The organism is Psychrobacter namhaensis (genome assembly GCF_016107545.1).
GTDB classification, from domain to species: Bacteria; Pseudomonadota; Gammaproteobacteria; order Pseudomonadales; family Moraxellaceae; genus Psychrobacter; species Psychrobacter namhaensis.
Genome location: NZ_JABASS010000003.1, coordinates 115343 through 173013, shown reverse-complemented (window position 1 = coordinate 173013; position 57671 = coordinate 115343). Strand labels below are relative to the sequence as shown.

43 protein-coding genes, 1 tRNA gene and 6 pseudogenes (1 of these 50 cut by a window edge) are annotated in these 57671 nt (G+C 40.6%); 33 read left to right on the top strand and 17 right to left on the bottom strand.

Translation table 11 applies throughout. The features are described 5' to 3' along the window. From JFC06_RS04495 to brxL, 11 genes and pseudogenes are all read left to right on the top strand, one after another. A protein-coding gene (locus JFC06_RS04495; RefSeq protein WP_198334115.1) for a site-specific integrase crosses the window boundary here: on the top strand, positions 1-595 show its end. 2561 nt of this gene lie to the left of the window's left edge; the window shows 595 of its 3156 coding nt (coding positions 2562-3156); its start codon lies off the left edge, out of view; its stop codon occupies positions 593-595. A gap of 111 nt (positions 596-706) precedes the next feature. Then, a pseudogene (locus JFC06_RS04490) lies at positions 707-1931 on the top strand (IS3 family transposase). A gap of 183 nt (positions 1932-2114) precedes the next feature. Continuing rightward, positions 2115-2189, top strand: a pseudogene (locus tag JFC06_RS12475) (transposase); the annotation flags it as partial. Positions 2190-2777: 588 nt separating this feature from the next. After that, positions 2778-3839 (top strand): HNH endonuclease, encoded by a 1062-nt coding sequence (locus JFC06_RS12395; RefSeq protein ID WP_198334114.1) that lies wholly within the window; start codon positions 2778-2780, stop codon positions 3837-3839. A 296-nt stretch (positions 3840-4135) separates the two neighbouring features. Beyond that, positions 4136-4759: a DUF1819 family protein gene (locus JFC06_RS04480; protein WP_198334113.1), complete on the top strand. Its 624-nt coding sequence runs from the start codon at positions 4136-4138 to the stop codon at positions 4757-4759. Beyond that, positions 4756-5346: a DUF1788 domain-containing protein gene (locus JFC06_RS04475; RefSeq protein ID WP_198334112.1), complete on the top strand. Its 591-nt coding sequence runs from the start codon at positions 4756-4758 to the stop codon at positions 5344-5346. Before JFC06_RS04480 ends, JFC06_RS04475 begins: the two co-directional genes overlap by 4 nt. A 28-nt stretch (positions 5347-5374) precedes the next feature. After that, positions 5375-9007 (top strand): BREX system P-loop protein BrxC, encoded by a 3633-nt coding sequence (gene brxC / locus JFC06_RS04470; protein ID WP_198334111.1) that lies wholly within the window; start codon positions 5375-5377, stop codon positions 9005-9007. Positions 9008-9048: 41 nt separating this feature from the next. Continuing rightward, entirely contained in the window at positions 9049-10797 is a 1749-nt protein-coding gene (locus JFC06_RS04465) for a DUF262 domain-containing protein (RefSeq protein WP_198334110.1), read from the top strand. A 64-nt stretch (positions 10798-10861) separates the two neighbouring features. After that, complete coding sequence (pglX, locus tag JFC06_RS04460) at positions 10862-14536, top strand: BREX-1 system adenine-specific DNA-methyltransferase PglX (RefSeq protein ID WP_198334109.1); 3675 nt, start codon at positions 10862-10864, stop codon at positions 14534-14536. Continuing rightward, positions 14526-17186, top strand: a complete 2661-nt coding sequence (gene pglZ, locus JFC06_RS04455; protein WP_198334108.1) for a BREX-1 system phosphatase PglZ type A — start codon at positions 14526-14528, stop codon at positions 17184-17186. The genes pglX and pglZ overlap by 11 nt, the downstream gene beginning before the upstream one ends. An 18-nt stretch (positions 17187-17204) precedes the next feature. Further along, complete coding sequence (brxL, locus tag JFC06_RS04450; RefSeq protein ID WP_198334107.1) at positions 17205-19271, top strand: protease Lon-related BREX system protein BrxL; 2067 nt, start codon at positions 17205-17207, stop codon at positions 19269-19271. A 296-nt stretch (positions 19272-19567) separates the two neighbouring features. On the opposite strand, the gene JFC06_RS04445 is transcribed toward brxL, so the two are convergent. From JFC06_RS04445 to JFC06_RS04435, 3 genes are all read right to left on the bottom strand, one after another. Then, a complete protein-coding gene (locus JFC06_RS04445) occupies positions 19568-20041 on the bottom strand; it encodes a tyrosine-type recombinase/integrase (RefSeq protein ID WP_227670167.1) in 474 nt (157 codons plus the stop codon). 153 nt (positions 20042-20194) lie between these two features. Further along, a complete protein-coding gene (locus tag JFC06_RS04440) occupies positions 20195-21748 on the bottom strand; it encodes an ATP-binding protein (protein ID WP_198334106.1) in 1554 nt (517 codons plus the stop codon). Then, complete coding sequence (locus JFC06_RS04435; protein ID WP_198334105.1) at positions 21738-22472, bottom strand: heavy metal response regulator transcription factor; 735 nt, start codon at positions 22470-22472, stop codon at positions 21738-21740. Before JFC06_RS04435 ends, JFC06_RS04440 begins: the two co-directional genes overlap by 11 nt. Positions 22473-22699: 227 nt before the next feature. On the opposite strand from JFC06_RS04435, the gene JFC06_RS04430 reads away from it, so the two are divergent. The 14 genes and pseudogenes from JFC06_RS04430 to JFC06_RS04370 all read left to right on the top strand — a co-directional run bounded on the left by JFC06_RS04430 (position 22700) and on the right by JFC06_RS04370 (position 35541). Beyond that, complete coding sequence (locus tag JFC06_RS04430) at positions 22700-23026, top strand: hypothetical protein (protein ID WP_093068413.1); 327 nt, start codon at positions 22700-22702, stop codon at positions 23024-23026. Positions 23027-23160: 134 nt separating this feature from the next. Next, positions 23161-23439 carry a hypothetical protein gene (locus tag JFC06_RS04425; RefSeq protein WP_198334104.1) on the top strand — a complete coding sequence of 93 codons (279 nt, stop codon included), beginning with the start codon at positions 23161-23163 and terminating at the stop codon, positions 23437-23439. A gap of 125 nt (positions 23440-23564) precedes the next feature. Beyond that, positions 23565-24161 (top strand): c-type cytochrome, encoded by a 597-nt coding sequence (locus tag JFC06_RS04420; protein WP_025645677.1) that lies wholly within the window; start codon positions 23565-23567, stop codon positions 24159-24161. A 139-nt stretch (positions 24162-24300) separates the two neighbouring features. Next, a complete protein-coding gene (locus JFC06_RS04415; RefSeq protein WP_071001781.1) occupies positions 24301-24930 on the top strand; it encodes a DUF411 domain-containing protein in 630 nt (209 codons plus the stop codon). Between the two features lie 67 nt (positions 24931-24997). After that, on the top strand, positions 24998-26695 hold the full coding sequence (locus JFC06_RS04410) for a copper resistance system multicopper oxidase (RefSeq protein WP_198334103.1): 1698 nt from the start codon (positions 24998-25000) through the stop codon (positions 26693-26695). Positions 26696-26717: 22 nt separating this feature from the next. Then, the gene (locus tag JFC06_RS04405) at positions 26718-27956 is read left to right on the top strand and encodes a copper resistance protein B (RefSeq protein ID WP_198334102.1); all 1239 of its coding nucleotides are present in this window, start codon (positions 26718-26720) and stop codon (positions 27954-27956) included. A gap of 57 nt (positions 27957-28013) precedes the next feature. Next, a complete protein-coding gene (locus JFC06_RS04400; RefSeq protein WP_226945083.1) occupies positions 28014-28478 on the top strand; it encodes a DUF305 domain-containing protein in 465 nt (154 codons plus the stop codon). Between the two features lie 290 nt (positions 28479-28768). Next, positions 28769-31405 (top strand): copper-transporting P-type ATPase, encoded by a 2637-nt coding sequence (locus JFC06_RS04395; protein WP_198334101.1) that lies wholly within the window; start codon positions 28769-28771, stop codon positions 31403-31405. An 84-nt stretch (positions 31406-31489) separates the two neighbouring features. Continuing rightward, a pseudogene (gene tatA, locus JFC06_RS04390) lies at positions 31490-31651 on the top strand (Sec-independent protein translocase subunit TatA); the annotation flags it as partial. Between the two features lie 227 nt (positions 31652-31878). Further along, positions 31879-32265, top strand: coding sequence for a Sec-independent protein translocase protein TatB (gene tatB / locus JFC06_RS04385; protein ID WP_192992010.1), 387 nt, complete (start codon positions 31879-31881; stop codon positions 32263-32265). Beyond that, the gene (gene tatC, locus JFC06_RS04380; RefSeq protein WP_198334099.1) at positions 32262-33095 is read left to right on the top strand and encodes a twin-arginine translocase subunit TatC; all 834 of its coding nucleotides are present in this window, start codon (positions 32262-32264) and stop codon (positions 33093-33095) included. The genes tatB and tatC overlap by 4 nt, the downstream gene beginning before the upstream one ends. Positions 33096-33270: 175 nt before the next feature. After that, the gene (locus tag JFC06_RS04375; protein WP_071001775.1) at positions 33271-34563 is read left to right on the top strand and encodes an ATP-grasp domain-containing protein; all 1293 of its coding nucleotides are present in this window, start codon (positions 33271-33273) and stop codon (positions 34561-34563) included. Between the two features lie 101 nt (positions 34564-34664). Continuing rightward, positions 34665-34994, top strand: a complete 330-nt coding sequence (locus JFC06_RS12255; protein ID WP_227697515.1) for a DUF6122 family protein — start codon at positions 34665-34667, stop codon at positions 34992-34994. 124 nt (positions 34995-35118) lie between these two features. Then, positions 35119-35541, top strand: a complete 423-nt coding sequence (locus JFC06_RS04370) for an ion channel (protein WP_198334098.1) — start codon at positions 35119-35121, stop codon at positions 35539-35541. 313 nt (positions 35542-35854) lie between these two features. On the opposite strand, the pseudogene JFC06_RS04365 reads toward JFC06_RS04370, so the two are convergent. From JFC06_RS04365 to JFC06_RS04350, 4 genes and pseudogenes are all read right to left on the bottom strand, one after another. Beyond that, positions 35855-36654: pseudogene (locus tag JFC06_RS04365) on the bottom strand (COG4705 family protein). A 128-nt stretch (positions 36655-36782) separates the two neighbouring features. Continuing rightward, positions 36783-38378 (bottom strand): sensor histidine kinase, encoded by a 1596-nt coding sequence (locus JFC06_RS04360; RefSeq protein WP_198334097.1) that lies wholly within the window; start codon positions 38376-38378, stop codon positions 36783-36785. A gap of 52 nt (positions 38379-38430) precedes the next feature. Then, the gene (locus tag JFC06_RS04355) at positions 38431-39090 is read right to left on the bottom strand and encodes a response regulator (RefSeq protein WP_198334096.1); all 660 of its coding nucleotides are present in this window, start codon (positions 39088-39090) and stop codon (positions 38431-38433) included. Between the two features lie 148 nt (positions 39091-39238). After that, entirely contained in the window at positions 39239-39811 is a 573-nt protein-coding gene (locus JFC06_RS04350) for a PepSY domain-containing protein (protein ID WP_198334095.1), read from the bottom strand. A 196-nt stretch (positions 39812-40007) separates the two neighbouring features. Between JFC06_RS04350 and JFC06_RS04345 the strand changes: the two genes are divergently transcribed. Then, the gene (locus JFC06_RS04345) at positions 40008-40553 is read left to right on the top strand and encodes a manganese efflux pump MntP (protein ID WP_198334094.1); all 546 of its coding nucleotides are present in this window, start codon (positions 40008-40010) and stop codon (positions 40551-40553) included. Here the strand turns inward: JFC06_RS04345 and JFC06_RS04340 are convergent. The 3 genes from JFC06_RS04340 to JFC06_RS04330 all read right to left on the bottom strand — a co-directional run bounded on the left by JFC06_RS04340 (position 40515) and on the right by JFC06_RS04330 (position 42829). Continuing rightward, the gene (locus JFC06_RS04340; protein ID WP_198334093.1) at positions 40515-41279 is read right to left on the bottom strand and encodes a PAP2 family lipid A phosphatase; all 765 of its coding nucleotides are present in this window, start codon (positions 41277-41279) and stop codon (positions 40515-40517) included. The two genes, JFC06_RS04345 and JFC06_RS04340, sit on opposite strands and share 39 nt — an antisense overlap. A gap of 47 nt (positions 41280-41326) precedes the next feature. Further along, complete coding sequence (locus JFC06_RS04335) at positions 41327-41800, bottom strand: diacylglycerol kinase (RefSeq protein WP_198334092.1); 474 nt, start codon at positions 41798-41800, stop codon at positions 41327-41329. A gap of 432 nt (positions 41801-42232) precedes the next feature. Continuing rightward, positions 42233-42829: a PepSY domain-containing protein gene (locus tag JFC06_RS04330; RefSeq protein WP_198334091.1), complete on the bottom strand. Its 597-nt coding sequence runs from the start codon at positions 42827-42829 to the stop codon at positions 42233-42235. 353 nt (positions 42830-43182) lie between these two features. Here JFC06_RS04330 and JFC06_RS04325 point away from each other — a divergent pair, with 353 nt between their 5' ends. Continuing rightward, a complete protein-coding gene (locus tag JFC06_RS04325; protein WP_198334090.1) occupies positions 43183-44163 on the top strand; it encodes a CorA family divalent cation transporter in 981 nt (326 codons plus the stop codon). Positions 44164-44219: 56 nt separating this feature from the next. Here JFC06_RS04325 and JFC06_RS04320 read toward each other — a convergent pair whose 3' ends face one another. From JFC06_RS04320 to JFC06_RS04305, 4 genes and pseudogenes are all read right to left on the bottom strand, one after another. Then, a complete protein-coding gene (locus JFC06_RS04320) occupies positions 44220-45566 on the bottom strand; it encodes a sensor histidine kinase (protein ID WP_198334089.1) in 1347 nt (448 codons plus the stop codon). A gap of 97 nt (positions 45567-45663) precedes the next feature. Further along, positions 45664-46350 (bottom strand): response regulator transcription factor, encoded by a 687-nt coding sequence (locus JFC06_RS04315; protein ID WP_198334088.1) that lies wholly within the window; start codon positions 46348-46350, stop codon positions 45664-45666. Positions 46351-46394: 44 nt separating this feature from the next. Further along, complete coding sequence (locus JFC06_RS04310) at positions 46395-48095, bottom strand: phosphoethanolamine transferase (protein ID WP_198334087.1); 1701 nt, start codon at positions 48093-48095, stop codon at positions 46395-46397. 70 nt (positions 48096-48165) lie between these two features. Continuing rightward, positions 48166-48480: pseudogene (locus tag JFC06_RS04305) on the bottom strand (DedA family protein); the annotation flags it as partial. 303 nt (positions 48481-48783) lie between these two features. Between JFC06_RS04305 and JFC06_RS04300 the strand changes: the two are divergent. Both JFC06_RS04300 and JFC06_RS04295 read left to right on the top strand, forming a co-directional pair. Next, a pseudogene (locus tag JFC06_RS04300) lies at positions 48784-49134 on the top strand (type I restriction-modification system subunit M N-terminal domain-containing protein); the annotation flags it as partial. Positions 49135-49187: 53 nt separating this feature from the next. Next, positions 49188-50135: an IS256 family transposase, variant Zn-binding type gene (locus tag JFC06_RS04295; RefSeq protein WP_455235073.1), complete on the top strand. Its 948-nt coding sequence runs from the start codon at positions 49188-49190 to the stop codon at positions 50133-50135. A 78-nt stretch (positions 50136-50213) separates the two neighbouring features. On the opposite strand, the gene JFC06_RS04290 is transcribed toward JFC06_RS04295, so the two are convergent. The 3 genes from JFC06_RS04290 to JFC06_RS04280 form a co-directional block, all read right to left on the bottom strand. Next, positions 50214-51491, bottom strand: a complete 1278-nt coding sequence (locus tag JFC06_RS04290; protein ID WP_198334084.1) for a tyrosine-type recombinase/integrase — start codon at positions 51489-51491, stop codon at positions 50214-50216. Between the two features lie 182 nt (positions 51492-51673). Beyond that, a tRNA-Leu gene (locus JFC06_RS04285) sits at positions 51674-51760 on the bottom strand. 144 nt (positions 51761-51904) lie between these two features. Continuing rightward, positions 51905-52678, bottom strand: coding sequence for a ferredoxin--NADP reductase (locus tag JFC06_RS04280; protein ID WP_193006196.1), 774 nt, complete (start codon positions 52676-52678; stop codon positions 51905-51907). A 438-nt stretch (positions 52679-53116) separates the two neighbouring features. On the opposite strand from JFC06_RS04280, the gene tsaA reads away from it, so the two are divergent. The 4 genes from tsaA (at position 53117) to JFC06_RS04260 (ending at position 57671) form a co-directional block, all read left to right on the top strand. Next, on the top strand, positions 53117-53965 hold the full coding sequence (tsaA, locus tag JFC06_RS04275; protein ID WP_198334083.1) for a tRNA (N6-threonylcarbamoyladenosine(37)-N6)-methyltransferase TrmO: 849 nt from the start codon (positions 53117-53119) through the stop codon (positions 53963-53965). Between the two features lie 74 nt (positions 53966-54039). Further along, positions 54040-55827 (top strand): GspE/PulE family protein, encoded by a 1788-nt coding sequence (locus JFC06_RS04270; RefSeq protein WP_198334082.1) that lies wholly within the window; start codon positions 54040-54042, stop codon positions 55825-55827. A gap of 143 nt (positions 55828-55970) precedes the next feature. Further along, entirely contained in the window at positions 55971-56759 is a 789-nt protein-coding gene (locus JFC06_RS04265) for a TatD family hydrolase (RefSeq protein WP_193006193.1), read from the top strand. 228 nt (positions 56760-56987) lie between these two features. Beyond that, positions 56988-57671, top strand: coding sequence for a TetR/AcrR family transcriptional regulator (locus JFC06_RS04260; protein ID WP_193006192.1), 684 nt, complete (start codon positions 56988-56990; stop codon positions 57669-57671).

The window sequence follows — 57671 nt, the reverse complement described above, 5'->3', positions numbered from 1 at the left end:
ATTAGAAAAAACCAGTTTAGATAAACGGATTAAAGCACTCCCCGAAGTAGCGATAAGGCACGGGATTGGGCTAAATGAAGCTAAAGAGGTTTTCAGTAAGGCTAGTCGTATTTTTACCAATTGTGATAAATTACTGTTAGGCACACCTAAGGGTGGTAAGAATCAGGAATTACTGATCAAAGCATTAGAAAGAGCTTATCAGCTATCTATTCAAAATCCTGAGGCTCTTATAAAGTTCGTAGAAATATTTTCAAATAAACAAAATCTTAATTCCTCATCACTTCATTTTGGGATTAAACAACACCAGAAGAAGATTTTACAGCAGTTTGTTGCTGTGGGTTGTCAACTTATTAATGCATCACATTGGCAGATTAGAGCTTCAAGTGAGAAAGCAGTCACTGATTTAAAACATAGTTTAAGTTTGGATAATCAGATAAGAACAGGGAGTCGTCTGAATTTCCATGGTTATGAAATTAGAGTAATACAGAAGAAAACTAAGCGATCTGATAAGAACCTAGCTACTAAAGAGATATATTACGCCTCATCAGGTATTCTAAAGTATTTAGGGTATTTACTAATGATAATAACTAGGTGATGAAATGGCTTCATTTGACAAACCAAAACCCTGATATTAAGCACATTGAGCTATGCTGAAGAAACCGTAGAGATAAACTTGGTAAACTAAGCGTATTAATCGGAGTTTATCATGACCAAGAAAGTAAGAACCTACAGTGACGAATTTAAAGCCGAGGCCGTCAAGAAGATATCAGACAATAATGGCAATATCTCAGCCACTGCAAAGCAGCTTGGCATTGCCATGCAAACGCTATCAAATTGGCATAACAAAGCCAATCAAGGCAAGCTTGTCGGCACAGAGCAATACGATCCTGATCTTATGAGTGCTCTTCAAGAAATAAAGCAGCTCAAGCGGCAGCTCAAAGTGGCTGAAGAGGAACGCGAAATACTAAATGAGGAGGGATAAAGCGAAGCACTGCTTCGCCCCGACGCAAGGGGAGAGCTATGCTCGAGTTGGCGACGGCGTACTTCGCGGGAAACAGTTAGTCAGGTACGCCTTTATCAAAGACAACCAGTTCCTCTTTCGCATCATCACTATGTGCCGTGTGTTAAGGGTTAAGCCATCAAGCTATTACGACTGGCTAAGTCGTGATCTCAGCGACCAACAGATACATCGCAACCAATCTGAATTACTGGTTAAAGCCGCTCACAATGAAACGAAAGAACGTTATGGCGTAGATCGACTGCATGCTCATCTAAGCGAGCAAGGGCATGACATTAGCCTATATATGGTAAGAAGCATCAAAGAGCAACACGGCATTAAATGTCGTAGTCATAAGCGCTTTAAAGTCACCACCGACTCCAATCACAACAAGCTGGTCTATCCAAACGTACTGGATCAGAAGTTTGATGCTAAGCGCCCTAACGAGTCGTGGGTCAGCGACATCACCTATATCTGGACACATGAGGGCTGGTTGTATTTAGCGGGAGTCAAAGACTTATATACCAAAGAGCTTGTCGGTTACGCTATTAACAAGCGTATGACCGCAGATTTAGTTTGCAAAGCACTAAATATGGCCATCAAGAATAAACGTCCAAACAAAGGGCTAATCGTTCACTCTGACAGAGGCAGCCAGTATTGCAGCCATGCCTACCACAAGATCGTTAAGCAGCATCAGTTTACAGGTTCAATGAGCGCTAAAGGTAATTGCTTCGACAATGCTCCAATAGAAAGCTTCTGGGGCACATTAAAGAATGAGCTGGTATATCATCAAGACTATAAAACAAGGTTCACAGCGATCAACGATATTATTAGATACATCGAGCTGTACTACAATCAGACTAGAATTCAAAAGGGTTTGGGCTATAAATCACCAAGACAGGTGTGGTTTGATTATTATCGTCAGGCTGCGTAATTAAAATCTCCCAAGTTTATGTATACGGATTTGACGGCAGGGGTCATGGTTCGGACTGCATAAGCTATTGTATAATGTGATTAAAGTATTTGGGGCTGTCCTAGATAACTAGTTCAAACCCTGTTTAGAGAGTTTCCCAAACTCTGTGTAACTGCTTATAATCCACTAACAGGAGAATAAGCAATGACTAACCAAACTGACATCAAGAAACTGGCCGAGCAAATGGCTGGTAGCATGAACAGCTTTGATGACATCAAACCCCGATATTAACAACCCCACCTGAGAAAAGTAGAATTTATATCTTAAGTCTATACACTATATAACTAACAGCATATAGAGCTTTTTCGACTCGTCAGAGTAAGATTGTTCAATGGCATATGCAGATATTGATGATATTTTAAATACCATAATATTGAGGGGTTTATCACCTAATAAGTTATAGTTTTAATAAGAACTTAATTTACTTTAGCGTTAATCACTTCTAGTATCGATCTCAATTTTCAGCATAGCTTGACTATAAAGCCGACTACATTAGTGTACTTATACCGACTCTAACACTTGCTGGCACGCTTAAGATGAATAAAGGTCAACACTGTCCTGCTTAAGCAGCCATTTAAGATAGCCAGAACCATCGGCGTCAAGTGACCAAAAATTAAGTGTATGAGTACACGTGCCATTTGGCTAAATTTATATAAGCTATCCACATCAGTGCTATCATGGCCTTGATTATTAGCTGGATAAAATAAGATAGATTCGTCTATAGACCAAGCATTACATAATGAAAGGTTTAGTGTTATAAGTCTGAGTTACAGTGAGTTAATTAATTGTGCCTCTAAGGATTTTATAGTGCCAACAGCAGAATTTCAGCTTAACTTTCTAAGACGTATCCAATGGTTACTTGAGTCTAGCTCTTATACCTCGACCTATAAATTTGCATTATTAATCGCAGTAACCAACCTTTCTATAGAATCTGGGGCTAGTGATAATACCGAATGCGTTATTTCTTATGAGCAGTTAGCAGAGCAGTTTATTCAGCTTTATTGGACACAAGCATTACCATTTTCAGATCAGTATAGTGAATCTATACTGAGGCAAAGCAGTACAACAGGCCAAGCTAAGGTCATCACTAGTGTCTTAACCCTGCAAGAAGAAACTAAGACTACCAATTTAAATATAGCTCGGACACGTAATATCAAAAAGTGGCAATCGACCATTAAAGAAATAGCCCGAACGATTAAAAACAACCCTGCCAAGTATTTACAAAGTGCAGAAGATAAAGTTAGCCGTGAATTCTTCTATATCTATAACTCAAGAGAAAAAGTAATCCTACTAAAGTCTGGGATCGCTTACTGCTTTGCGCGTTTTAGTCAGATAATACATAAGCTTTGCCAACAATACTGGACAGAGTTTGTACGTAACAATCGTCACAACCAATTATATTTTAGTGATGAAATTGATTTACAAGATTTTTTGTTTAACCAATCACGTCAAGATTTAAGCTTGTTAGTACCTATACTAAATGAAACTCAGCAGGGTCAGTGTTTCTACTGTCAAAGACCATTAAAAAAAGCCGTCGAAATTGATCACTTTGTGCCTTGGTCAAAGTACCCTAATGATACGACTCATAATTTTGTACTGACTGATCATAAATGTAATAACAGTAAACGTGACTATCTTGCCGAAGAGAAGTTTTATGAGAAGTGGTTGAGGCGTAACCAACAATATGGACATGTTATTGAACAAGAAACATACGGTATGGGCTTTATCAGCAATCAGGAGCGTTCAGAAACTATTAGCCAATGGGCTTACCAAGTAGCTGTAGAGCATGAAGACTTAGTCTGGTTACCAGACTCAGCTATGAGGCTACGTACTATCAAACCCGAGCTATTGCCCAGATTGAGAGGGTAGTGCTTTAGGTGTATCAAACTTATAACTAATCACTTGTTGAAAGCCAATGTGGATTTATCACAACCATGTATAAATGCATAAAAAACTTACGTGAATTAGACTGACAAAATTATGGTTAAAGACCCTCCCAATAGCGACTTCCAAAGTTAAAAAAGTGAGACACGTCAACCATAACTATGGTTTTTCCTAATATTTACTATTGAATGCTTATTTGTTATTTAAAACATATGACAGAGTAGTGTCTTATTTTGATATGATTACAAAATTTACTCATCCCATTGGAGGCGGTTAATAGAATGACTGATAATGCTAGGCGTGCAGTAAATATAAAAGCCTATCTAGGCGACCTGATCGGAGGTAGCCTGCTAATAGCAGAAACTCGTATTATTGCAGAGTCTTTGTTACAGCAGCTTCCTGAGGATGAGTGGCGTGCGTTAGTTAAAGATCAAAATATTTTACAGAAAAGATCCGTAAAAACATCCAGTCGCTATGTACGTGTAATAAGAACGCGTATCGAAGGGCTAGGTCAGGATTTTATAAGTGCGCTGGTTAACTCTACAGATCGAGCCTATATACAGCTTTTATTAGTAGCAGTGATGATTAACTCACCGATAGTAGAAGATTTTATGAGGCTAAGCTTGTCAGAGGCCAAAAGAACCTACAAGCCTAATTTACCAAGTACTGCCTGGCAGGATTTCTATGAGACGCAGTCTTTAAAGTATCCAGATCTGAATAATTACTCTGAATCAACGATTAAAAAGCTAGGGACCAATGTTATTAAAATGCTAGTGCTCAGTGGCTATCTAAGTGATGCTAAAAAAAGAGAGATTTATCCAGTATATCTTATGCCAGAAGTCAGAGAGTGGTTATTACGCTTAAATAGACCGGACCTAGTTGAAGTTATGGAGTGCACGATATGAAGGCTCTACAACATCGCTTAGACTTAATCATTGATAGAGTTGAAAGCCCAAAATTCTTAAAGAATGATGGGTTAGGGAATGAAATTGGTTTTTGGGTTTTTGATTATCCTGCTAAGCACGAGTTGTTAGTTCGTGAGCATTTAGAGTTAATGACTAATAGGTTGCATGGTAGAGGATATAAGTTTGAAAATCTGAATATATTTCAAATTCTTGTGACTATGTTAGAGGAGAGAGGAATATTTGACAGAGCATGCCAGCGTGAAAAAAAAGTAGGCATTGAAGCAATCAAGAAGACTCTGTCAGGTCCTTTAAGCCAAGAAAAAGTGGCTAAGTTCATTGCGAGTAACTACGACATTGAGCAAATGGACTTTCTGATTCTATGTGGGTTAGGAAGTGCTTGGCCATTAGTTAGAGGTCATGAGTTATTGAGTGCATTACAGGACGTCATGGGAAGCACGCCGATGATATTGTTTTATCCTGGGGAATATAGTGGTACAGACTTACATCCTTTCGGGATGATCAATTCGCAAAACTATTATAGAGCTTTTAAGTTAGTGCCTGAGTCTGGAAATGAAAGTAAATATTAATAATAAATCAAAAATTTGAGAGAGAAAGATGAACATTGAAAGTATTTTTTCTAAGCAATTAACGCGAAATATCAATGGTGTTGTTAAGGCAGAAGAAAGAGATAGTGAACAGATATTTGTTGAGCTAGATGAGTATGTAATCACACGCGAGCTACACAAACACTTTAATGACTTTTTTGATGTTTACTCTCCATCAGGTACTTATCAAGGTGTTGCTAGCTCTGGAGATAATGGGGTATGGATTTCGGGTTTCTTTGGTTCGGGTAAGTCTCACTTTCTAAAAATCCTCTCATATTTGTTAGAAAACAATATTGTCGAAAAAGATGGTAAGCATAGAAGAGCGGTTGACTTTTTTGAAAGTAAAGTTAGCGACAACATGCTGTGGGCAAATATTCAAAGTGCCGGCACAAAAAACACTGACGTCATTTTATTTAATATTGATTCAAGAGCGAACACAGAAGATCGCGAGAATGCAATCTTAAAAGTTTTTTTGAAGGTGTTTAATGAGCGCTTGGGCTATTGTGCTGATTTTCCTCATATTGCGCATTTAGAAAGACAACTAGACGAACGTGATGAGTATGAAGAATTTAAAGACAAGTTTGCCGAGCTATCAGACTCTACGTGGGAAGATGAGCGTGATGCCTATGACTTTTATCGAGATGAAATAGCTGAAGCGCTTAGCTATGCTACTAAGCAGTCCTTAAGCTCTGCTACGCAAATGATTGAAAATGTAGAGGAAAACTTTCCTTTAGATATTCAAAACTTTTGTAAGTGGGTAAAAGACTACCTAGACTCTGAAGAAGATAAAAACATTCTTTTCTTGGTCGATGAAGTGGGACAGTTCATTGGCCGAAATACTCAAATGATGCTTAAGCTGCAGACCATTACAGAAAACCTAGGTACTTACTGTAATGGAAGAGCATGGGTAGTTGTTACCTCTCAAGCGGATATCGATGCGGCTATCGGAAGTATGAATAAAGGTGAGAGCCAGGACTTCTCAAAAATTCAAGGCCGATTCAAGACTCGTTTAGCATTGTCTAGTAGTAATACCTCTGAGGTCATTCAAAAAAGATTGCTTTCTAAAACTGATAGCGCCAAGAATAAACTGACTGATATTTTTGCTGAAAAAGGTGACATACTTAGAAACCAATTATCATTTGATAAAACCACAACAGCCGAATTAAAAAGTTATACCGATAGTGGTAGCTTTGTCGATAACTATCCATTTATTCCCTATCACTACATACTTGTACAGAAGGTTTTTGAATCTATTAGAACCAAAGGCGCTACGGGTAAACACCTTGCTATGGGTGAGCGATCACTATTGGATGCCTTTCAAAATGCAGCTAAGCAAATTAAAGACAAAGAGCTCAATGTGCTGGTGCCTTTTTATAGTTTCTATGCAGCGATTGAAAGCTTTTTAGAACCAGCGGTCAAAAGAACAATTGATCAGGCTTTAGAGCTAGACTCGCTGTCAGATTTCGATGGTAAGATTTTAAAAACATTGTTCTTAATACGCTATGTAGATATTGTAAAAAGTACTTTAGATAACTTAGTGACGCTGTCTATTAGCACGATAGATGAAGATAGAATTGTATTACGTAAAAGTATTGAGGAAAGCCTTGGCCGTCTTGAAAGACAGCTTTTGATTGCTAGAAATGGTGATGAGTTTATATTCTTGACGAATGAAGAAAAAGAAATTGAAAATGAGATTCGTCATACTGACTATGAGATTTCTGAAGTGTCAAATAAATTATCTTCTATTATCTTCGACAGTATTCTCAAAGGAAAGAAAGACTATCGTTATCCAGTAAATAAGCAGGATTTTGCTATTAGTCGCTTTTGTAATGGGCATCCTAAAGACGGAACTCAGCTTGAAGACTTAGTTTTAAAAGTGATATCTCCTTTAGATACTGACTACAATAACTTCTCAACCGATCATTACTGTAAAGAATATAGTCTTAAAGACAATGGTAATGTGCTAGTCAGGTTAGGAGAGGATAAACGGCTATGGGACGACTTAACGACTTATGTCAAGACTGACAGATTCTTAAAACAGAACTCAGGCCAAAGACGTGAGCAAGAGCATTTACTTAAAGAAAAGCAACTGGAAAATATTGAGCGAGAAAAACGCCTTTTAACTGAGTTTGAGTCTTTGCTTTCTGAAGCGGACGTCTATGCTATCAACACTAAAATATCTAAGAAGTCGTCTGCTCCAGCCGCTATTTTAGATGAGGCTTATAAGTACGTTATTGAGAACACCTTCGGAAAGCTGAATATGCTAAAAGCGTCAGACGGTGACGTATTAAGAGAGGTTAAAGCAGTTCTGACAGCAGATGATTTGGCTCAGATTGGTCTGGATCTTCAAACAGAAGAGAATAACCCTTCAGCTTTACTAGAGGTTGAACAGTACATATCGCTAAACTTCGAGCGTAATATTCCTGTCACTTTACGTGATATCGTCACTCATTTTAGTAAGCGCCCTTATGGCTGGCCAGACAATGATATTTTACTTCTAGTAGCAAGGTTAGGGCTGGCGGGCAAAATATCCCTGACTTCTAATGGTGCGAACTTGCCACTTAAAAAATCTTATGATGCTTTTAGCAGTGTGAGAAAACGAGCTGATGTAAGGGTTAATAAAGTAAGAAGTCATGGCGAGCACCAACTAAGAAAAGCAGCGACCTTAGTTAGAGACTTATTTGGTAAGACTTTTACAGGGTCAGAAGAAAAAGAACTCTACTCTTTGATAACCTCTGAGCTAAATGCTTGGTGTGAGAAGCTTAAAAAGTATCAGGGTATGGCTCAATCAGGACAATTCCCAGGTAAGAAAGATATAGAAACAGGCATTGTCTTAATTTCGGGCGTGTTAGAACAAGGTAATAGTTACTCATTGATCAGCCGCTTCATTGAAGACAAAGATCCCTTAATGGACTTTGCTGAGATTTTTGAAGACCTTGAGGACTTTTATGAGGGTCAAGTTGATACATGGCGTCAGTTAGATGTCGCATTGAACCAACGTTTTAAGGCCAATAGATCTGTGCTGGTAGGGAATCCTGAAGCAAAAAAAGCCATCGATGAGCTGGATAATATCTATACTATGGCAGAACCTTATGACAAGGTTCGTCGTATCAAGCCGTTAATTGACAAAGTTGAAGAGATTAATACTCAACTGGTTGAGCAAAGAAAAGAGCAAGCGCTTAGTAATCTTGACTCGAAAGTCGATAACATTCAGGTGGCACTTGAGGAGGCTTCAGCGCCTTCTGACATTAAAAACAAAGCGCTATATCCAATAAGACAGTGTATCGAGAGAATCAAGCAGACTGAGTATGTTCATCAAATTAAGAGTGAAGAAGCCGACTCTATTGATCTAGAGTCTCAGGCTTATGATCTTATTAATGACTATATCGAAGAACAGAATAGCCAAGCTGATTCTGCTACCAGCCATGCTGACTCTGCGAATATAAATATTGATAACAGTGCAAATACATCCAATACAGCACCTTTAAGAAAAACAGTAACTATTAGCCCAAGTCATCTAATCAAATCTGCCGTGCCCAGTGGTGTTATTGAAAAAGAAGAGGATGTAGAGGGTTACTTAGCTGTGCTACGAGACAGACTAATGAAGTCTGTGGCGAACGGCGACAGAGTTATTATTAAATAGTAGGTAACTTTATCTAATCTGAACTTACGAAGGGTTATGGCATGTATCAAGCAGGCGGAACAATTAAAGGCTTATTAGACAAGGTAGCAGAACAGGAGTATCTGCTACCTGCTATACAACGCGAGTTTGTGTGGAAGCCAGAGCAAATATGCAGGCTTTTCGATAGTCTATTACAAGATTATCCCTTTGGTACTTTTCTGTTTTGGAAAATAAAGCCTGAAAATCGTGAAAAATATCAATTTTATCAGTTTATGCAGCACTATCATGAGCGTGATAATTATCACTGTGAAAATGTATCTAAACTACCTGATAGAGAGTTTACAGCGGTATTAGATGGTCAACAAAGGATTACTGCGCTAAATATAGGTTTGCGAGGCTCATTTGCCTGGAAGCTAAATGGTAAATGGTGGAGCAATGATGATGCCTTTCCAGTCCGGTACCTATATTTGAACTTATTAGGTGAGCCTGATTTGGAAACAGGATCTAAATATCAGTTTGAGTTTCTTACTGAAGAGAGAGGCAGTATCATCTCAGATTCTGAGTACTGGTTCAAAGTTGCAAGGATCATGAATGAGGACGAAGATGAACTTGTAGATGAGGTGCAAGACAGTGATGTATTAACTACTGATCAGAAGAAAGAGGCCAGAAAGGCTTTGCGTGAGCTTTATCGCACTATTCATTTCAAAGATAAGATTGCTTACTATGAAGAGAGTGACCAGAGCTTAGAGAAAGTACTTAATATTTTCATTAGAATGAATAGCGGTGGCACCACGCTTTCTTATTCAGACCTTTTATTATCAATTGCTGTAGCTCAGTGGGACGATTTAGAAGCTCGAGAAGAGATTCATAATTTAGTTGATGAGATGAATAGAGTAGGGGATGGCTTTAATATCTCTAAAGACTTGGTATTGAAAGCAGGCCTTATGCTTTCTGATATTGGTAGTGTTGGCTTTAAGGTAGAGAATTTTTTCAATAAAGAGAACATGGCTATCTTAGAAGCGAACTGGCACTCAATAAAAGAAGCACTGATATTGTCAATGCAGCTACTGGCAAGTTATGGGTTTAATGCGCAAAATTTAAGAGCCAATAGTGCAGTACTACCTTTAGCCTATTATTTATACCATCGTAAATTAGACTTGTCTTATTTGTCCCGTGTAGAGCATGCTGAAGATAGAGAGCGTATCCGTCACTGGTTAGTACGTTCTATGCTTAAAGCCTCAGGAATTTGGGGAAGTGGGTTAGATACGCTTCTAACCTTGCTTCGTGCAGATATCCAGCAATTTGGAGGTGATAGCTTTCCAGTTGATAAAATTGAATCTACTATGCAGCAAAGAGGTAAATCATTACGTTTCGATGATGAAGAGATAGATGAGCTGGCTGAGCTTAGTTATAAAAACCCTAGAACATTTGCTCTGCTAACATTGATCTTTCCAGGGTTTGACTTCTCACATCATTTCCATGTTGATCACATTTATCCCAAAGGACTGTTTACTAAGAGCAAACTTACGAAAGCAGGACTACCTGAAGAGTTGCAGGATCAAATGATTGAGGCGTCTAATAAATTGCCGAATCTACAACTACTTGAGGGATCAGTGAATAACCAAAAAAGACAAAAGATGCCACATGACTGGTATTTGCAGCAGTGGCCAAATTCCGAAGCCAGACAATCACACTTACAGTCACAAGCGATATCCAGTCTTCCAGAAGATATACAGGACTTCATGAGCTTTTATGATCAAAGACATGAAACCTTATTAGCGCGTATAAGAATGGCATTGAGTTCTAAGTAAGTTCTATAACCACACGCCCTCTATATCACATCACCCGACCACAACTATATTAAAGAAGAGACTCATGGAAACCAGTAACATCAAGAACTATGCCCCTAGAGCCCGTGTGGCATTTATGGATGCCGTTGCCAAACGATTGAACACCTTTGGTATCAGCGCAAATAAGCAAGGTGAGCTGCAAGTTGTTGATGCGTTGGTTCAAGGTTCGGTATTACAGATTGGTGATAACAACTTTGATAGCAAGCTTGCGTCAGCTAGACAGCGTCTGGTCGAGAAGAGTGAACAACTAGGCTATGCACAGCTGGTTGAGCAAGTGGCCTACACTTGGTTTAACCGTCTATGTGCTATTCGTTACATGGAGATTCACGACTACCTAGGTCATGGTTTTCGAGTGCTTTCTCACCCAAACGGCGACAAGCGATTTGAAATCCTAGATCACGCTCAAGACGCTGCAGAAGAGCTTGGGCTAGATCGAGATCACATCATCGATTTAATGCTTGCCGGTGATAAAAACGAAGAGCTGTACCGTGAGCTGCTACTGGGTCAATGTCACAAGCTGCATGAAGCCATGCCGTTTTTATTCGAATCATTAAATGATGAAACCGAGCTGCTATTGCCAGACAACCTAACCCGTACGGACTCTATACTTCGTGGTTTAGTGGATAGTATTCCAGAAGAAGACTGGCAGCAGGTAGAAGTTATTGGTTGGCTATACCAGTTCTACATATCCGATAAAAAAGACGAAGTTATCGGTAAGGTCGTTAAAAGCGAGGACATTCCAGCGGCGACTCAGCTATTTACCCCTAACTGGATTGTTAAATACCTCGTACAAAACTCAGTCGGCCGTCACTGGCTACAGACCTATCCTGACTCAACTATTAAAGAGGAGATGGAATACTACATTGAACCTGCCGAGCAGACAGACGAGGTCAATGAACAACTAAAAGCAATCACCCCAGAGTCCATAGACCCAGAGAGTATCAAAGTACTTGATCCAGCAAGTGGGTCAGGGCATATCCTCATTGAAGCTTATAACGTTCTGAAAGCGATCTATGAAGAGCGTGGCTATCGCTCAAGAGACATCCCCAAGCTTATTTTAGAGAACAACCTATATGGCTTAGACATTGATGATAGGGCAGCTCAGCTATCAGGCTTCTCACTGATGATGATGGCACGTCAAGATGACAGGCGTATCTTTAGTCGAGATGTTCAATTAAACGTACTGTCCTTACAAGAGACCGGCCATTTAGACCTGCCAAAGCTATGGCAAGACTTAAACCTATCGGGTGAGTTTGCTAGTGGCCAAATGCAAGACATGTTTGGTAGTGACTTAGACCTAAGCTCATTTGAGGCGGACAATCGTTATCAGCTGCTACAACGTAATATTGAGCGCTTTGAACAAGCCAAGACATTTGGTTCATTAATTGAGGTGCCAGCAACAGAGCATGATGCGCTACAAGAGCTGTATGAGAGTCTGCGTGAGCTAGCAGAACAGGGCGATCCAATCCAGCGCGCTGCGGTCAGTCAGATTATTGATGTGGTGCATCAGGCGCTAATCTTGTCTATCCGATATGACGCGGTTGTGGCTAATCCTCCTTATATGAGTAGCAAGTATCAAACATCTAAAGTTAAAAAATATCTTAAAAGTAATTTTTCAGGTTACGATAAAGATTTATTCTCGGTATTTATAATAAATAATTTAAAACTGGCTAAAGAGCATGCGCTATTAGGTTTTATGACTCCATTTGTATGGATGTTTTTATCAAGCTATGAGCAGTTACGCAATAAGTTGATTGATGAAGAAACGATTGCATCTTTAATACAATTAGAGTATTCAGGCTTTGAAGGTGCTACGGTACCGATTTGTACTTTTACTTTACATAAGGGTCATATAGTCGACTATGTTGGTTCATTTATTAAGCTTTCAGACTTCCGAGGGGCCTCAAATCAACCTATTAAAACACTGGAAGCTATTAAAGATAAAAGCTGTGATTGGTTTTACGAAACGAAACTTGATGATTTAAAAAAAATACCAACAACTCCAATAGCTTTTTGGGTGAGTAAAGAGATTTTTAATATTTATGAAAATAACCCTAAAGCAGGAGAGGTTTCAAAAGCAGCCGTTGGTTTACAAACAGGAAGTAATGATAAATTTATCCGTTTATGGCATGAAGTAAGCTACTTGAAATTTTCTGACAATATTAAACGTACAGAGGATACTTTAACTAATAATATAAAATGGGTCCCATACAATAAAGGTGGCTCTTATAGGAAATGGTACGGGAATCGTGAGTATGTTGTAAATTGGGAAAATGATGGTAAAGAAATTAGGAATTTTAAAGATAGTAATGGAAAGCTTAGATCACGCCCACAAAATGCCCAATTTTATTTCAAAAAAGGTATTACTTGGTCGGAAATAACCTCTTCCTGGAAATCTTTTAGATATAATGAACTTGGTTCAATATCAGACGTTACAGGTCAATCAGCTTATTTTGATTCAGAGGAGGAGCTGGTTTCAGCGCTATGTTGGTTGAATTCGAATGTAGTTGAAAAACTGACAAAAATTCAGAATCCCTCGCTGCATTTTCAATCTGGTGATTATAAAAACCTACCTTTCCCAACATTAAAAAAAGAGATAGTTCCATTAGGAGAAGCTGCGATAGAGATATGTCAAAAAGATTGGGATGCCTTTGAAACTTCGAATAGATTTAATAAATCGCCTTTAGTGTTAGGTGATTTGAAAATTTCAGAATCCTATAATAGATACCTTTCAGTTTCAAAAAGCTCTACTGCGAAATTAAAAGATATTGAGGAACAGATTAACAGCTATGTGGTTTCTAAATTCGAATTACATAAAGATGTCAATATCGAAGTTTTAGAAGAACAGGTTACCTTAAGAGCAAATCCAATATATCGGTATAATGGGTTGGAAGTAGAAGAGGCGAATATTAGATTTCAATCAGATACTATGGCGGAGTTAGTTTCATACACAATCGGCTGCATAATGGGACGCTACTCACTAGACCAAGAAGGTCTAGTATATGCCCATGCAGGCAATGAAGGCTTTGATGCCAGTCTATACAAAACCTTTCCAGCAGACGGCGATGGTATTGTCCCCATAATGGATAATGAGTGGTTCAAAGATGATGCCTGTAACCGAGTCGTTGAGTTTGTCAAAACGGTTTGGGGTGAAGATAACCTAACCGAGAACCTACAGTTCATTGCTGAATCATTAAGTCTAGATGCAATTACAGCCAGAAAGTCAGAAACCTCTGTAGAAACCATACGTCGTTATCTATCGACTAAGTTCTACAAAGACCACATGCAGACTTATAAGAACAGACCGATTTACTGGCTATTTAGCTCAGGCAAAGAAAAAGCCTTTGAATGTCTGGTGTACTTACATCGCTACAATGAAGGCACCTTATCACGCATGCGCACCGAATATGTCACGCCGCTATTGGGTAAATATGAAGCCTATGCTCAGCAGTTAGAAAAGCAGCTAGATATGGCTGAAACTACCCAAGATAAAAAGCGCTTTGAGAAAGAGCTTAAATCTATTAATAAGAAGCACAGTGAGCTACGTGAGTTTGATGACAAGCTCAAGCACTATGCCGATATGCGAATATCGATAGACCTAGACGATGGTGTCAAAGAGAACTATGGCAAGTTTGGTGACTTGCTCTCTGATGTGAAAAAAATTACGGGTAAAAATCCGGAGATGATTGATGCAAATTAATGAGCTGATTCAGGGGCTTAGTGCAAAGCTGGAACAAAGTAGAATTGTATTCTGGCATGATGCTGAACATGGCTTTTTAGAAGATATTGATAGCATCATCAGCTCGTTAACCGATGAGAATAAAGAGCATAAGCTAAAAGATATAGAGCTATTACCTGATAATCTGACCATTCTGAAAATGGCTGATGAGTCCATATTGGAGACCAAAAAGAAAATAGAGTTTGATGAGCCTGATCAGAAGTTTTTATTGTACTTTTCTGAAAACGAGCCGACGCCTGAACACGATTGGCTGTTAGACATAAGACTATACAGCGAAACGTTTTTTGCTGATAGAAGCTCTATGCTCCTCAACGAGCTGGGTATTCCTAAGATATCACTCAAAGAGCATATCAAAAATCGCAATGCCTTTTTTGGCAGTAAAAAGCGTATAGCGGGTCTGAAAAAGTGGGTGACCGAAAATGAGGATGAGTTAAGTCTAGATCGCAAAATGATTGCTGTAACCGTAAGCTCTGATTCAGCTGAGCTTGATAGTATTCTACTAACGCTTTTAAATGAATATGCCAAAAATATCGAAGCCAATATCGATGAGTCTTCTTTATGGAAAGCACTAAACAAATACGAGCTTAGCGATTCACTATGGGCACTGTTAGAAAGCGCTTATGGCTACCATACGCCTGAGCCATCTTTAGAGGATTTTGTCTTTAAGCTATTTTGTACGGATTACTCACGTCAGATAAGCGCCGATGATAAAGCTTGGTTGAGTAATAACCTACTGCAAACTGGCGCAGGGCAAGCCAATGCTATGGCTTTTATGAGCAGCTGGCGGGACAGTAGAACCTACGCAGACAGCTATGCACAAATAGCTGGTCTATTGGCCTATAAGCTCGAGATAAAAGCAAAGAGTGCGAACTATAGACCCGCACAAATGGTGGACTGTCAGACATTTGAAGAGATAGAACAAAATATCATCATTGGTTTGGTGGATAGTCTGATTGACAAAGGCGGTGATATTGAGCCTGCGCAATTTGATGCGATCGTGTCACGGCGCTCGTTTGGATATTGGGCCAAACTGAAGACAGACTACGAATCTATTTATAGCGCACTCAGCAGTGCTAAAGAGTTAATGCAGATACGCAGTGAGTATGCAGGCGGCTTTAATTTTGATAGCGCCAAAGAGATGTATAGCGCCTATGTAGATCGTTTATATAAGTTTGATCAAGCTTATCGCTTATTTAGTGAAAAGGTCAACTTTACGTTGAGTAAAGGCTGGGAGATCCTACGAGGCTTAAAAGAGGAGGTTGAGAACCTATACATCAACTGGTACCTGCATGAGCTTGGCTTGGCTTGGGATCAGCATCTAGAGGAAGAAAATCTTTTAGAAAGCTGGAAGCTTAAAGATATTCCAAACCAATATGATTTTTATAATCAACAGGTTCAGACGATATTGACTGGCACACAGATCAAGCGAGTTTTCGTTATTATCTCCGATGCCTTTAGATATGAGATAGCACATGAGCTTGACTCAATCATCAATAATGAAAAACGCTTTAAATCAGATCTATCAACACAGCTGGGTGTCCTACCAAGCTACACGCAACTTGGTATGGCATCACTGCTACCACATAAGAGCTTATACTACGATAACAAGGGTAACTCAACGGTATTCGTAGATGAGGTATCCTCCCAAGGCTTAATTCAGCGCAATAAAATATTGCAGAGTGTAGGCGGGGTAGCCGTGAGCTCCAAAGATCTAATGAATTGGAATAATGAAGAAGGGCGAGAAAAAGTACGTAATGCCAGTGTAGTCTACATTTATCATGACACCATTGATGCTATAGGAGACAAGCAGGGCTCTGAACATAAAACGTTCGAAGCTTGTCGTGATGCGATTAACGAGCTTAAGAGCATGGTGGGGCGAGTTATTAATAGGCTCAATGGCAGTAGAGTCATTATCACCGCAGATCATGGGTTTTTATTCCAAAATAAGAAGCTAACGACTACGGATAAGACAGGCATTGATGTTCAGAGTTTCATGACCAACGAGAATAAAAAGCGCTATATCGTTGGAAGAGAACTAAGATCAGATGAGCCACATTGGAAAGGAAAAATCTCTAACACTGCAAATGGTGCTATAGGGGAAGATAAAGAAGTTGAATTTATCATACCTAAATCATCTCAGAGATTTCACTTCTCGGGTGGTGCGCAGTTTGTGCATGGCGGGGCGATGCTACAAGAGATATGCGTGCCCGTCATTACGGTGCGTGAGCTACCTAAAGAGCAGGTTGCAAAATATGAAAAAACACCAGTAGGGGTTATTTCTGCTAAGCAGTCTATCAAGTTTGTGAATAATATTGATAAAGTTGCATTTATTCAGACAGATGCAGTCGGCTCAGAGCGCAACCCAAGAAAACTGCATATCTATATTGTTGACGCCCAAGGCGTAGAGGTGTCCAGTAAAGAGACGTTGGTCTTTAGCAGCTCGAGCGGTAATATGGATGAGCGTAGGCAGGAAGCGACTTTGAGCCTGATCGGATCGAATTTTAATCGTAATGATAAATATACATTAGTATTGTTAGACGTAGATACTAATACAGAGTATGCACGCTATGATGTGACCATTGACCTTGCTATTCAAGATGAATTTTTCTAAAACTATTTGGATATACATATGACGGAAGGGTATGACTCACTGGCCGGTAAAGAGACCGACAACGCTGATCTAGATAGCTTATTGAACCAGCACTTTACAGGCAGGGTAGTTCGAAAGGATTTAACCAAAAAGTTAAAGGAAGGCGCTAACGTACCTGTTTATGTATTAGAGTACTTGCTAGGTATGTACTGTGCATCTGATGATGACGACATAGTGATGAGAGGTCTTGATAACGTCAAGAAAATACTTGCTGAAAACTATGTCAGACCGGATGAAGCCGAGAAGGTTAAATCGCTAATCCGAGAACGTGGTACTTTTAAGATTATCGACAAAGTCAGTGTAAAGTTAAATCAGCGTAAAGATATTTATGAAGCAGTTCTTTCCAACTTAGGCGTCAGTGATGCTTTAGTGCCTTCTAAAATCGTCAAAGAAAATGAGAAGCTCTTAACGGGAGGAATTTGGTGCATCATTACTGTGCAGTATTTTTTTGAGGAGGGCCAGAAAACCTCTCCTTTCTCTATTATGAATCTCAAGCCCATTCAAATGCCTTCGATGAATATGGAGGAGGTATTCGCAGCAAGACAATATTTTACCACTGAGCAATGGATAGATGTGATTCTAAGATCAGTAGGTATGGAGCCAACGAATCTAGAGGATTCAGTTAAATGGCACCTCATAGCTCGAATGATTCCCTTTGTAGAGAATAACTATAATGTCTGTGAGCTTGGCCCTCGGGGTACGGGTAAAAGTCATGTATATAAAGAGTGCTCACCTAACTCATTATTGGTGTCAGGCGGTCAGACGACAGTCGCTAATTTATTTTATAACATGAGTTCAAGACAGGTGGGGCTTGTGGGCATGTGGGATGTTGTCGCCTTTGATGAAGTCGCTGGTATAAGATTCAAAGATAAAGACGGTGTCCAAATTATGAAGGACTATATGGCTTCCGGCTCATTTGCTAGAGGCCGTGACTCTATTGAAGCCAAAGCTTCAATGGTATTTGTTGGCAATATTAACCAGAGTGTAGAAACACTGGTTAAGACAAGCCATCTTCTAGCCCCTTTCCCTGATGCAATGATTGACACTGCATTTTTTGATCGATTCCACTGCTATATACCTGGGTGGGAAATTCCAAAAATGCGTCCTGAGTTTTTTACCAATAGCTATGGTCTGATAACTGACTATTTGTCTGAATACATGCGAGAAATGCGTAAGTATGGATTTTCGGATGCAATTGATAAGTACTTTAAGCTGGGTAATAACTTAAATCAACGTGACGTTATTGCCGTTAAACGCACTGTATCGGGGCTGCTAAAACTGCTTCATCTTGACAGCAATTACGATAAAGAAAACGTCCGTAATTGTTTGATATATGCATTGATTGCCAGACGCCGTATCAAAGAGCAGCTTAAAAAGCTTGGTGGCATGGAGTTTTACGATGTTCACTTCAGCTATATTGATAATGAAACGCTTGAAGAGCTTTTTGTGAGTGTGCCAGAGCAAGGCGGTAGCTCTTTAATGTCTGAAGGTGTACCGAGACCGGGCGTTGTACATCTAGTTACGCAAGGAAGTAGTGGCCAGTTAGGACTTTATCGTTATGAGACTCAAATGATGCCAGGTTCTGGTAAATATACAGTTTCAGGGTTAGGGTCCAACAGTGCTGCCAAAGAAGCTATTCGGATTGGTTTTGATTACTTCAAAGGTAATTTAAAACGTATTAGCGCTTCCTCTAAGTTCTCTGATCATGAGTTTAGCTTACATGTAGTGGAGTTGCATAATACGGGGCCTAGTACGAACACCTCCTTGGCGGCCTTAATAGCGTTCTGTTCTATATTGATGGGGCGATCAACCCAAGAACAAATGGTGGTTTTAGGTGATATGACATTGGGCGGAGTCATAAACCCCGTTCAAAACTTAGCAGAAAGTTTGCAGTTGGCTATGGATAGTGGCGCTAAAAGAGTGATTATTCCAATGGCATCTGCTTCTGATATACCTACAGTACCTGCAGAGCTATTCTCAAAGTTTCAAATTAGCTTTTATGCTGATCCTGTCGATGCGGTTTATAAGGCATTGGGTGTGCAATAAAATAATCACAATCGGTGGAAGTATGCTGACAAAACTACTGGTACTATAGTTAGTTCGAAATAAAATCGATACACTCATACTAACGTGCAACCCCCAATATGTATAACATCACCTGATAAAAGTGAATTTTATACCTCGGACCTCTATGCTTTACAAATAAGAGCACCTAGGGGATTTTCGACTCATCGGAGTAAAATAAATCTACGACATATAGAGATGTTATTAATATTTTTTATACAATAGTATTGGGGTGTGTGCCACCTAATAAGTTATGGAGCTGCCCTAGATGAGTAAAATTATTTAGGAAAGTTCCATATCTTATCTATAACTTCATCTTGGCTCAGATTGATACGTTTACAGTATAAATTTTCAATTTCATTTAAAGCATCTCGCAGTTGGCGCTGCGATACTTGAATGTATTGTAATGTCACATCATCGCTAGACTTCGCCTCACGATGGTTTAGTAATCTTTTTAATACAGGGTAGTTCACGTTTAAACTATTAGCCACTGTGCCAAATGTACGGCGCAAATCATGCGGTGTAATATACAAGCCAGCCTTTTTAGAAATAGCCTTGTAACTACCGCTTAAGTTTTTGACATGATTATTACTTCTTTTCAAGTCACTTGGGAACACCCATTCTTCACCACTACTAAGCCTTTTACGCTCTTTTAAAATGGCCTGTAGGATATCACCTGTAGGCATATAATAGTCAGAACCATTTTTTGTGGCCTTAAATACAATACGGCCTGCATCAAACCCCCATATCAACAACATCACCTAAGAAAATTAGACTTCATAATCTAGCCTTATACACTATATGAATAATAGCATTCAGAGCCTTTCGACTTATCAAAATAAAATAGACCTATAGTAGGTCTACATATTATTAATATTTTGAACACTAGGATATTGAGGTGTATGCTACTTAGCAATCAATAATCCTACAGTAACTTCAAAACAATACTCATCTTTGCTAGTGATATTGACCGTCCCTTTATGAGCATTAGCAATAGCCTGAACGATAGATAAACCCAAACCTGATCCTGAATGGTGCTGGCTAGTTTTATCATGACGATAAAAGCGCTCAAACAATCGATCTGCTTCGCTTTGGTTTAGAGGTTTTTCTAGAAGGTTAGTAAAAGTTATCTCTAGCCAAGATTGCTTCGCGGTTTGAGTGTTACTTTGATCGTCTTCAAGCATCTTATAATTATTAACGGAAGTATTTGGAGTGTTGACAGTGGCTGATATTGTGACGACGCTATTACTAGCGGCGTAGTAGATCGCGTTTGATAGCAGATTAGCAAATAGCCTTTGTAATAAACCTTCATCGCCTAATACTGCCTTAAAATCTCCTAATTTTACAAAAGTTATTTTACGATCCTCGGCAATCATTTCAAAGTAATCTAACAGCTTATTGATTAGGACCTCAGTATCTACAGTAGTCACTTGCGAATCACTCAGTCCTTTTTGGGTTTTTGCTAGCAGTAGCATGTTGTTAATCATCGCCGATAATTGCTCTAAGGTGTCATGTTGCTGATGTAATTGTTCGACATATTCCTCTTCCTCTCTAGGCTTATTTAACATGACTTGCGTTTGCGTAATCAGCGTTGCTATTGGCGTGCGTAGCTCATGCGCGATATTGTCTGAAAATCGCGACAACGACTCAAAATTGCTTTCAAGCTTAGCCATCATCGAGTTATAGGATTCTGCTAAAGGTCTTAGCTCTAATGGCATATCACTAACTATTACTCTTTCGCTCAATCTTTCAGGATGAATACCTTTCATCCTTTGCACGATAGTGGATAAAGGAGCAAAACCCCAATACACGCTTAAGGCTGCTATTGAAACCAACAGTAGTGTGATGGCAAATAGGATCAGACTAAGTTGACGGTTAAACTGTAATAAATACTGATGATGCACGTCAATGGGTAAGGCGATAAGGGCAAGCATGTCATCGTCTCCAATAACCATAGCTCGATAACGTCTGTCTTTAATATTTATTACAAACTGTCTGTCATCATGATTTTGCTGTAATGATAATAGGTTAAAGTCGGCACTTAATTCATTAGCAAAGTTTTTGGGAGTACTAGATAGCAATCGCCCCTCTTTATCAGCAATGATAGTTTTTAGATCGTAATCTAGCGCTGATGAATGCAGGTGATCATCATTTTCTGTGGCTATTGTAGGAAGTAGATTTGAAGAAGCTTTCGAGCTTAGCGGTTGTTGAGTGTTTGATGGACTTTGAGGCTTAGGTAGTGTCTGAGAGGCTATTTGGTTATCCGCCTCTGTTACGCGCTTACGTAGATTAAAGGCTGCGTGGGTAATGATTTCAGCATCCATTTGCTCAAAATGGCCTTTAACAGAGTGCTGTACCCAGATATAGATTATCAACTGCGATAAAACGACAAATATCGTCAATAAAAACACAGTTCGCCATAGTAAGGGTAAGCGTCGATTGTCCAATCTATTTATCATATTGGCTATCTTCCGTTTCGCTGGCAGCTTTATTACTAGCTGAAACGTCGACAGCATCTAATCGGTAGCCCATGGCACGCACAGTATGAATTAGCTTGGTATCAAACTCATCGTCTATTTTTATACGCAGACGTCTTATTGCCACATCAATCACATTAGTATCGTTATCAAAGTTCATATCCCATACTTGTGAAGCAATGATTGAGCGTGGTAATACTTCACCGCGGCGCTCTAATAGAAACTGTAATAGGGAGAACTCTTTTGCGGTTAGTTTAATGGGCGTGTCTCCTCTATGTACAGTGCGCTTGGCAATGTCCATTTTGAGATCCGCTATTTGCATGAGCGTACTTTTATAGTCGGCTTGATTGGCGCGTCGTAATAAGCTTTTTATCCTGACTATTAACTCTGCAAAGGCAAAAGGTTTGGTCAGATAATCATCACCGCCAATCTCAATCCCCTTGATTTTGTCATCTAAATCATCTTTTGCGGTTAGAAATAACACTGGCGTATGCTTGCCAGCCGCTCGGTAATTACGTACTAGCTCAAAACCGCTAACATCAGGCAGCATAACATCCATGAGTATCACGCTAAACTCTTCAGTCATCATAGCATGGTAGCCATCTAAACCTGTCAGCTGATGATCAACAATGAAGCCTGCTTCACTTAAGCCTTTTTTTACATATTCGCCGAGTTTTAATTCATCTTCTACTAGTAGTACTTTCATAGTAATCCTTCAATATAATTATGATTTTATAATACCCAAATCAATATAAATGACAAAACGGACTGGTATCTGACAAAGATGTCATGCGCTCGTCATCAAATGGTCAGTCTTCGTTTGTTAATCTATACCTATAGTACATAGCGGCTCATTCTTGATACGAGTAGCTACTATGAATTATTACTACAGGTAATTAGTTTCAATATTTAATAATTTATTAAGGATGTTATATGAAAAGCTATCGTTCATTCAAAAAAGTGGTGCTGCTATCCGCTTCGATGCTTATCGGTATATCAGCAGCTAATGCGCATACTACCAATCTAAGCACTTCAATTATCGATAATTGCGATAACTTAACTACGTTTGCCAGAAATCTAGATCACAATAACGCGCAGATGTCTGATGCTCAAATGAAAAGCTATGTTGATGCACGAGTCGCTTGCCAAGTTCAGCATCAAGATCAACATCTGCAGTCTGAAAAGTATTTTATAAAAAAATATGGTAGCGATCGTGATAGAAATGCTGATGCCATACTAAATGAATACGTGCAGCATTAAAATATAAAAGTAGCAAGATGACAATATTGTCATCTTGCTGTCATCTCTCTGTCAGAATCAATAAGTTATGCTTTAGACTGAATTAATATCCTAAAGCTTTATGTACCCTCAACTAAATCAATTAAGGATTAACCATGTCACTCTTTAAATCAAAGTCTTTACCTAAAGCAATCGTAGCCACTGCCGTCGCTCTAGTCGTTTCAACCTCAGCTCTAGCACATGATCCTAAAATGCACGCTGAAAAAGATCAGATGAACTGTGAAAAAATGCAAAAGCATATGCAAATGATGCAAAAAATGGATCATAGCAAAATGGATATGAACGATCCCGCTATGAAATCAATGATGGCTAACATGGGTAAAATGAAACAAATGTATCAAAAGCACTGCGTAACAGATAAAAGTGACTCTTAAACATTGATTTTATAAATCCTTTATTACTGCTAGATAGTTTCATCAATCAGTAATAAGGGTTTGTAGGAAATATTTGTAGACGCTAAGAGTAGGGTATTAAAGAAAATGGATTTTAGGATAAACCCATGAAGTTTTTACTAGGAGTACTTTTCACTGTCGTGGTCGCTATTGTTGGTGTCTTTACTGTGGTTATGAGTGGTGTCATTAATATTGGCGCTGATCAAGGACATAGTCCATTGGTTTATAATTTCTTGGAGACGGCTCGCACCCGTTCAATAGCCTACGCTAGCAAGGACATTATTGTTCCAGATTTAGAAAAAGTAGAGATGATTAGCTCAGGCGGTGCCGATTACAAAGATATGTGCGCAGGCTGCCATTTGTCTCCTGGGGTAGAGAGCACTGATTTTAGTGAGAGCCTATACCCTAAGCCACCTAATTTCACTAATGCGCAAGTAGTTGATCGTTATAAAACGGATGCAGGAGCTCAGCAAAGTTTTTGGGCGATTAAGCACGGTATTATGGCATCAGGCATGCCAGCATGGGGTGCTTCTCATGACGACGATAGAATGTGGGCAATGGTCGCTTTTATTAGATCACTACCTGAGTTAAATGAGAATCAGTATACCATGCTAACCACTAGACTGGATGATGACATGATGGATATGTCACTGAATAGCGACATGATGGATATGTCAGAAGGTGGAGCTGGAATGCAGCATTAATTCTTCCATATTCCTTTATAAAAGCGCAGTGCTAAATAGTGCTGCCTTTTGGGATTTAAACTTTGCCTATACTACACTTAGTTATAGAGTATAAATCTTTAGAAGGTTCAACAGATAAGCAGACGCTTAGGAGTAAGTTATGAGACGCTATATAAATATAATGGGCAATGGACATAAAAAGGTATCAGCTTCTGCTCTTTTACTAGTAGCAACGTCAACAGTAATGGCTTGTAGTCAGCCCGATACTAGTGTTTCAAATTCTACTCAAACTGAGCCAGCGTTTGCCACCAAAAGTGCTCAAATAGAGCAACCACAACCGCAAATGATGTCTGTCAGTGCTAATTCAGGTACTGGGTCGACAATTCTACAAAACGTCTCGGCTACAGTTTACAAAGATGCTAATTGTGGCTGCTGCAAAGAATGGGTAGGCTATGCCGAAGGTCATGGTCTAAGCGCAACTGCGCAAGACGTTACAGATTTATCTTTATTTAAAGAGCGTTACGGTGTCCCGCAGCAAATGCGCTCTTGTCATACCACCGTCACTACTAATGGTTATGTTTTTGAAGGTCACGTTCCTGCCAAATACATGGCACAGTTTCTAGCGAATCCGCCAACTGATTCCATCGGTCTTGCGGTACCGAGTATGCCAGTTGGTAGTCCGGGCATGGAATATCAAGATAAATTTATGCCCTATAAAGTCATGCAATTGAACAAGGATGGCAGCACTCAAGTGTATGCGGCTATTGAGTCGCCAGCGCAGCAGATGTAGTTCTATTAATAAGTTATCAGATATATAAGTTCAACTCTCATTTCATGGATTAACTTAGGTCAATATTATGAATAAAAACAGATTTAACCGCAGGCGTTTTTTGACAGGGTCATCCACCTTGCTAGGCGCGTCGATGCTATCCACACTACCGACGATGGCTAATAGTGCTTTAACTAAAAGCCAAAATGTTGTAGTCAATAGTGATAGAGCCGATCACATTGTACCTATACTAACGGGTAATGAATTTGATCTTTATGTCAGTGAGAAGATGATAACGGTCAACGGCAAGTCAAGCATGGCAACGCTGATAAATGACTCACTGCCTGCACCAACGCTTAAGATGCAAGAAGGCGATACGGTCACCATTCGAGTCCATAATCAGCTGAATGAGTCGACCTCTATTCACTGGCATGGCCTCTTAGTGCCGTTTGAGATGGATGGCGTACCGGGTATCAGCTTTGATGGTATTCCTGCGGGTAGCACCTTCACGTACAAATTTAAACTGACACAGTCAGGCACTTATTGGTATCACTCGCATACTGGCTTCCAAGAGCAGACCGGTATGCGGGGGGCTATTGTGATTGAACCTAAAGGGCGCGAACGCTACCCTATCGAGGAAGATCACGTTATCCTGCTTAGTGATTGGACGCATCGCGATCCGCATAATCTGCTAAAACTGCTTAAGCAGCGTGCTGACTTTGATAATTACCATTTGCCAGATTTTAAAAAACTGTTATCTGATATTGCAGCAACGGATTTAGAAGCCGCTTATGATAAGCGTAAAATGTGGAACCAGATGCGCATGATGCCGACTGATTTTACTGATTTATCTGGTGAGACCACGTTTACTTATCTTATGAATGGTAAAACGACAGCGGCTAACTGGTCGCAATTGGTCAAAGCCGGTCAGCCGGTCAAACTACGCTTTATCAATGGCTCCGCGCAGACCATATTTGATGTGCGCATTCCAGGGCTCAAAATAAAAGTGGTCGGCACCGATGGTAATGATGTCGCGCCCGTTGATGTCGATGATTTTCGCATCGGTGTGGCTGAGACTTATGACGTCATCGTCACCCCAACCCGTGACGCGCATACCATATTTGCCCAAAACATCGATCGCACCGGCTTTGTCGCAACCACGCTTGCCACTAAAAGAGGCGCTCGCGCTGCCATACCTGCTATGGATGATGTTGAGTGGCTAACTATGTCCGATATGATGGGGGCTATGGGTGCTAATGGCTATGATTCCCGTCATGCTAAGACCGAATATGACTTTAAGACAGATATGCGCGTCGATAGTCCACGGATGAATCTCGATGATCCGGGTATTAATTTGCGTGATATTAATCGTAAGGTTTTAACTTATAACCAACTGCATTCTGTTGGCAATGAAATAATGGCCGAGCAGCGCAAACCTACCAGAGAGATTGAAATACATCTGACAGGTAATATGGAGCGCTATATCTGGGCGTTAGACGGTATTATGTTTAAGGACGCACCGCCTGTTAATATCAAACCGGGCGAGCGTGTGCGTATTACCTTAGTCAATGACACTATGATGAACCACCCTATGCATCTGCATGGTATGTGGAGCGATTTGCGCGCGCCTGATGGCGATTTTCAAGTTCGCAAACATACGATAATGGTGCAGCCAGCGCAAAAGATTAGTTTCGATGTCACAGGTGAGGCGGGGCGCTGGGCTTGGCATTGCCATCTGCTGTATCACATGGAAGCGGGCATGTTTCGAGAAGTTGCCGTCATTTAACCCTTTAAATATGAGCCTTATTATGAAAATGTATAAAGTAGGTCTACCGTTTATTGGCATATCATCTTTGCTGTTATTACTGTCACCTGTAGCAAACGCTGCTGAGATGTCGAATATGGATCACGGCAACATGGATATGTCGAATATGGACATGTCGAACATGGATCACAGTGGCATGGATATGTCAGATATGGACATGTCGAATATGGATCATAGTGGCATGGATATGTCGAATATGGACATGTCGAACATGGATCACAGTGGCATGGATATGTCAGATATGGATATGTCGAGTATGGATCATAGTGGCATGGATATGTCGAATATGGACATGTCGAACATGGATCACAGTGGCATGGATATGTCAGATATGGACATGTCGAATATGGATCATAGTGGCATGGATATGTCGAATATGGACATGTCGAACATGGATCACAGTGGCATGGATATGTCAGATATGGATATGTCGAGTATGGATCATAGTGGCATGGACATGTCAGGTATGGATCATAGCAGTATGAATATGGATATGTCTGGAATGCAAGGCGGCGAAGCACCTCCTAATGCTCGTAGTCCCGACTACTCAAATGGTGTTGACTATGGACAGTATGGTAAACCGGTAATGATGGGTAGCTTACCGTTATGGGGTGTGTCAGTAGAAACTTTGGGCTATCAGTTTGAGAATGACCAAATCGATTTTGAAGCTGAAGGCTGGTACGGTACTGATAGTAATCGTGTCACTCTACGCAGTGAAGGTAGTGCTCAAACTAACGATGATAAAGAGATCGATAGTCTAAGCTCACTCGCTTATTGGAAGCCGCTCGGTATCTTCTGGAATGGAGAAGCGGGTATTGCTTATAATACTGAAAACGATAAGTCCGCAATCATGGCAGGCATTGCTGGTACGGCGCCGTACTTCGTTGAGACTGACGCAAGAGCTTATCTATATACTGATGGTCAAGTCCAGCTTGATCTTGGGGCAGCGTACGAGTGGCGCTTAGATCAGCGTTGGGTGGTCAGACCAGAGCTGGAGCTGACTGCCTTTAGTAAAGATGATACCGATAACGGTATTACTAAAGGATTTAATGAGTTTGAAGCTGAAGTTAGGCTGGCTTATGAGACATTCAGTCGTCAGCTAGCGCCTTATGTTGGTTTCAGCTACGAGAGCGCCTTGGGTGATGCGCGAGACTTACGTCGTCAAGAGGACGAAGACGTTGATTCTAATAGTCTGACTGCTGGTGTGATGTTTTGGTTCTAAGATTGTACATTGTGAATTGATAAAGGAATTAATAACATATTTTTATAGGGGGATAATATGAATAACAACAAAAATCAGATGAATCCATATGTGAAATTTACCCTAATGATTTTAACATCCACAGTGGTGATGTTTATCATGATGTATTTCAATACGTATCAGTGGGATCACATCTACTTTAGTGAAACCCGCGCCTATATGGCTCTATACATGGGTGCTGTAATGGCCATAATTATGCTCGCCTTTATGACTAATATGTATAAAAAGACCAAAATAAACTTGATGGTTTATGGGGTTAGCGTAGTTTTATTTGCCTTTGGTCTTTGGGGTGTACGCTCGCAACAAACGGTCGACCAAGTTGACTGGATGCAAGCGATGATTCCGCATCACTCTATTGCTATCTTAACTAGTGAGCGTGCTGATATTGAAGACCCACGTGTACGTCAATTGGCTGATGAAATTATCGAAGCCCAAAGACGTGAAATCGGTGAAATGCAGCAGCTGATTGATGACTTGGAGTAAGTACTAAAAAGTAAGGAGTAATTCTTGTGATGCATGGCATGATGAATGGATCAATGATGCAGGGTATGGGTTAGGGCATGATGATTATCTGCGTCGTCATCGCGCTATTGTTTCTCGCTCTATTAGTATTAGCTGTTATGGCTCTTTTTAAGTATTTGCGTAAACCAAATTAAGTTTTGATAGTTGCTTAAATCCTATACTTAGTTGTCAATAATTAATCTGTTAACACTAACATAATAATAATCATTAAATATTAAAGTTAGAAGTTAAAAGTAAGGGAGTAATAGACGATGTCAAAATCTGTAAAAGATGGTCAGTACGACAAAGTACCCAAAAATTATCAAGGTACAGTCTATATCTGCCCCATGCATCCTGAGGTTCGTGATGTTGAAGCTAGTGATTGTCCGATATGCGGCATGTTTCTTAAACATGAAGACGAAGTAGCTAACTCAAGCGATGATAAAGACAACCATACACAGGGTCACAGCGCCAATTCAACTAATAACAGCAACGCCGAAGCAAAAGTCATCGAGGGCAGCAATTACAATAAAGTGCCAGCAGATTATGATGGTACGATTTACATTTGTCCTATGCACTCCGAGGTTAGAGATACTGAAAAAAGCGACTGTCCAATATGCGGTATGTTTCTTAAACCTGAAAATGAGGTCGCTGGTTTAAGAGATGATCAAGCAAGCAACAATGAAGACATTCATGCGCATTGTCATGGAAATCATACTAAAAGCGGCGAAGTAAAATCAGTCAAAGGCGGCAAATACGATAAAGTACCCGCTAATTATGATGGTACGGTCTATACCTGTCCTATGCATCCTGAAGTCAGAGACGTTGAGAATAGTGGCTGTCCGATTTGCGGTATGGGGTTAGAGCCCGAAACGATTACTGTCGGTGAAGAGGATACCTCAGAGCTCGATGATATGATACGTCGGTTCTGGATCTGTACGGTTTTGACTATCCCACTATTCTTGTATGCCATGAGCGATATGGTTGGGATTAATCTGCACACTATCGGTGAGTATGATATCTCATCACAAGTAGCGCAGTGGATACAACTGGCGCTCGCAACTCCTGTTGTCGTTTGGGGCGCAGCGCCATTCTTCGTGCGCGGTTGGCAGTCGATAAAAAGCCGCAACCTTAATATGTTCACTTTAATTGCCATAGGTGTTGGCGCCGCTTATGGATTTAGTATTGTGGCAACTTTCTTTCCTGATATTTTCCCCAATAGCTTTAGAGACTCGGCGGGTCAAGTTGGGGTTTATTATGAAGCTGCCGCAGTTATCACTACTTTAGTGCTGTTAGGCCAAGTGTTGGAGTTAAAAGCCAGAAGTCAAACTTCAGGCGCGATTCGAGCGTTACTTGAGCTGGCTCCGCCAACCGCGAGGCGAGTGGATAAAAACGGCGCTGAGGTAGAAGTTCCTTTAGAAGAAGTGGTCAGTGGCGATAAACTGCGCGTCAAACCCGGCGAAAAATTACCCGTAGATGGCACCGTCATCGAGGGTAGTAGTAATGTTGATGAGTCGATGGTCACGGGTGAGCCGCTTGCTGTTGCTAAAGTGACTGGCGATCCGGTTACTGGTGGTACTGTTAATGGTACGGGCACTTTATTAATCGAAGCGGTCAATGTCGGCGACGATACCGTATTATCCAAAATCGTACAAATGGTCGCTGAAGCTCAGCGTAGCCGTGCGCCAATACAAAAAATAGTCGACCAAGTAGCGGGTTGGTTTGTGCCGATTGTACTTATCTGTTCAGTTATAACCTTTATCGTTTGGGCAATTTTTGGACCCACTCCCGCGATGGCGTTCGCGATAGTTAACGCTATCGCGGTACTCATTATAGCTTGCCCTTGTGCGCTTGGATTGGCGACGCCCATGTCCATTATGGTTGGCACTGGCAAAGGCGCGCAAAATGGCGTCCTTATCAAAAATGCTGAAGCGCTTGAGAGTATGGAAAAAGTCGATACTATCGTCGTTGATAAAACAGGAACGCTGACGGCTGGTAAGCCTGAGCTGACCGCGATCGACGCGCTGGCAGGGCAGGATAAAGATGAGTTTTTGGCCTTAGTAGCCGCAGTAGAGACTGCTAGCGAACACCCTTTAGCAGAAGCTATCGTTAGAGCGGCTGAGGACAAAGCACTTATTATTCCCAAAGCTACTGACTTTAATTCAACAACGGGTGAAGGCGTACAAGCTACAGTTAATGGCAAACAAGTCGCTATTGGTAACTCAAAACTAATGCAAAGCTTAAACAGTTTCGATAGTGAATTATTAAGCAAAGCTGATATTCGTCGAAAAGATGGCGAAACGGTGATGTTTGTCGCTATAGACGGTAGGGCTGCTGGGATAATATCAGTTGCTGATCCCATCAAACCCAGCACTGCCGATGCCATAAAACTGCTACATGACGCGGGTCTAAAAGTTGTCATGCTAACGGGTGATAATGAAAAAACTGCACAAGCAGTCGCTAATAAATTAGGCATTGATGAAGTCCATGCCGATGTGTCACCAGAAGATAAAAACCGTATTGTCAAAGAGATGCAAGATAGCGGTAAATTGGTCGCTATGGCAGGCGATGGCATCAATGACGCACCAGCGCTAGCACAGGCTAATGTCGGTATCGCTATGGGTACTGGGACCGATGTGGCGATGGAAAGCGCCAGCATTACTTTGGTTAAAGGCGATCTGATGGGCATTGCCAAAGCCTATAAGCTCAGCCATTCAACCATGCGTAATATTAGACAGAATTTGTTCTTTGCCTTTATCTATAACGCTATTGGCGTACCGATAGCTGCAGGTGTGCTTTATCCTGCCTTTGGTTTACTACTAAGCCCGATGATAGCAGCAGCGGCGATGAGCTTATCGTCAGTATCGGTGATTGGTAATGCGCTTAGATTACGTCGGCTAGATTTGTAATGTAAATGTTATAAATTGACCACTAAAGCTAAAGCACAACGACGAGTATAGAGCATTTTAAAAACTAGGAATAAGGATAATATTATGGGTAGCTTTTCTATTACGCATTGGCTGATTTTATTAGTAGTCGTAGTAGTGGTGTTTGGTACTGCCAAGCTTAAAAATGCGGGTAAAGATTTAGGCGGTGCGGTAAAGGGCTTTAAAGAAGCGGTCAAAGATGAAGAAACTGAACATGCCTGCAAGAATCGAGCACTTAGCCATGAAGCCACTACTTCAACTGTAAATAATGATTTAAATACTAACAGCTTAAGTACTAATAACCTAGATACTAATAGCCTAAATACTAGGGGCAGCACTCAGGCTGATGATTTAGAAGTTAGGCCTGTTATCGCTGATGATAACAACAAAGTGTAGAGCTTGAGGTATTTCGCTAACCGTATTTAATAATCTACTAACTAATATATTTGCCCATTATGTTTGATATTGGATTTTCCGAATTACTGTTATTTGGAGTCATCGCTTTAATTGTCTTGGGCCCAGAAAAACTACCACAAGCTGCACGTACCGCTGGGCAATGGTATGCCAAATTGCGTCGCACGATTTCAACCTTACAGTCTGATATAGAGTCTGAGCTTGATTTGGCTGAGACACGAAAACAGATGCAAGATGAGCTGGCAAAGATTCGTCAGACTGAGACAGACATGCGGCGTGAGTTAGCCGAGATGCGCGGTAGTATGGATAAGTTTGAAAACTCGCAAAACCAAAGCTTAGATACTTCCTATCAGTCAAACACTCCTCAGCAGCAAAATCATCAGCCAGATACTTCCTCTTCTTCAGCTATAGAGAAGGGGGATAAATGAGCTTATTTAAGCGCCAAAAAAGTCGCCAAAGAAAGTTAGCAAATACAGATGCTAAGGCGTCAGATGCTACCCATAATGTTGAGACTGATAATGTGCTGAATGCGCTTAGCGACATGCCTATTACTGAGCATTTGATTGAATTACGCAAGCATCTCATCAAAATATGCGTAGCCGTTTTGATCGTCTTCTTAGCATTGGTAGGGTTTTCGCGTGAGCTCTACAATCTTTTATCAGACCCTCTGGTTGCGCAGCTGCCTGCGAATTCGACTATGATTGCTACTGATATTACCTCGAACTTTATGGCACCTATTCGCTTGACGATTTTCGTTGCTGCCTTTGTAGTGATGCCGTATATTCTGTATCAAATTTGGTCATTTATAGCGCCTGGATTATATAAAAAAGAGAAAAAAATCACTATTCCAGTGCTGATATCTTCGATATTCCTATTTTATTCTGGTGTCGCTTTTGCCTACTTTGTGGTACTCAAAGGCGTATTGAAGTTCTTTATTTTATTCGCTCCGCAAAACGTTATACCTATGACCGATATCGACAGTTATTTAAGCTTTGCGCTAAAGTTATTTATGGTATTTGGACTCACTTTTGAGATTCCAGTGGTTACTTTATTATTGATAATGGTCGGTATAATATCCACTCAGAGTCTAGAGAGTAAGCGCCGATATATCATCGTCGGTTGTTTTGCTGTGTCAGCGATAGTCACACCGCCCGATGGGGTGTCAATGCTATTGCTCGCGATTCCAATGTGGCTACTGTTCGAGTTAGGTTTGTTTTTAGCGAAAGTACTCATTAAAGAAGAGCGTAAAACCGTATAACCTTGCAAAGTAGCTAATTTATAAACTAGATATATTGCAAATTAAGTATCTTGCAAAATGACTATTTCGTAAAGTAACTATAAAAATAACCTTATCTTAAACATTTAAGACACTTTTTTTATTTTGGCTGTCCCCTAAACCCTATCAGTACATTCAACTTAGTAATGAGATTTAAATGGAATCCCTAATTAATAATAAAAACAAAACGAATGATAATCTGGCAAATCAGCTTAATCAAGAGTGCTATTGCCGTACTTTAGATCGTAAAGCGCTTAATAACAGCCTGCAAGATCAATTAGTAAACACAAGAGATAATCCACTAGGAGCCAATGAGCTTAATAAGCTGTTTTCAGCGACACCGGTGTTTGTCCCTAAGACAGAGATAGAAGCAATGGTGCGAATCATCGCAGCTATTGAGTCGACTGCTAGACTACCGTCATATCAACAGCAAGTACTGTCGTGGGCACCCAATATCGCGGCTTTCGATCCGGGGCCAATAGGGGCCTTTATGGGTTATGACTTTCACTTAGGGAGCGATGACCCCAAGCTTATTGAGATCAATACCAATGCTGGAGGCGCATTTTTAAACGTAGCACTTGCCCGCGCACAAAAACACTGCTGTCGCCCCTCAGAGCAAAGTGTTGCTACTACTAAAATGCTTGATGGGTTTGAAGAAGCGGTCGCTAATATGTTCATACAAGAATGGCAGCGACAATCGGCAACTAGCATGCCCAATCGCATTGCTATTGTGGATAATGAGCCCAAAAGCCAGTTCATGTATTTGGAGTTTCAGCTGGCCTGCCAACTACTTCAAGCTAAAGGCATTGATACCGTTATACTCGATCCGTCTGAGCTTAACTATGCTGATGGTGTACTGACAGCTCATAGCAAGCCCATTGATATGATCTATAATCGGTTAGTCGATTTCGCCTTTGAAAACCCCAACCACGCCGTGCTTAAAAGTGCCTATTTAGAGGGTGCGGTAGTAGTAACCCCCAATCCGCATGCCCATGCTATATTCGCTAATAAGCGCAACCTGACTTTACTATCCGATACGCAAACTTTGCAGTCGTGGGGATTAGGTGATGATGATGCAGAATATCTAAAAAAGTCAGTACCAACTACCAGAATGGTTACAAAAGAGGATGCAGCAGAATTATGGCGTACTCGGAGACAATTGTTTTTTAAGCCAGTAGCTGGTTATGGTAGTAAGGGCGTTTACCGTGGCAGCAAGATTACCCGCCGCGTATTCGAGACTATTTTAGATGAAAGCTATATTGCGCAGACCTTTATCCCTGCTACAGAGCGATCAATAAAGATTGATGATGTGGTGACGACTAGAAAGGTAGATATACGTCTTTATACCTATGCAGGACAGCTGCTACTAACTGCTGGGCGTATCTATCAAGGCCAAGCGACTAACTTTCGCACACCAGGGGGTGGCTTTGCGCCTGTTTTTCAAGTCTGAACATAGCATGAACATGTAGCTTTGGCTTCTTAAGTAACGTTTACTAGTTTAATTATTCTGCATACCAACTTATCAATAAAACATCATGCTGAATTGGAAAGATGATGATCCAAACCGTTATCCACTACTTCCTGCATTTTGGCATGCCGTTGATTATTGCCTATACTTTTTTTCGTGATGATTACAAACGAGTATATTTGATTCTTTTAGCAACCATGCTGGTAGATTTAGATCACTTGCTAGCAACACCTGTTTTCTTACCTGATCGCTGTAGTATTAATTTTCATCCATTACATACTTACTATGCAGTGGCAGTTTATGCGGCTATGCTATTTCTACCAAAGCCCTATAGAATAATTGGTCTAGGATTGTTACTACATATGCTGACTGATTCAAATGACTGCGTAATGACCTATCTGAATAGACTCTAGTGCTTATGCGTAGTCGTTAGCTATAGTGAAAAAATTATACAGGATTAGTTAAAATAAATAGGGTAATCTTCCTTTAATGTCGTTCCTTCCTCAAAAAGGATAAAAAGTGATTCTGGCAATTATAATGGCAGCAATTCTGATCGCTGTCTGCACAGCAATACATTACGGCGCATTAAAACTCTCGTCACAGTTTGTGACGCCGTCTCGCCATATAGGACATTGCCTTGGAGTCGCAGTCGGCTCAATTGTAATTGCTCACACGTTCGAGGCCTTGCTTTACGCTGCTGGCTTTTGGATTGCTGTTTACGGCTTTGAAATCGGTAACCTCGTATCGTCCTCATCTAGCGATAGTAGCTCCCTTAATTTTATGGACTACTTTTACTTCTCGCTAGTTAACTTCACAACGCTTGGGCGAGGCGATCTCATGCCTACTGGACATCTACGATTTATGGCCGCGATGGAAGCCTTTCACGGTTTCCTACTGATCACAGCCTCTGGAAGCTTTGTTCTTCAGGTCATGAGTGGTAAAAAACCCCTCTCAAGTTAGCTACAAGCTCTCTCAACTATAGGTCGCGCTGAGATCCATAACTCACGTCAGGACACCGATATTATTCTGACACAGAAAAAATAGTTCAAACCCCAATATTAAGCAAATCACCTAAGTAAAATGCTAAATAGAAAAAGGGCGCTAACGCTATATTTTATAATACGTGAGCAACCTTTTTCACTACTACCTATATCTAATCATTATCCATATATATTCATCACACTAATAATCGCAGCCCCTCGTTAACAAAGCTATGAGCATCTAAGAAATTATCATTTAATCCATAAAGTAAACTTTACTAGATGCATTATCATCAATGCGCTCTAGCACTAGCCCGCTGTTTGAAGACTAATAAGCAGACAATGATAAACACTAACAAGGCTGCTGATGCTCCAAAGCGACTTAGCGCGAGACCGCCATGATCAATAGGCTTATCTAAAAAGTCGCCTAACACCGCTGCTAAAGGCCGAGTTAAAACAAAAGCGCTCCAAAATAATAGTGTTTTAGATATCTTAGTATAAAAATGAGCTAGCGCAATAAGTACTAATAAAAATCCAAAGATGATGGCACTCGTTGTATAGCCCATACCTTTTGTATCTGCTACCCAGTCACCAAGTGCGGTACCTAAGGTTTGCGAAAACATAATTGTCGTCCAATAAAATACTTCCGCTTTGGGTTTGCTGATACTGTCGACGGCGATACTACCCATCGTCTTCTGCCATGTCATTAGACATATTCCAAGTAAAGCTACTAGAAGCGCTGAGCCGCCAGCATAGCCAATTCCTAGTGATCTTGTCACATAGTCTGCTATTGTTGTACCTAAAGTCGTTGTTGCTATAATCGTGCCCCAATACAACCATTTATTAAATGAGTTGGCTTTAATCTGGGTAGCGACTGCTATAGCAAATATAATAGCGAAAATGCCAGTACTGACAATGTATCCTAGATTTAATGACATTGTTAAAGCATCACCCGCAGTCTCACCAAGCGTAGTAGCTGCGATTTTAATTATCCAAAAGGAAGGGTAACTTCCGGAACTTTGGACAAAGCGTTTAGCACTGGATCGTTACTAGAAGCAGTGGGTGAGTATTGATTGTTTAAGGTTGTATTCATGGTTAGATTCACTCTATTAGTAAACAAATTTAATGTTACGTTGTAGATGTCACTAAATTATCAATAGAGATGTTAAGAAAGTGTGAAGATGCAACTATTTAGATCTATTAAAATTTCTATGTATGAGTTTAAAAGATCAAAGTTATACAAAGTCCTCGATTATCATGTAAGTTTAAAATCTCAGAATTAGAGTCCTTCATAAAGACATCGATACCTGCCTGCTCACAGATTGATTTAACAATAGAGAGCCCAAGTCCTGTACCTTCTATTTCCTGTGATTGCTTACTTGCGCTATCTGATCTTGAAGCGCTTATACTATTGTTAAGTTTACTGTCGCTAAATTGATCAGCTGCACTAATCACTTGATTAAGCCGTATAAAGGGTTCAAAAGCTTTCTTATAATCACTAGGGTCAATGCCTGCGCCTGAATCTATGATCTGTAATACTAATTTGTTATCTAGTGTCTTGGATAGATTACTTAATTTTCCAGATTGAATCACATGTGAGCCAAAATTATATTGAGCATTTAAAGCCGATTTATCCAAACTGCCTGAGTTTTGCTCAAGTTGATAGAGTTTAACCATGACTTGACCACCAGCTGGCGTGTAAATAATGGCATTTTGAATCAGATTTTTGATGAGCAACAACAACGATGTCTCATCCATATTTACTTTACTATTAGACTGTATATCAACCGTTAGTTCGATGTTCTTATTATCAGCAATAGGAATGAGTAACCCTATGACTTGTTCGATAATAGATTTAACATTGGCTGCTGTTGTCTCGGTACCAACCTCGGTATTGATATTACCAGCACGAGCGAGCGTTAATAATTGCTCAACCAAACTTTGATTACGCCTCAAGCGAATAGCCAGTTTATCGAGGCCTTCCGACATAACGTTATCATTACTAATACGCTGTAATCGTTGTAATTGTAGTGAGATGGCAGTCAGCGGCGAGCGCAGTTCATGGGCAGCATCAGCGATAAAGCGTTGCTGACGTTCAATACTGATTTTGACTATAGCCAATAATCTATTTAACGATTCGGCTAGTGGCAGCAATTCAGAGGGCAGTTTACCAATCGATAAAGGACTTAGGTCATTCTCATTACGTGCGCTTATCTCATAATGCAATTGACGCACAGGTTTCATCATGCGCCACATGATAAAAGGCAGTAAAAGCAGTAATAATGCTATACCGATAATAAGGGGTAAAAAAGACTGTAAGGCACTAGCTTTGGCTAAATCATCCTGTAAATCTGTCTGTTGGCGCAAAATTAGAGCCACTTCTTCATCAGTATCTAAAGACTCAATCTTGACATCATTTCTATAGGTTCGCCAAGAATGACCGTCAATGTTTTGATCGCTTATTCCTTGTGGAATGCTATTTACTAAAGCTATCGGTATAGGCGCTGAGTAATCATGTTCGTCATCGCTTGGATCGTTCTGATAATCTTGTACCCTGCTATTAAGTGAGTTGGAAAGTATGACGATATCAACGGTGATAGCACCATCATCATCATCGGTATCAAAGTGAATGTTGCTGCTGGCATGTTCTTCATTGTCTAAATGAGCTGTATTACTATTTAAACCGCTAATATTGAGCGACTGCTCTAATAGTGCGGCAGTATTTTTTAAATTGTCATCTTGAAAGTCGTTTATCTCGTTATAGCTGTACCAAAATCCATAACCACCCGCCACTATTGCTAGTAGCAATAATGACACAACAGACCAAAATATAAGTTGGAACTGTAATGAGTTAAAGAGGTTACGGAATTTAAGCATTGCTGATATACCATCCAAGGCCACGGACATTCTTGATTCTATCTTGTCCGACCTTTTTGCGTAAACTATGAATCAAAAACTCAATGGCGTTACTTTCAACTTCGCCGCCCCAGCCATATAACGAATCCTCAAGCTCATTTTTGGACATGACTTTTTCAGGTGACAACATAAAGGTAGTGATGAGCATGTACTCCTTTGCGGTTAAATCGATAGGGCTACCATCCATCATGACCCGTTTGTGCGCGGTATCTAGACTGAGATTACCAACCGTCACTTGATTGTCAGCCTTGCCTTGTGCACGGCGAATAAGCACTCTCATGCGTGCAAAAACCTCTGCTAACTCGAAAGGCTTGACGACATAATCATCAGCCCCTGAGTCTAATCCTGCGATTCTGTCTTTTAATTGATCACGCGCGGTGAGTATCAACACCGGTGTTTCAATCTTGGCGTCGCGAATAGCGGTCAACACGCCCATACCATCAACCTCTGGTAGACCTAAGTCTAATAAGATGATGTCGTAAGGTTGCACCCTTAATGTCAGTATGGCTTGACGACCGTCTTTAACCCAATCAACCGTATAAGCTTCATCTTGCAAAGCCTCACTCAGACTCTCGCCAATCATCAAGTCATCTTCGACTACCAATACTCGCATAAGATATCCTTATTGTGTGGCTATTAGGATTAAAAAATATTTATCTATAGTGACACTTTTATAGTGTCTTTAAACTAAAAAGCTCTAATCGATACTAGTGTACAGAGTAGAGCCGTTGTTAAGCTATATTCAACCAAGTTTTAAAATATTAATTATCATCGTCTAACTGACTGCTGATAACCTGCCCATTCATGCCATCGATTACCAGTTTGTGTATGTCCATCCCATTAGCTATTTCAATCTCGTAAGCGGGTATACCGTTATCAAAATCAAACTCTGCTTCAGTAATTTTGCCACCAACACTTTGCGTTGCTTTTTGCATGGCTTGGGTTAGGGTTATCTGTGCTTGCCTCATAGCGTTATATTCTGCTAAGTCATCTTGATCCATTTTTTCCTGCTTAGATTTTAGAACTTTACCGCTACTGGCATCAACTTTTACTTCATGCTCCACTCCATTATTGATAAGCTCGATTTCATACTCGCCACCTGCCATATAATCATTTTGGTCAAATTCAGCGCTTACTAGATCACCTGTTATATTTTTTTGTGCAATAGCGACGGCTTGCTCTAGACTGATTTTACTCTTCGCTATTGCGACTGCATCACTCGTCTTTGCGCCTGAAATAGCAGGTATTTGGCCTGAGGCAACAGCGAGCGTACCAATACCTAGAACGGTCGCGGCAATAAGCAGGGATTTGGTTAAGGTTGATAGTTTTTTCATCGTATTTACTCCGTACGTGAAATTCATGACTGACGATTTGTTAATGAAAATGTCAGAGGTGTCGATATGAGTCCATCATACAAAATAAGACATAGGAGAAGCTTAGCGTAGAATAAGCGTTCAGTTAGCTACTCATATTTTTGAGCTATAATGCTGTTGCTCATTCGATAACCCTTATAAAGAGTAATGTTTTATTATGTTTGAGATACTATTATTGGCGTTAGCACTCGCTGCGGATGCGTTTGCGGCTGCAATCGGTCTTGGCTCGACACATAGAAGCGATGGTAAGTCGCAGTTTATAAAGATGGCGTTACTCATTGGATTATACTTCGGTGTTGCTCAGGGGGTGATGCCGCTAATTGGTTATGCGCTTGGCTCTACTATGCTCGGTTGGTTTGCGGAATGGGCTGCTTGGATCGCTTTTATCATACTAGTGGCTCTTGGGATTAAGATGCTTTATGAGTCGTGTTCGGTTAATGACGATACTCGGATCAATATAAGTCATAAAACCTTGCTGTCATTGGCTATAGCGACTAGTCTCGATGCGATGGCAGCAGGCTTTACGTTAAACCTGTTGGTAGTTAATGCTTATGCTGCCTGTTTAATCATCGCATTGACGACCGCTATTTTAAGTGTTTTAGGGGCTTATATAGGACGCCAGTCAGGAACATGGCTCGGCAGTTGGGCAGAAGCTCTGGGCGGTTTAGTGCTGATAGCGATTGGTGTGAAGATGGTTATTTGAAGCATGATTATGCTCTGTTCTCTTAAAAAACACGCTGGCCAGCGCACAAGCTACAGTCAAAGACACCAACATCGATACTAAGGTATGACTAAAAAAATGATCACCAAACATCATTTTATATAGGCCCATTGTCCAGCCTAAGGTAGTCACCAATTCAAATATTCGATAGCGATACTTATAAAGAGTAGGTAAAAATGCTAAGCCATACAAAGAAAATCCTGCGCTGGCATGAGCTGCTGGAAAACATTTTGCATCGGTTTTAGTAAGCATGCTTTGCCATAGATTAAGATAAGGTAGATCCCCGCCAAAAAACGTTAGATGATTAGGACAGCTCACATGAGTAACGCTTTTTAATAGCGCGATAGTAGAAGGCACTACAGTAAGAACAATAAGTAAGTAACTTATCTCACGAACGGATAAGGTCACAATAAATTTATTGAACTTACTATTATTGACGATAAAGGGTTTATTTGCAGGACGTCTATATTTGACAATTAATACGGCTAATAAATAGATCGCCGATAAGATTAATAATGCTTTAGGACCATCATAAAAAATAAAAGCGTAAGGCTGAGCGCCTTTTTGTATAAGCCACTGACTATTATTATAGAAAAACTCACTAATACGAATATCAAATTGGCTATGCTCAAAGGTTAGAGTGGCAATAATCGTTAAGCAAAAAAGCTTAAGCCATATCCAGTTAGATGAGTAATCTTCTAAAATCATGAGCTTGCCTTACTTAATGTATTAAATTGAGAAAAATCTAAGCACTTTTAAAATAAAAGATTTGATAACGCCATGCACCACAAAACGAACAACAGTAATAATGCTAAAAACTGCGCAGCAGAGCCGACATCTTTTGCTATTTTAGCGAAGGGATGATGATCCGTTGAAGTATGATCGACGCTCGCTTCAATACCCGTATTAATAAGCTCCACAATGATGGATAAGAACGAAGCAATCACAAGCACCATTTTGACAGTGACGTTAAAAGGCATAAATATAATGACCATGAACAATAAGAGATTGAGCCAGATAACTTGTCTAAAGGCTGCTTCAAATTTATAAGCCGCTTTAAAACCATCTATAGAATACCCCGTAGCTTTTACAATACGGGCTAACCCTTTTTTACCTTTAACCTCATTTGCAAAACTATCCGCTACAAAAGTATCATCAGATACAGGTTGATTTTTGTAATCAAGATTTGTATGTTCGTGGCTTGGAGCAGTAGTCTTGGAATTATTCATATCGATAGCTTAGTATTTATTAAGATTAGAATAGCTGGCAGGTCTTAATGATATTACAGTGCATGTTAAGATCGCGTTAAGGTGAATTTCATATAATAAAAAGCAGTAGCGAATACCGAGTTTGATTAAGGTATTGGCTACTGCTGATTATTAAAGTTACAGTGAAAATAAGAAAAAGTGCAATCACCGATATATTTATTGTTGTAATGATCCCAGTGTAGGAGGGCACTGGTTAGCACTTGGGTATCAGTATGTGCTTGGAGCTGTTAAGAAAGCGTTAAGATAAAAAATATTTATAAAATTATTTGAAAAGGGCAATATTAATATCAAAATTCAATATATACAAAAAAGCAATAGCTGACACCTTGTTTATCAAGGTATTGGCTACTGCATCCCATTAATGAAGAGTTAGTATTTAGCTTTGCTTACTTTTTAACCATCATCCTCCATGTCAACTTGGCTGCTTAGAACTTTGCCAGTATTGGCGTCTATACTCACGTCATATATCTGATTGTCTTTGACAACTTCGATATCGTACAAAGCTTGACCTTTTTCAAGCTCGAACTCAACACCGATGACTTTACCATTTACGCTTTGAGTGGCTTTTTGCATAGCACTAGTTAGCGTAACTTTGGCTTGCTTCATAGCGCTATATTCAGCCATGTCTTCTTTATCTAGTTTTTCTTGCTCAGTCTCAATAACTTTGCCAGTATTGGCGTCAATCTTGACCTCGTAAGCCGTACCGTTTAATACAAACTCAACTTCATACTCGCCCGTTACAGCACCCTTGCCATTATCATCATCGTCGTCATAATCGAATTCTGCGCTGACCAGATCACCTTTAGCATTCTGTTTAGCTATATCGATTGCTTGCGTTAAGCTGATCTTACTTTGCATAGCGCTGACAGCTTCACTTGATCCAGTTACGGCTTTGGTATTGGCAGCAGGTGCGGCGATAGCGGTTGCACCTACGCCTGCAATAGTAAGGGCGATGAGTGCTGATTTGGTTAGCGTTGATAAGTTTTTCATAAGAGTCATCCTTTGTATTAATCAATTTCTGACACACCATTAGTGGTTTTGCCAGCTACCTTGTGGGTATGAATCTATAATACGAGAAACGACATAGGAGAAACTTAGCGGAAATTAAGAGTTTGATTAGCGAGTAGATATAATAAATATTGCTTAATTTTCTGAGTTAAATCACTATCTAAATAGTATTAGCTACACTCTAAAGGACATCTATCTGTTAACTTAATCATTGTTGTAGCGTATTTTGGAATAAAGAAGTCATCAAATATCAAATATTTAACCACTCTTATTTTTGGCTTGAATAGCAACCTTGCTAAGTTTTGACTAAAGGTGTATCTATAGGAGGAAGAAGGATGTCAGACGAATTCTTACGAAATACGACACTTATCGCTTATTCATCTTCAACAGTATTAAAAGTACCTTGCGAAGATATCTTAATTTTGAACTTTGAGCCTCACGGCGACGAAGTTTTTTGGCTCAATACCTATGGTCTGAATGAATTAGATGAGATGAAACAAGTTGTCATCCAAAATCAATTTGATGACTTCTTAATTAAATTACTGCAAGATGATGAGCATGCCAATAAGGTTATCGAACTCGATAATGTCCTGTTTATCGCTCTAAAGGTATTAAAAACTGATGACAAAAATCTAGATAATGAACAACTGATTTTCGTTGTATCGTCAAATATGTTATGGAGTTTGCAAGAGAACAATAACAATCATTTTCAGTGGATTCGTGATCGCTTAGGCGAAGGCAAAGGACAAGTTCGAAGCAAAAAAGTAGATTATTTGCTTTTTCTGTTGATTGAATCATTGATAGCAAACTATGAAGAGACGTTTGAGAGCTTATTGAATGCTGACGGTGACTCGATAAAAGTGACCAATATTAAACCAACGCCTTATTTTACTAAAAAGGTTGAGGAGCAAAAACGTCGCATGTTGAACTTTAAGAAAGCGACGCTAAGCTTACGCAATACCATTGTAAAGCTTGAAACGATTAATATCTTTCCTATGGATAGTAAGTATTTCACCGAACTTAAAGAACAAGCCAACAACTTGATTGACGAAATTGATTTTGAGTTGTTTGAGCTTGATAGTAAAACCAATCTGATATTCTCAATTCAGGGACATCGTTTGAATGAAATCATGCGTACCTTGACTTTGGTGTCAGTCGTATTTATACCATTAACATTTTTGGTAGGCGTTTACGGCATGAATTTTGACTATATGCCTGAGTTAAAATGGAAGGAGGGTTACTTTGCCTTGTGGGGTGTGATGGTAACATTGACTGTGGCCATCGTTGTGTATTTTAAAAGTAAGAAATGGTTTTAAACTGTACTGCTAACTTGTAGTGTCTTAGGCTTTTAAAGATTGTTTATTAGTAGAATTTATTTATAATAAATACTGAAGGTGCTACCGCCAGCAGCATTGGCTTGATGGGTAAGTTGCCAGCCCATATGGGTCATGATGCGTTGCACGATGCTAAGACCCAAGCCCGTGCCTTCAACCTTAGTGCTTGTAAAGTATTCTGACAAAGAATCATTTGCTAAGGGTGTATCATTATTCTGCTGTTGCAGGCGCTCGAACCTCTCATAGAGTAGAGGCATCATCGCTTCAGGAATACCTAAGCCAGTATCGGTAACGGTGATTTTTTCATGATCAATAGTGACTCTTACCTCACCCTCATCCGTGTATTGAAAGGCATTCTTTATCAAGTTTCCTAGTGCCATTTTTAGCAGTTCAGGCCGCACATAGGCGAAATACTCTTGTTTAGCCACTAAGGTATAACTCACCGTTTTATAACGCAGCAAGTATTTCAAGCGCTCCACCTCATTGTTAGCAATGTTATTGATAGAGGTTTGCGGAGCGTCCAGTTTTTCAGGAGCACGCGAGAGTAGTAATAATGCGCTGATAATCTCAGAGGTTTCTTTGGCCGTATTGCTAATACGGTTAGTAAACTCGCTCAAACGGCTATCGCCTTCTAACTGGGAAGCCAGTACTTCTGATGCACCCATGATAATCGTCAAAGGCGTGCGCAACTCGTGGCTAACATCTCCAGTAAATAGCTGCTCACGTTTGAGATACTGCTCAAGCTTATGATTCTTCTCATCAATAGCGCGTGCTAATACGCCAACCTCGGAGGGCAAATGGGTCAATTCGGTTAAATTTTGATGATCGGTCTCTACTGCTTTTTTTAAGTCTAATAAAGGTTTAGTAATTTGCCTAGAGGATAGCTGAGAAAATATTGCGGCAATTAGTAAGCTTAAAATAACGGCAACTCTCAAGGCATTAGCAAAGATATCTTCTAGGTGCTCAAAGATGGCAAGGACAGGGTAGTTCCCCATTACCATCTCAGTGTCTTCTAAATAGCTCAAAATATAGTTTTGCTTATTTTTTTGATAGTGAAAAAAATGCAGTTCCGTTCTAACATCGCCACCTTTGGTGGGCACGGTTACGGGCATCTCTTGCACTGTCTCGGTTGCCAAAGCTTTTAAATTATCAGGTGCATGATTATAACGATAAATAGTGATGCCAGGTTTTGCCGTATAAATAGGCTGATCGCCGTCCTTTTCTTGACTAAGCTCTAGCTGTTGTAGCAAACGAGCTTTGACCAACTCTTGCTCCATCCTTGTCTCAGCGTACACAAAAATGCTGACGAATGTCGCACACAGTAGTATGGCAAATAGAAAATATGACAGTCGAAATTTATTGGCGATGGAGTCGATGCTGAACATGGTATTTACTTCTAGTAGAAGGCGGTAAGAAGGGAATAGTAGATATCACTAACACGACTCTCAATCAGGCTGAGTCGCTAAATCGTACAAGAATATTTTATACTTTATCCGGATTAATTATCTGATAACCCACTCCAGGCATCGTCATTATCATAGGTCTGGCAAATGGCTTGTCGACTTGTACGCGTACACTATGCATATGAGTCCGTAGCGCATCGCTACTTGGAATATCCTCACCCCATACCTTTTCCTCAAGCTCACTTTTACTGACGACTCGTGGCGACGCATTCATTAATGTTTCTAAAATTTTAAACCCTGTCGGTGTCAGTTTTAGTGATTTACCTTCTCGTCTAATCGTGTGCTCATTAGCATTTAAGGATAATGGTCCGACAGCTAAGCTGTGCTCAAAATACTCATCCTGATTTCGACGGATAAGCGCTTTGATACGTGATTCCAACTCAATGAGTGAAAAAGGCTTGACCAGATAATCGTCAGCGCCACTATCGAAGCCTGCGACTTTATCCAAAATCGTATCACGAGCCGTCAGCATCAATACGGGGGTTTTATTATGTAGCTCATCTCTCAGTTTTTTACATAGCTTGGTGCCGTCTATACCCGGCAGCATGACATCTAATAAAATAACGTCATAGCGATTATTTGCAGCGAGTGTTAGGCCGCTAATGCCATTATGAGCATTGTCCAACTCAAAACCTTTAGGTTCAAAAAAAGCGTAGATATTGGCGACAATATCGGGATTGTCTTCGATGATAAGTATCTTGTACATAATAGTCTCTTGTATAAATATTAGTAGCGCCTAGGTTGAAGGTCTTAATGGACAGTTTTAAAAAAGGTTGGCGCTGCTGCTACCTCATCGGTAGTAATACCGAAAAAGTTAAGTAAAGTTGGCGTAATAAAGTCATGTGATACGGGCTGATTAATCGTACTAATGAGACTACTTTTATCAATATTATTGCTAGTAGGCGACCAAATGATGACAGGCACCTGCTTTTGCGCATCAGGTGCGATAGCGTAGGGCATGCCATGCAAGTAAATATTATTCTCGCCTAAACTTTCGCCATGATCGCTAATATATACCATTACCACATCATAGTCCTGCTCATACTTTTTGAGCGTATTAATCACGTTATTTAAGAAATAATCTGTATAACGAATAGCATTGTCATAAGCATTGATGACGGATTGATCATCGCATTTAGCAAGCTCGTTCGTCATGCATACTGGTTTGTACTCTTCAAACTCCTTAGGATAACGTTTGTAGTAAGCAGGACCATGATTACCCATTTGATGCAATAAAATAAGGGTGTCTTTAGCAGAGCCGTCTGCTGTTACTCCTGTATCTGACTTAACTAAAGTATCAAAACCGTCAAGCATACCAATATCACGACACTCCTCATCACAATTTGGATTAACATCAGGCGTCTTAAAGTCCTCAAAAGTTACTCTATTAGCTACTCCTTTAGAGCTCGAATTATTGTCTCGCCAAACAACTTTGACGCCTTGCTTGTTCAAGGTATCTAGTACATTTTCATTATAGTCTGCCGTATTGTAATCATAATTTTCTCGATTAGCATAACTAAACATACAAGGTACGGAATAAGCGGTGGACGTGCCACAAGAGGTCGCATTTCTAAAGCTATAGATATTTGGCTGGCTAGCAAGTAAAGGCGTAGTGTCGCGCTTGTAGCCATTAAGAGCGATATGATCGGCACGAACCGTTTCACCAACGACAAATACCATGAGTTTAGGTTTTGCTGCACTAGTACCAGCAGTAGGGGTTATACGTTTGGCGTCTGTAGCATGCAGGGTCAAAGTATCCGGACGACGCAATTCATCGATATAGTCGGTACCTAATTTGATAACTGAATAAATAGGGGTAATAGGATTAGCATAACTACGAACCATTTTATGCTGACGAAAAAAGGTGGCGTATTGATCGCCAAAGGGCAGTAGGCAGACAGCCATTAAGGCGATAGATGAGGTTAAGGTTAACGCTTTTTGCCATAGCGCTCGACGTAAAGGTACTCTTTTTATGCGGATTTTAGCAATAATAACTGCGGGTATAACGCCTAGCAGGAACACTCGTATAAAGAAGCTTAGCGACATCAGCCCCATCGCTTCACCTTGATCGGTTTGTATACTATTGATCAGCATATTAGTATCGAAAATAGTGCCATAAGCGTCAGTAAAATAGCCACATACGGCCGCTGTCATTACCATAGCGATGAGCACTGGTTTAGCAATAGGACGATAGCAAAATAATTGGAAAAGCAGCCACATTAAGCCAAACAATAAGCCTGTGATAGAAACCATGAAGCCAACGTTATTACCAAAAGGGTAAATGCTAAGCACTTGCGCGAAAAAACCAAAATTTGCAGTAGCGACTAAATAGAGCGCAATGATAATAATCAGATAGTTAAGATTAATTTCATGATTAAAAATGCTGTTTAGATAGCTTTTTTTGGTAGGAGCTTTGGTGATTTCAGTGCTAAGTGCTTGAGAGGTTGACATAACTAGGCTTCTCAACAGGATGGTAAGGGGTTTGTTTCCTTACGATAACAAGAGGCCTGTTAAGAAGACGTTAAGGTGAGATATTCCCTTTTTTATTACTAGCTAATCGTCGCTTAATTATCCAACCAAAAATCATGGCGATAGCAAGCAGTAAAAAAATCTTTGAGTAGGGTGCTAACGTAGTCTCTATAACCTCGTAGTTTTTGCCAAAGTGGTAACCTGCAAGCGTCAGTACAGTTGTCCAAACACTAGAACCTAGAGCAGTCAATGCTAAGAACGAGAAGATCGGCATTTTGTTCATGCCAGCTGGAACAGAGATGAGTGAGCGAATACCAGGAACCATACGCCCAGAAAATACCGCTTTTTTACCATGCTTATCGAACCAGTCGCTAGACGATAAACCCTGATATTTAGTGTGTCACCTAAGTAAAATACTAAATAGAAAAAGGAAGATAGCCCTATATTTTATATAGGGTCAGCTTCCTTTTTTATTGTTCATGAAATATAGTCACAGTTTAATACAGATATGTTTAATAATATTCTCAGCACCCAGTTAGTGTAGGAGTTAGCACCTAATAAACTATTTTTACTATAGAGGGTCGGGTGCGTTATAATCTCAAGAATTCTGGTAAACCTCTATTTATCTTAGACTTATTCTGTAAGCCCTATTCAATAATAAGACCCTCCTATGACAACACAAAACTTCTCTCAAACCGCCGCTTTCATCTGGTCTGTCGCTGATCTATTGCGAGGTGACTTTAAGCAATCGCAATACGGCCGCATCATCTTGCCATTTACGCTACTGCGCCGCTTAGAGTGTGTATTAGCTGACCATAAAGAAGCGGTCGTCGAGAAGTATGCCACTATCAAAGACCAAGGTATGCAGGAGGACATGATAGAAAAGCAGCTTACCCGTATCAGTAAGCATGCTTTTTATAATATATCTCCTATGGATTTAAGTAAGCTAGGTCAAAGCGATATCAAGGATAATTTAAACACTTATATTCAGTCATTCTCAAAAGACGCGCGTGAGATATTCGGTGTAATGGACATTTTTCATGCTGGCGTATGGTCTAACGCTATATACTGTCTATATTTGCAAGGAATCAACGCCATGAATCAAAAAACTGCCCTTTTTGTCGTGATAAACACACCAAGAAGAATGGACGCAAGCTTGGCAAACAGCAGTATCAATGTCTCGCTTGCAGACGGCAGTTTTTAGGTGGAAAAAGACTCAATAACCAAACCCTTTGGACTGAATACACTCAGGGAAAACAGACCTACCAACAGCTGGCTGATAAATATCACTGTAGTCTCAAGACCATTCAAAGACGCTTAGATAAAGTCAGTACCCAGTATCAGATTAAGCAACCAAAGACTGCTAATATCATCATGGACACCACTTACTTTGGTCGCAAGTTTGGTTTAATGGTCTTTATGGACAATACCACTAAAGCCGTACTTTATTACGCGATAGTGGGTCATGAAACCAACAGTGCCTACAAGCAAGGTGTTGATCATCTAGTATCGTTAGGCGTTGATATACAAAGCATCACCTGTGATGGTAGACGAGGACTGCGTACGCTATTCACCCACACCCCTTGCCAGATGTGCCAGTTTCATCAAGTGCAAATAATAACTCGCTATCTCACTCGTCGACCTAAGAACAGTGCCAGTATCGAGCTTAGACGGCTCACTTTAGACTTAACTAAGCTTGATAAAGCCACGTTCACAAAATGCTTAGATCAATGGTATTTAACCCATGAAGACTATCTGAGTGAGCGTAGTACCAATGAAGATACTGGTAGAAGTTGGTACACTCACAAACGTCTTAGAAGTGCTTATCGCAGCCTCAGAACCAATAGCGATTGGCTATTTACTTACCAAGAATATGAGCACTTAGACATACCAAATACCACCAATTCTCTTGAAGGATTATTCAGTGAGTTAAAGCGACAATTACACAGTCATCACGGTCTAAGTGAGCAGCGTAAGTTGCGGTTTATTAAAGACTTTTTAGGGTCAAAGTCACTCAAATAGCATGAATTATGTCCATTAGCGACTACCTTCTACTTTTTAGCATGAATTTTGTCCATTACACCAAAAAACTATATGAAGTTATGTCTGTAAGAGGCTCTTAATCACCTCATCTTGAGTCATTCCTATATGCTTGCAATAAAAAGCTTCAATCTCATCTAAAGCTTCACGTAATTGTCGCTGTGATACCTGTATGTAATGTAGTGTCACATCATCACTAGATTTAGCCTCACGATGATTTAGCAGTCTCTTTAGTACAGGATAGGTTACATTAAGACTATTGGCGACAGTGCCAAATGTACGACGTAAATCGTGAGGCGTAATGTGCAAGCCAGCTTTGTCTGATATTGAATGATAACTACCGCTCAAATCTTTAACGTGGTCGCTATTTCTTTTCAAATCACTCGGAAATACCCAACGCTCTCCATTGCTCAATCTATAGCGTTCACTAAGTATGGCTTGAAGTATTTTTCCAGTAGGCATATGGTAATCAGAACCATTTTTAGTAGCTTTAAAAACGATACGAGCAGCGTCAAGGTCTACATCTTCCCATCTTAGTGTCTGCGCTTCATTTAAGCGAACTCCAGCAAACATAAAAAGCAGTAAAAGATCACGAGCATTATTGCTATAAGATGCTTGTTTGAAAGAACTACCGTCACGGTGTTCAATCAAAGTTTTAAAATATACTCCTAAATACTCTTCTTCAACATGACGAGTACGAGGTTTAATTTTGTTCCAATCATTCTTGGCATTCAGTATTCGAATGGGTTGATCCTTTATTATGTACTCCTCATCGTCATCTAAAAAACTATCTTGACAGTAGTTCCATATAGAGCGGAGAGCTCGCATAGTGGCATTCGCTTGAGCTGGACTAGATTTGCTGATTTCCTTATGTTTTTCACTTATCATAGTTTTAGTTATATCGTTTAACGATATATCAAGCCAGTCATCGAGTCGACCAAGTATTTGCTGATCATAAGTTTCAATAGTACGGCTAGCAAGATTTGGCTTCATCGATTTAAAGTAGGTATATGCTTCATTGAGTGTTGGTATATTACAATCTTGAATGTCTTTTAACTTTGGAGTAGCGTGATAACCATCGTAAACATCAAGCCCCTTTTTTATGTTGACCATCATCGTGCTAGCTTTTTCACGAGCTTCAGTCAAAGTGATTAGATGTGTTTCTTCAACTTCGTCACGATAGAGCTTACCATTGATGCGTTTATGAAGCGTGTATCTCTTAGATTGCTTACCTACACGAAGTGCAAAACCCGTTAATACTTCATCCATATAGATGTCTGTACCACTTGAAGCATATGCAACTGAATCGATAAACTTCTTACTAAGCTTAACTTTCATAATTCATCCGTCACGCCGCAGTTATTATATTAATAGCACTATAATACGTGAACATACAGATGTATTAAAGTATCAAGATAGTATCAAAATTTTATTTGACGCTAGTATTACTCGACCAATTTATAAATAATTCACGCAATAAAAAACCCTCACAATCCATAGACTGTAAGGGTTTCGTATAGTGGTACCAGTGGTCGGACTCGAACCGACACGCTTTTAAAGGCAACGGATTTTGAATCCGTCATGTCTACCAATTCCATCACACTGGCATGTTAGAAGATAACGTCTATTGGATAGATATTATCGAATTGGGTTACAGGGTTAACTCTGTATAGGCTGCGTATTATAGCAGCCTTTTTTTCACCGTCAAGAATTATTTACTATAATTTTCAATCAAAGCCAAAAAATGTAGTTTATCCAACAAAAGCGCGCTCAACTGCATAATCCGCTTGGACACCCATACGCGGTGAAACCGTTAAACCGAAATCATCTAAAATCGCTGAGACTTCTGCATTAAAAGGCATACTACCGCATATCATCACGCGATCATCGTCTTTGTTGATAGGGGGTAAGCCAATGTCTTCAAAAAGTTTACCTGACTTCATCAAATCGGTCACACGGCCTTGGTTTTTAAATTCTTCACGAGTCACGGTCGGGTAGTAGATGAATTTTTCGCGGTACCATTCTCCAAAGATTTCGTCATTGGGCAGCTCGTTTTCGAACATCTCACGATAAGCCAAATCCTCTGCATGACGTACGCCATGTACCAAAATGATTTTGTCAAAGCGCTCATAGACTTCAGGGTCACGTGCCAACGCTAAGAATGGCGCTAATCCTGTGCCTGTTGAGAGCATATAAAGGTGTTTGCCGGGTAGTAAGTCATCTAGCACTAGGGTCCCTGTTGGTTTTTTACTGACCAACAATTCATCGCCCACTTTGATGTGCTGCAAGCGTGACGTCAGTGGACCATCTGGCACTTTGATAGAAAAGAATTCCAAATGGTCTTCGTAATTAGGGCTAGCAATTGAGTAAGCGCGCAACAATGGCCTGCCATCGACAACGATTCCAATCATCGCAAACTCGCCATTACGAAAACGTAAGCCGTCGTCACGAGTGGTTTTGATGCTAAATAGAGAGTCATTCCAATGATGAACCTCTGTGACCGTTTCGGTGCGAAGTTTTGACATAAAGTCCTCGTTAATAAGTTGCTAACTGTAACGTTAAGTTAAATATGTGTAAAATCAATAGTTTCAATGACAAATAAAAATTATAACGCCGTATCTGGAGCCTGATGGTTGTCTAAATAGTTGTTGTTAACACATCAGTTTTGCCAGAGTTTGGGCACGGTAGATAGTCTGTAATCAAAAATTTCAAATGCTATTCTAACATTTTGTCGGATGTTATGAGTACGTATAGATGCCTACAAAGTCTACAGAAACGTACGAGAGTCTACGAGCTTAAACGGCTGTCATTGAATGGCTCGCTCATAATAACAAACTTTAAAATAAAAATCCGTCCAGCAGTGACGATGGGGCATGATAAAATGGAATATCGTTAGCGAATAATTTTGTAAGATTGGGCATATCAGTTTAACAGTAGCAGTTTGTCACGCAGGGAGACAGTGTATGTGGGGTGAAAAGGTGTCCCAAGATGAGAGTCATCGTGCGCCAATTATTGGCTACCATCGTGCGCCGCTATCACAAAAGTTTGGTGCGCCAAGGCAGCCAAATCTGGTCGCGTTGACCAGTGTTATTGAGATGCGAGCGCCTTATGATACGCCAGCGGCTTTCGTTGGTTTGGAGGCGTTTAGTCATATTTGGGTCAGTTGGCAATTTCATCATAACTATCTTGATAAGGGCAATGGCTTGCATAAAGCAGACAGGGAATTTCGCCCGCAAGTACGACCACCAAGACTCGGTGGCAATCAAAAAATAGGCGTGTTCGCCAGTCGAAGTATGTATCGGCCTTCGGCATTAGGACTGTCTGTGGTCAAGCTTGAGCGTGTGGCGGTGGTACAAGGACGTGCGTTGCTTATAATTAGCGGTGCAGATATGATAAATGACACGCCTATTATCGATATCAAACCCTATGTGGCTTATAGTGACGCTATCGCCCAAGCAGAGAGTGGCTTTGCACCCATTGCCCCTGTGTCGTCGGAGGTGACTATCACTGAGTCAGCGTATGCACAATTTATAACGTTGGTTCATACAGGAGAGTCGGGTAGAGGTGATAATAAACCCACTGATACAGAACCTGCTACGGTCGCTGCGCTGCTATACAAGATACAAAACCAATTGAGCCTCTCTGATATCGACGCGATTAAAGCACTCATCGCGCAAGACCCGCGTCCAGCGTATCGCCGTCATGAATTAAAGATGCCATTTATTATGCGCTATAAGTCTGTCGATGTCAGTTTTCAGTTGTTAGAGTCAGGACAGTTACAAATAAGTTCTGTTGTAGCAGTCAGTTTGTAGCGGCAAATGAGCGTCACTAGTACCGCACTCCTCACTATCAGTAACTTATTTACCCGTAATAAAAGAAGAATAATATGTCTGTTCAGAACTATTCAATAGTGATTGATTTGCGTTGGTGCCTAGATGAGCTTTTGGTCGACAAGGTGATTGATCAGCGTGGCTACAATCTAGTGATTACTAGCCGCCGTGATAAGGCACAGCATCCACTGCTGACCATCAGTGAGTTTGGCTTACCGAATGGTCATGCGCCTGATAACAGCGCTGACAATAAATTAACGTTGGCTTGGTTGAATCAATGGTTGGCCGCAAAAGCGGGTATGCCACTTGTTCGTATTGACCCTTTAAAAGTCGATGTTCCAGCCGTGACACAGCTGATGTCCTTTGAGTATGCACGCTTGCAGCATATTTTACCGATTGAGGTGAGCTTAGATGAGGTGGTCATCGGTACAGATCAGCCGTTTTATACGGACTGGCAAGCAAACATTGACAAGTTAATCAAATCTAAAAGCTATCGCACGGTCTATCTTAGTCCTGAACAGATTAATCGCTATCGCCGAGAGTTCTATCAAGTCACGCAAGCGATTGCGGGGGCAAATAGTGTCCATAAACGGGCGGCAGCTGATGTCACCAATGTCGAGGCACTATTGCAGCTGGGTGACAACACCAATCCCGATGCCAATGATCAGCATATCGTCAGAGTCGTTGACTGGTTACTACAATATGCCTTTGAACAGCGTGCCAGTGACATTCATCTAGAGCCGCGGCGGGAGACAGGCAAGGTACGTTTTCGCATAGATGGTGTGCTCCATACCGTCTACGAGATGCCACTGGCGATTATCGTGGCGGTCACGGCGCGTATTAAAATCTTAGGGCGGCTCAATGTCGCAGAAAAACGCAAACCGCAGGATGGTCGTCTAAAAACCCGTACCCCAAAAGGGCTGGAGACTGAGCTACGTCTCTCTACCATGCCGACTGCTTTCGGTGAAAAGTTGGTCATGCGCGTGTTTGATCCTGAGGTGCTGGTGCGCTCGTTTGCTCAGCTCGGCCTATCTGGTAAACAGCTGGAAACGTGGCATGAATTAACGGCGCATCCAAACGGTATTGTTTTGGTCACAGGACCAACTGGCTCAGGTAAAACCACCACCCTATATAGTACGCTCAAGCAGCTCGCCACTGAGCAAGTCAATGTCTGTACGATCGAAGATCCGATTGAGATGATTGAGCCGGCGTTTAATCAAATGCAGGTCAACCCAGGCGTCGATTTGTATTTTTCTGATGGTATCCGCTCATTAATGCGTCAAGACCCGGATATCATTATGGTGGGTGAGATTCGTGATGCCGAAACGGCAAACATGGCAGTGCAAGCCTCCCTTACAGGGCATTTGGTGCTCTCGACTTTGCACACCAATGACGCCCCAAGCTCCCTCACTCGTCTACACGATTTGGGCATCCAGCCTTTTTTGACCTCAGCGACGATATTGGGTGTGATGGCACAGCGCTTATTACGGACGTTATGTCCGCACTGTAAGCAAGCGGTGGATGTGACGCGAGATAGTGAGATAGCGATTCAATGGCAAGAGCTGGTACAGCCTTGGCGTGCGCCAGTGCCAGCACAGATCTATACGGCGCAAGGTTGTGAGCGCTGTCGCCATACCGGTTATCAGGGCCGTGTTGGCCTATATGAAATCATGCCGTTATCCAACGAATTAAAAAAGTTGGTTGCCGCCGATGCAAATTTAGACGTACTCAAGCAGCAAGCGTACCGCGAAGGGGTACAGCCATTACGCTTATCAGGTGCAAAGCGTGTTAGTGAAGGGCTGACGACCATAGAAGAGGTGATGCGTGTCGTGCCGCTGCACTGATGTCAAGTATTTATAAATCGGTATGATAAGTAAGTGACTTTTACCTGACTTGAAAACTGCTGTCTTTAGAGCAATAAACACCCATACAACTTTGAATTTTGACCTAACTTTTTTATTTATAATTTTTATTAATGAGAGTTTTTATGTTTACTGATAGTCATTGCCATCTGAACCGTTTAGATTTGACGAAGTATGACGGCCAATTGTCTGGCGCGATTGACGCTATGAAAGCCGCTAACGTCACCCGTGCGATGGCGATTATGTGTGATTTTGCTGAGTATGATGATATTGCCAACATTGTACGCACTTATGGTGATGAGAGGCTAAATTTAGGGATGAGTGTGGGTATCCATCCTTGTGAAGATATTCAGGTCTTACAATCAGCGACCATCGAGCGGCTGATAGAAACGGCCAGTGCTGATCATGTATGGGCAATAGGGGAGACGGGTCTGGATTATTATTGGTCAACTGAGAATAAAAAAGAACAACAAGCCAGTCTTGCCCGTCATATTCACGCGAGCCAAAGTCTAAAAAAGCCACTCGTGATCCACATGCGTGATGCCAAAGAAGACACCATTGATATCTTAAAAAGTGAGGGCGCTGAACATGGCATTATTCACTGCTTTACCGAAGATTGGGAGACAGCGAAACGCGCCTTAGACTTAGGGTTTTATATCTCTTTCTCGGGTATTGTCAGCTTTAAGAGTGCGCAAATGATCCAAGATGCCGCTCAAAAAATGCCCAGAGATAGAATGCTGATCGAAACGGATAGCCCTTATTTAGCACCTGTGCCTAAACGTGGTAGACCTAATGAGCCGGCTTACGTACCCTACGTGGCAGCTTATCTCGCAGACATGTATGGCTGTAGTAGCAAGGAGATAGGCGCTTTGACTGCAAAAAACTTTGAAAATTTACTGGCACAGTACCACTAAAATGGGTATGCTATGACCACTCAGTCATTTATGAAATCACCATATGGTTTGCGCGCTATATCGTTAAATACCAAGCGTAATCATATAATTATCTATGACTATTTAGCAAACATAAGCATATTCTCATTGTCGTCCTCGAGCAGTCTTTGTATAGCCTCATACTTTTTGCCGACGTACTAGTGTAAACAATGGTCATATGCTTAATCTTGTCAGGTTTTAGGAGAGATTATGAGTCGTCAGCATCAGTTCAAGGCACGAGAAGAAAATATCTTAGCGATGGCAGAGCAACTGCTACTTGAGTCAGGCGATGGTGATATCACTTTAGACAGTTTGGCAGACCAGCTTGATTTGGCTAAAGGCACACTGTACAAGCATTTCTCCAGTAAAGATGAGCTCTATTTGCGCATTATCATTCGTTATGAAGAGCAGTTGTTCGAGATCAATCGCATTGATGATTGCCCGTCGGCAGGCGTGGCCCGCATGATTTTTCAACAGCTGTTTAACCCACAAAAAGCCATGCTGCTTAACCAAATCGAAGAGCGTTTGGCGGCATCAGTGACGGGTCTTAATCGCTTATTTGGTGAGCTTTACGATATACGCCGCCAGCGCATGAAGCGTTTGATTGATATTATCAGTGCTTATTTAAAAGATGAAAATAGTAACCTAAGTACTCGTGATTATTTATCTTCCATTTGGGCAATGGGTCAAGGCGGTGCGGGGTTATTAAATTCAAGCTTTTATCAGCGTTATTTGGGCCGCCGTGATACCTTGCGTTACGCGTTTGTCCAGCAAATGCTTGAGCTCCCCAGCCATTATCCTGCCGATGAGGATGGGGTGATGGATGAAGATATGCAAGAGCTGGTAGAACAAATCGATACCGAGTCAGAAGAGCATCGCAATACCAATTACTAG

What these genes read in the sequence shown, in the direction of transcription:
- JFC06_RS04480 (WP_198334113.1), top strand. Translation starts at nt 4,136, where the DNA reads ATGACTGATAATGCTAGGCGTGCAGTAAATATAAAAGCCTATCTAGGC.
- JFC06_RS04475 (WP_198334112.1), top strand. Translation starts at nt 4,756, where the DNA reads ATGAAGGCTCTACAACATCGCTTAGACTTAATCATTGATAGAGTTGAA.
- brxC (WP_198334111.1), top strand. Translation starts at nt 5,375, where the DNA reads ATGAACATTGAAAGTATTTTTTCTAAGCAATTAACGCGAAATATCAAT.
- JFC06_RS04465 (WP_198334110.1), top strand. Translation starts at nt 9,049, where the DNA reads ATGTATCAAGCAGGCGGAACAATTAAAGGCTTATTAGACAAGGTAGCA.
- pglX (WP_198334109.1), top strand. Translation starts at nt 10,862, where the DNA reads ATGGAAACCAGTAACATCAAGAACTATGCCCCTAGAGCCCGTGTGGCA.
- pglZ (WP_198334108.1), top strand. Translation starts at nt 14,526, where the DNA reads ATGCAAATTAATGAGCTGATTCAGGGGCTTAGTGCAAAGCTGGAACAA.
- brxL (WP_198334107.1), top strand. Translation starts at nt 17,205, where the DNA reads ATGACGGAAGGGTATGACTCACTGGCCGGTAAAGAGACCGACAACGCT.
- JFC06_RS04440 (WP_198334106.1), bottom strand. Translation starts at nt 21,748, where the DNA reads ATGATAAATAGATTGGACAATCGACGCTTACCCTTACTATGGCGAACT.
- JFC06_RS04435 (WP_198334105.1), bottom strand. Translation starts at nt 22,472, where the DNA reads ATGAAAGTACTACTAGTAGAAGATGAATTAAAACTCGGCGAATATGTA.
- JFC06_RS04430 (WP_093068413.1), top strand. Translation starts at nt 22,700, where the DNA reads ATGAAAAGCTATCGTTCATTCAAAAAAGTGGTGCTGCTATCCGCTTCG.
- JFC06_RS04425 (WP_198334104.1), top strand. Translation starts at nt 23,161, where the DNA reads ATGTCACTCTTTAAATCAAAGTCTTTACCTAAAGCAATCGTAGCCACT.
- JFC06_RS04420 (WP_025645677.1), top strand. Translation starts at nt 23,565, where the DNA reads ATGAAGTTTTTACTAGGAGTACTTTTCACTGTCGTGGTCGCTATTGTT.
- JFC06_RS04415 (WP_071001781.1), top strand. Translation starts at nt 24,301, where the DNA reads ATGAGACGCTATATAAATATAATGGGCAATGGACATAAAAAGGTATCA.
- JFC06_RS04410 (WP_198334103.1), top strand. Translation starts at nt 24,998, where the DNA reads ATGAATAAAAACAGATTTAACCGCAGGCGTTTTTTGACAGGGTCATCC.
- JFC06_RS04405 (WP_198334102.1), top strand. Translation starts at nt 26,718, where the DNA reads ATGAAAATGTATAAAGTAGGTCTACCGTTTATTGGCATATCATCTTTG.
- JFC06_RS04400 (WP_226945083.1), top strand. Translation starts at nt 28,014, where the DNA reads ATGAATAACAACAAAAATCAGATGAATCCATATGTGAAATTTACCCTA.
- JFC06_RS04395 (WP_198334101.1), top strand. Translation starts at nt 28,769, where the DNA reads ATGTCAAAATCTGTAAAAGATGGTCAGTACGACAAAGTACCCAAAAAT.
- tatB (WP_192992010.1), top strand. Translation starts at nt 31,879, where the DNA reads ATGTTTGATATTGGATTTTCCGAATTACTGTTATTTGGAGTCATCGCT.
- tatC (WP_198334099.1), top strand. Translation starts at nt 32,262, where the DNA reads ATGAGCTTATTTAAGCGCCAAAAAAGTCGCCAAAGAAAGTTAGCAAAT.
- JFC06_RS04375 (WP_071001775.1), top strand. Translation starts at nt 33,271, where the DNA reads ATGGAATCCCTAATTAATAATAAAAACAAAACGAATGATAATCTGGCA.
- JFC06_RS12255 (WP_227697515.1), top strand. Translation starts at nt 34,665, where the DNA reads ATGATGATCCAAACCGTTATCCACTACTTCCTGCATTTTGGCATGCCG.
- JFC06_RS04370 (WP_198334098.1), top strand. Translation starts at nt 35,119, where the DNA reads ATGGCAGCAATTCTGATCGCTGTCTGCACAGCAATACATTACGGCGCA.
- JFC06_RS04355 (WP_198334096.1), bottom strand. Translation starts at nt 39,090, where the DNA reads ATGCGAGTATTGGTAGTCGAAGATGACTTGATGATTGGCGAGAGTCTG.
- JFC06_RS04350 (WP_198334095.1), bottom strand. Translation starts at nt 39,811, where the DNA reads ATGAAAAAACTATCAACCTTAACCAAATCCCTGCTTATTGCCGCGACC.
- JFC06_RS04345 (WP_198334094.1), top strand. Translation starts at nt 40,008, where the DNA reads ATGTTTGAGATACTATTATTGGCGTTAGCACTCGCTGCGGATGCGTTT.
- JFC06_RS04340 (WP_198334093.1), bottom strand. Translation starts at nt 41,279, where the DNA reads ATGATTTTAGAAGATTACTCATCTAACTGGATATGGCTTAAGCTTTTT.
- JFC06_RS04335 (WP_198334092.1), bottom strand. Translation starts at nt 41,800, where the DNA reads ATGAATAATTCCAAGACTACTGCTCCAAGCCACGAACATACAAATCTT.
- JFC06_RS04330 (WP_198334091.1), bottom strand. Translation starts at nt 42,829, where the DNA reads ATGAAAAACTTATCAACGCTAACCAAATCAGCACTCATCGCCCTTACT.
- JFC06_RS04325 (WP_198334090.1), top strand. Translation starts at nt 43,183, where the DNA reads ATGTCAGACGAATTCTTACGAAATACGACACTTATCGCTTATTCATCT.
- JFC06_RS04320 (WP_198334089.1), bottom strand. Translation starts at nt 45,566, where the DNA reads ATGTTCAGCATCGACTCCATCGCCAATAAATTTCGACTGTCATATTTT.
- JFC06_RS04315 (WP_198334088.1), bottom strand. Translation starts at nt 46,350, where the DNA reads ATGTACAAGATACTTATCATCGAAGACAATCCCGATATTGTCGCCAAT.
- JFC06_RS04310 (WP_198334087.1), bottom strand. Translation starts at nt 48,095, where the DNA reads ATGTCAACCTCTCAAGCACTTAGCACTGAAATCACCAAAGCTCCTACC.
- JFC06_RS04290 (WP_198334084.1), bottom strand. Translation starts at nt 51,491, where the DNA reads ATGAAAGTTAAGCTTAGTAAGAAGTTTATCGATTCAGTTGCATATGCT.
- JFC06_RS04280 (WP_193006196.1), bottom strand. Translation starts at nt 52,678, where the DNA reads ATGTCAAAACTTCGCACCGAAACGGTCACAGAGGTTCATCATTGGAAT.
- tsaA (WP_198334083.1), top strand. Translation starts at nt 53,117, where the DNA reads ATGTGGGGTGAAAAGGTGTCCCAAGATGAGAGTCATCGTGCGCCAATT.
- JFC06_RS04270 (WP_198334082.1), top strand. Translation starts at nt 54,040, where the DNA reads ATGTCTGTTCAGAACTATTCAATAGTGATTGATTTGCGTTGGTGCCTA.
- JFC06_RS04265 (WP_193006193.1), top strand. Translation starts at nt 55,971, where the DNA reads ATGTTTACTGATAGTCATTGCCATCTGAACCGTTTAGATTTGACGAAG.
- JFC06_RS04260 (WP_193006192.1), top strand. Translation starts at nt 56,988, where the DNA reads ATGAGTCGTCAGCATCAGTTCAAGGCACGAGAAGAAAATATCTTAGCG.